This is a genomic window from Longimicrobiales bacterium (genome assembly GCA_028823235.1).
GTDB lineage: Bacteria > Gemmatimonadota > Gemmatimonadetes > Longimicrobiales > Gaopeijiaceae > UBA2589.
The window spans coordinates 57,672-115,342 of record JAPKBW010000011.1 but is presented as its reverse complement, the minus strand read 5'-3'; the positions used below and the strand labels follow the sequence as shown (position 1 = coordinate 115,342).

52 protein-coding genes (2 of these 52 cut by a window edge) are annotated in these 57,671 nt (G+C 61.8%); 28 read left to right on the top strand and 24 right to left on the bottom strand.

What is annotated here, in order from left to right; all coding sequences use genetic code 11:
- Positions 1-42, bottom strand: the beginning of a protein-coding gene (locus OSA81_08405; GenBank protein ID MDE0899024.1) for a long-chain-fatty-acid--CoA ligase. Its footprint begins 1,572 nt before the window's first position; 42 of the gene's 1,614 nt are visible here — the first part of the coding sequence; its start codon is at positions 40-42; its stop codon lies off the left edge, out of view.
- Between the two features lie 135 nt (positions 43-177).
- Between OSA81_08405 and OSA81_08400 the strand changes: the two genes are divergently transcribed.
- Positions 178-933, top strand: a complete 756-nt coding sequence (locus OSA81_08400; protein MDE0899023.1) for a creatininase family protein — start codon at positions 178-180, stop codon at positions 931-933.
- A 124-nt stretch (positions 934-1,057) separates the two neighbouring features.
- On the opposite strand, the gene OSA81_08395 is transcribed toward OSA81_08400, so the two are convergent.
- Positions 1,058-2,755, bottom strand: a complete 1,698-nt coding sequence (locus OSA81_08395) for an L-lactate permease (protein MDE0899022.1) — start codon at positions 2,753-2,755, stop codon at positions 1,058-1,060.
- A 518-nt stretch (positions 2,756-3,273) separates the two neighbouring features.
- Positions 3,274-3,927 (bottom strand): pyridoxamine 5'-phosphate oxidase, encoded by a 654-nt coding sequence (gene pdxH / locus OSA81_08390; GenBank protein MDE0899021.1) that lies wholly within the window; start codon positions 3,925-3,927, stop codon positions 3,274-3,276.
- Positions 3,928-4,109: 182 nt separating this feature from the next.
- Here pdxH and OSA81_08385 point away from each other — a divergent pair, with 182 nt between their 5' ends.
- Genes OSA81_08385 through OSA81_08375 form a run of 3 tightly spaced genes read left to right on the top strand, consistent with a single transcriptional unit; the run spans position 4,110 to position 6,921 of the window.
- Positions 4,110-4,388, top strand: coding sequence for a metal-sensitive transcriptional regulator (locus OSA81_08385; GenBank protein MDE0899020.1), 279 nt, complete (start codon positions 4,110-4,112; stop codon positions 4,386-4,388).
- A 35-nt stretch (positions 4,389-4,423) separates the two neighbouring features.
- Positions 4,424-4,633, top strand: coding sequence for a heavy-metal-associated domain-containing protein (locus tag OSA81_08380; protein ID MDE0899019.1), 210 nt, complete (start codon positions 4,424-4,426; stop codon positions 4,631-4,633).
- An 8-nt stretch (positions 4,634-4,641) separates the two neighbouring features.
- Positions 4,642-6,921, top strand: a complete 2,280-nt coding sequence (locus tag OSA81_08375) for a heavy metal translocating P-type ATPase (protein ID MDE0899018.1) — start codon at positions 4,642-4,644, stop codon at positions 6,919-6,921.
- 132 nt (positions 6,922-7,053) lie between these two features.
- Here the strand turns inward: OSA81_08375 and OSA81_08370 are convergent, their stop codons facing one another.
- Positions 7,054-7,284, bottom strand: coding sequence for a hypothetical protein (locus OSA81_08370; GenBank protein ID MDE0899017.1), 231 nt, complete (start codon positions 7,282-7,284; stop codon positions 7,054-7,056).
- 276 nt (positions 7,285-7,560) lie between these two features.
- Here OSA81_08370 and OSA81_08365 point away from each other — a divergent pair, with 276 nt between their 5' ends.
- Both OSA81_08365 and OSA81_08360 read left to right on the top strand, forming a co-directional pair.
- Positions 7,561-9,261 carry an amidohydrolase gene (locus OSA81_08365; GenBank protein MDE0899016.1) on the top strand — a complete coding sequence of 567 codons (1,701 nt, stop codon included), beginning with the start codon at positions 7,561-7,563 and terminating at the stop codon, positions 9,259-9,261.
- A complete protein-coding gene (locus OSA81_08360; protein MDE0899015.1) occupies positions 9,258-9,788 on the top strand; it encodes a hypothetical protein in 531 nt (176 codons plus the stop codon). The genes OSA81_08365 and OSA81_08360 overlap by 4 nt, the downstream gene beginning before the upstream one ends.
- A gap of 28 nt (positions 9,789-9,816) precedes the next feature.
- Here OSA81_08360 and OSA81_08355 read toward each other — a convergent pair whose 3' ends face one another.
- On the bottom strand, positions 9,817-12,489 hold the full coding sequence (locus OSA81_08355) for a M14 family metallopeptidase (protein ID MDE0899014.1): 2,673 nt from the start codon (positions 12,487-12,489) through the stop codon (positions 9,817-9,819).
- Between the two features lie 166 nt (positions 12,490-12,655).
- Between OSA81_08355 and OSA81_08350 the strand changes: the two genes are divergently transcribed.
- The 3 genes from OSA81_08350 to OSA81_08340 are packed head-to-tail and all read left to right on the top strand — an operon-like array spanning position 12,656 to position 15,176.
- Complete coding sequence (locus tag OSA81_08350) at positions 12,656-13,075, top strand: hypothetical protein (protein ID MDE0899013.1); 420 nt, start codon at positions 12,656-12,658, stop codon at positions 13,073-13,075.
- Complete coding sequence (locus tag OSA81_08345) at positions 13,072-13,752, top strand: response regulator transcription factor (protein MDE0899012.1); 681 nt, start codon at positions 13,072-13,074, stop codon at positions 13,750-13,752. Before OSA81_08350 ends, OSA81_08345 begins: the two co-directional genes overlap by 4 nt.
- Complete coding sequence (locus OSA81_08340; GenBank protein MDE0899011.1) at positions 13,749-15,176, top strand: ATP-binding protein; 1,428 nt, start codon at positions 13,749-13,751, stop codon at positions 15,174-15,176. The genes OSA81_08345 and OSA81_08340 overlap by 4 nt, the downstream gene beginning before the upstream one ends.
- A gap of 94 nt (positions 15,177-15,270) precedes the next feature.
- Here the strand turns inward: OSA81_08340 and OSA81_08335 are convergent, their stop codons facing one another.
- The 8 genes from OSA81_08335 to OSA81_08300 all read right to left on the bottom strand — a co-directional run bounded on the left by OSA81_08335 (position 15,271) and on the right by OSA81_08300 (position 25,914).
- Positions 15,271-16,470, bottom strand: a complete 1,200-nt coding sequence (locus tag OSA81_08335; GenBank protein ID MDE0899010.1) for an MFS transporter — start codon at positions 16,468-16,470, stop codon at positions 15,271-15,273.
- Between the two features lie 143 nt (positions 16,471-16,613).
- Positions 16,614-17,747 (bottom strand): aminotransferase class I/II-fold pyridoxal phosphate-dependent enzyme, encoded by a 1,134-nt coding sequence (locus tag OSA81_08330; GenBank protein ID MDE0899009.1) that lies wholly within the window; start codon positions 17,745-17,747, stop codon positions 16,614-16,616.
- 69 nt (positions 17,748-17,816) lie between these two features.
- A complete protein-coding gene (locus OSA81_08325; protein MDE0899008.1) occupies positions 17,817-18,857 on the bottom strand; it encodes a DUF933 domain-containing protein in 1,041 nt (346 codons plus the stop codon).
- 90 nt (positions 18,858-18,947) lie between these two features.
- On the bottom strand, positions 18,948-20,231 hold the full coding sequence (locus tag OSA81_08320; protein ID MDE0899007.1) for a dicarboxylate/amino acid:cation symporter: 1,284 nt from the start codon (positions 20,229-20,231) through the stop codon (positions 18,948-18,950).
- A 53-nt stretch (positions 20,232-20,284) separates the two neighbouring features.
- Entirely contained in the window at positions 20,285-22,444 is a 2,160-nt protein-coding gene (locus OSA81_08315) for a peptidylprolyl isomerase (protein MDE0899006.1), read from the bottom strand.
- Between the two features lie 306 nt (positions 22,445-22,750).
- Positions 22,751-23,605 (bottom strand): hypothetical protein, encoded by an 855-nt coding sequence (locus OSA81_08310; protein MDE0899005.1) that lies wholly within the window; start codon positions 23,603-23,605, stop codon positions 22,751-22,753.
- Between the two features lie 291 nt (positions 23,606-23,896).
- Positions 23,897-24,562, bottom strand: coding sequence for a hypothetical protein (locus OSA81_08305; GenBank protein MDE0899004.1), 666 nt, complete (start codon positions 24,560-24,562; stop codon positions 23,897-23,899).
- Complete coding sequence (locus OSA81_08300) at positions 24,553-25,914, bottom strand: aminotransferase class I/II-fold pyridoxal phosphate-dependent enzyme (protein MDE0899003.1); 1,362 nt, start codon at positions 25,912-25,914, stop codon at positions 24,553-24,555. The genes OSA81_08305 and OSA81_08300 overlap by 10 nt, the downstream gene beginning before the upstream one ends.
- Before the next feature lie 81 nt (positions 25,915-25,995).
- Here OSA81_08300 and OSA81_08295 point away from each other — a divergent pair, with 81 nt between their 5' ends.
- From OSA81_08295 to OSA81_08255, 9 genes are all read left to right on the top strand, one after another.
- Positions 25,996-27,042: a proline racemase family protein gene (locus OSA81_08295; GenBank protein MDE0899002.1), complete on the top strand. Its 1,047-nt coding sequence runs from the start codon at positions 25,996-25,998 to the stop codon at positions 27,040-27,042.
- Positions 27,043-27,597: 555 nt separating this feature from the next.
- Positions 27,598-28,032 carry a DUF6526 family protein gene (locus tag OSA81_08290; GenBank protein ID MDE0899001.1) on the top strand — a complete coding sequence of 145 codons (435 nt, stop codon included), beginning with the start codon at positions 27,598-27,600 and terminating at the stop codon, positions 28,030-28,032.
- A 43-nt stretch (positions 28,033-28,075) separates the two neighbouring features.
- Entirely contained in the window at positions 28,076-28,840 is a 765-nt protein-coding gene (gene menH / locus OSA81_08285) for a 2-succinyl-6-hydroxy-2,4-cyclohexadiene-1-carboxylate synthase (protein MDE0899000.1), read from the top strand.
- A gap of 242 nt (positions 28,841-29,082) precedes the next feature.
- Positions 29,083-30,858, top strand: coding sequence for an MDR family MFS transporter (locus OSA81_08280; GenBank protein MDE0898999.1), 1,776 nt, complete (start codon positions 29,083-29,085; stop codon positions 30,856-30,858).
- A gap of 95 nt (positions 30,859-30,953) precedes the next feature.
- On the top strand, positions 30,954-31,088 hold the full coding sequence (locus tag OSA81_08275; GenBank protein ID MDE0898998.1) for a hypothetical protein: 135 nt from the start codon (positions 30,954-30,956) through the stop codon (positions 31,086-31,088).
- Between the two features lie 206 nt (positions 31,089-31,294).
- Positions 31,295-31,537, top strand: coding sequence for a hypothetical protein (locus OSA81_08270; protein MDE0898997.1), 243 nt, complete (start codon positions 31,295-31,297; stop codon positions 31,535-31,537).
- Entirely contained in the window at positions 31,537-31,935 is a 399-nt protein-coding gene (locus tag OSA81_08265) for a hypothetical protein (GenBank protein MDE0898996.1), read from the top strand. The genes OSA81_08270 and OSA81_08265 overlap by 1 nt, the downstream gene beginning before the upstream one ends.
- 301 nt (positions 31,936-32,236) lie before the next feature.
- Positions 32,237-33,421: a reductive dehalogenase gene (locus OSA81_08260; protein MDE0898995.1), complete on the top strand. Its 1,185-nt coding sequence runs from the start codon at positions 32,237-32,239 to the stop codon at positions 33,419-33,421.
- The gene (locus tag OSA81_08255; GenBank protein ID MDE0898994.1) at positions 33,414-35,651 is read left to right on the top strand and encodes a hypothetical protein; all 2,238 of its coding nucleotides are present in this window, start codon (positions 33,414-33,416) and stop codon (positions 35,649-35,651) included. The genes OSA81_08260 and OSA81_08255 overlap by 8 nt, the downstream gene beginning before the upstream one ends.
- Before the next feature lie 7 nt (positions 35,652-35,658).
- Here the strand turns inward: OSA81_08255 and OSA81_08250 are convergent, their stop codons facing one another.
- Positions 35,659-36,426, bottom strand: coding sequence for a cyclase family protein (locus tag OSA81_08250; GenBank protein ID MDE0898993.1), 768 nt, complete (start codon positions 36,424-36,426; stop codon positions 35,659-35,661).
- A 100-nt stretch (positions 36,427-36,526) separates the two neighbouring features.
- Complete coding sequence (locus OSA81_08245; GenBank protein MDE0898992.1) at positions 36,527-38,041, bottom strand: FMN-binding glutamate synthase family protein; 1,515 nt, start codon at positions 38,039-38,041, stop codon at positions 36,527-36,529.
- Positions 38,042-38,188: 147 nt separating this feature from the next.
- On the opposite strand from OSA81_08245, the gene OSA81_08240 reads away from it, so the two are divergent.
- Positions 38,189-39,175 (top strand): ChaN family lipoprotein, encoded by a 987-nt coding sequence (locus OSA81_08240; protein MDE0898991.1) that lies wholly within the window; start codon positions 38,189-38,191, stop codon positions 39,173-39,175.
- 15 nt (positions 39,176-39,190) lie between these two features.
- On the opposite strand, the gene OSA81_08235 is transcribed toward OSA81_08240, so the two are convergent.
- Both OSA81_08235 and OSA81_08230 read right to left on the bottom strand, forming a co-directional pair.
- Entirely contained in the window at positions 39,191-39,346 is a 156-nt protein-coding gene (locus tag OSA81_08235) for a hypothetical protein (protein MDE0898990.1), read from the bottom strand.
- A 296-nt stretch (positions 39,347-39,642) separates the two neighbouring features.
- Positions 39,643-40,203: a hypothetical protein gene (locus OSA81_08230; protein ID MDE0898989.1), complete on the bottom strand. Its 561-nt coding sequence runs from the start codon at positions 40,201-40,203 to the stop codon at positions 39,643-39,645.
- Between the two features lie 179 nt (positions 40,204-40,382).
- Between OSA81_08230 and ccoS the strand changes: the two genes are divergently transcribed.
- Complete coding sequence (gene ccoS / locus OSA81_08225) at positions 40,383-40,529, top strand: cbb3-type cytochrome oxidase assembly protein CcoS (protein ID MDE0898988.1); 147 nt, start codon at positions 40,383-40,385, stop codon at positions 40,527-40,529.
- 324 nt (positions 40,530-40,853) lie between these two features.
- Here ccoS and OSA81_08220 read toward each other — a convergent pair whose 3' ends face one another.
- From OSA81_08220 to OSA81_08210, 3 genes are all read right to left on the bottom strand, one after another.
- Positions 40,854-41,342: a DUF411 domain-containing protein gene (locus OSA81_08220; GenBank protein MDE0898987.1), complete on the bottom strand. Its 489-nt coding sequence runs from the start codon at positions 41,340-41,342 to the stop codon at positions 40,854-40,856.
- A gap of 453 nt (positions 41,343-41,795) precedes the next feature.
- On the bottom strand, positions 41,796-43,202 hold the full coding sequence (locus OSA81_08215) for an amidohydrolase family protein (protein MDE0898986.1): 1,407 nt from the start codon (positions 43,200-43,202) through the stop codon (positions 41,796-41,798).
- Between the two features lie 100 nt (positions 43,203-43,302).
- Positions 43,303-43,500: a hypothetical protein gene (locus tag OSA81_08210; protein ID MDE0898985.1), complete on the bottom strand. Its 198-nt coding sequence runs from the start codon at positions 43,498-43,500 to the stop codon at positions 43,303-43,305.
- 44 nt (positions 43,501-43,544) lie between these two features.
- Between OSA81_08210 and OSA81_08205 the strand changes: the two genes are divergently transcribed.
- The 3 genes from OSA81_08205 to OSA81_08195 are packed head-to-tail and all read left to right on the top strand — an operon-like array spanning position 43,545 to position 47,091.
- Positions 43,545-44,768 carry a dicarboxylate/amino acid:cation symporter gene (locus tag OSA81_08205; protein ID MDE0898984.1) on the top strand — a complete coding sequence of 408 codons (1,224 nt, stop codon included), beginning with the start codon at positions 43,545-43,547 and terminating at the stop codon, positions 44,766-44,768.
- Positions 44,765-45,952: an aminotransferase class V-fold PLP-dependent enzyme gene (locus OSA81_08200; GenBank protein ID MDE0898983.1), complete on the top strand. Its 1,188-nt coding sequence runs from the start codon at positions 44,765-44,767 to the stop codon at positions 45,950-45,952. The genes OSA81_08205 and OSA81_08200 overlap by 4 nt, the downstream gene beginning before the upstream one ends.
- Positions 45,949-47,091, top strand: coding sequence for a serine hydrolase (locus OSA81_08195; protein MDE0898982.1), 1,143 nt, complete (start codon positions 45,949-45,951; stop codon positions 47,089-47,091). Before OSA81_08200 ends, OSA81_08195 begins: the two co-directional genes overlap by 4 nt.
- Here OSA81_08195 and OSA81_08190 read toward each other — a convergent pair.
- Positions 47,088-47,546 (bottom strand): hypothetical protein, encoded by a 459-nt coding sequence (locus OSA81_08190; GenBank protein ID MDE0898981.1) that lies wholly within the window; start codon positions 47,544-47,546, stop codon positions 47,088-47,090. The genes OSA81_08195 and OSA81_08190 overlap by 4 nt on opposite strands.
- On the bottom strand, positions 47,536-48,564 hold the full coding sequence (locus OSA81_08185; GenBank protein MDE0898980.1) for a DUF72 domain-containing protein: 1,029 nt from the start codon (positions 48,562-48,564) through the stop codon (positions 47,536-47,538). The genes OSA81_08190 and OSA81_08185 overlap by 11 nt, the downstream gene beginning before the upstream one ends.
- Positions 48,565-49,042: 478 nt before the next feature.
- Between OSA81_08185 and OSA81_08180 the strand changes: the two genes are divergently transcribed.
- Entirely contained in the window at positions 49,043-49,390 is a 348-nt protein-coding gene (locus OSA81_08180) for a hypothetical protein (GenBank protein MDE0898979.1), read from the top strand.
- A gap of 302 nt (positions 49,391-49,692) precedes the next feature.
- On the opposite strand, the gene OSA81_08175 is transcribed toward OSA81_08180, so the two are convergent.
- Together OSA81_08175 and OSA81_08170 are read right to left on the bottom strand one after the other, a co-directional pair.
- Entirely contained in the window at positions 49,693-51,744 is a 2,052-nt protein-coding gene (locus OSA81_08175; GenBank protein ID MDE0898978.1) for an Ig-like domain-containing protein, read from the bottom strand.
- A gap of 46 nt (positions 51,745-51,790) precedes the next feature.
- Complete coding sequence (locus OSA81_08170) at positions 51,791-53,080, bottom strand: hypothetical protein (GenBank protein ID MDE0898977.1); 1,290 nt, start codon at positions 53,078-53,080, stop codon at positions 51,791-51,793.
- A gap of 203 nt (positions 53,081-53,283) precedes the next feature.
- Between OSA81_08170 and OSA81_08165 the strand changes: the two genes are divergently transcribed.
- The 4 genes from OSA81_08165 to menB form a co-directional block, all read left to right on the top strand.
- On the top strand, positions 53,284-53,727 hold the full coding sequence (locus tag OSA81_08165; protein ID MDE0898976.1) for a DUF6174 domain-containing protein: 444 nt from the start codon (positions 53,284-53,286) through the stop codon (positions 53,725-53,727).
- Positions 53,728-53,876: 149 nt separating this feature from the next.
- Positions 53,877-55,442 carry an isochorismate synthase gene (locus OSA81_08160; protein MDE0898975.1) on the top strand — a complete coding sequence of 522 codons (1,566 nt, stop codon included), beginning with the start codon at positions 53,877-53,879 and terminating at the stop codon, positions 55,440-55,442.
- On the top strand, positions 55,439-57,193 hold the full coding sequence (menD, locus tag OSA81_08155; GenBank protein ID MDE0898974.1) for a 2-succinyl-5-enolpyruvyl-6-hydroxy-3-cyclohexene-1-carboxylic-acid synthase: 1,755 nt from the start codon (positions 55,439-55,441) through the stop codon (positions 57,191-57,193). The genes OSA81_08160 and menD overlap by 4 nt, the downstream gene beginning before the upstream one ends.
- A gap of 42 nt (positions 57,194-57,235) precedes the next feature.
- A protein-coding gene (gene menB, locus OSA81_08150) for a 1,4-dihydroxy-2-naphthoyl-CoA synthase (GenBank protein MDE0898973.1) crosses the window boundary here: on the top strand, positions 57,236-57,671 show its 5' portion. It continues 404 nt past the right edge of the window; only the first 436 of its 840 coding nucleotides appear in the window; its start codon is at positions 57,236-57,238; its stop codon lies off the right edge, out of view.

The following is a 57,671-nucleotide window of genomic DNA, read 5'->3' as shown; positions in this document are numbered from 1 at the left end:
CGAGGAGACGAGCAGAGGCATCTCCATCATGCGACCGCGCATGGAATTCTCCCGGGCTTCTTCAGTGATTTCGCGTGGGCTGCCGAAGCTAGGCCGGGCCGGGAGCGTGGGCTACACTTGGACGACTCGCGCTATTCCGCGCGCGGCGATCTCCCACGGCCAAGACAGACGAACCCCATGAGCGACTCGATCTTGCTGGAAGAAATGACGTGGCCCGAGGTCGGCGAGGCGATCGCAGATGGTCGCACGACCGTCGTGATCGCGGTGGGAGCCATCGAGCAGCACGGGCCCCACCTGCCTCTTCTGGTCGACGCCGTGCGTGGCGACAGATTGGCGGTAGAGGTCGCGCGCCGTCTCGGGTCCGCTCTGGTCGCTCCAACCATCCGTGTGGGTTGTTCAGAGCACCATATGGGCTTTCCTGGCACACTGACGCTTCGCAGGGAGACTCTTGAGGCGATCTGCCTCGACTATGCTACGAGTTTGGCCAGACACGGATTTACCCGTCTCTGTTTCGTGCCCTCGCATGGTGGGAACTTCGGTCCACTCGCCGAGATGCTTCCTGCCCTGCAAGCCGGTGTGGGCAAGGAATGTCGCGTCGATGCCTACACGGACCTGGTCGGCTTCATGGACTTCTGGCCGGCCGCGGTGGGGGAGCACGCGCCAGATTTGGTCCCCAGGGTTGGCGGCCACGCCGATATCGCCGAAACAGCCGAAATGATGGTGATCCGTCCGGACCTCGTGCGCGAGGAACGGGCCGAAGCCGGACGCGTTCAGGTCTTCGATGACGCGCTGATGCATCGGGTCTTCAGCGAGGGCTTCCGGGCCGTCACCCCGAACGGAATTCTCGGTGACTCCCGCGGGGCCACCTCCGCGATCGGCGAGTCGTGCATTGCCCACGCTGCCGACGGAATTGTCGCAGCGCTGGAGGCATGACGGACCCAGTCGAGCCGACGTTCTCTGCGTTCGTATCGCCGCGTGGCTTGGCCATGCAGGGAGAAGCTCGGCGGTGCTCACTGAGCTACATGCGCGGCAGAGGTGCTGCTGGAGATGGCAGGCGTTACCCGCCCATCAGCGGGTCGGTCAATTTGAGCACATGGACGGCGATCATCCCAAGCGTGCCTACGACCAACAGATAGTAGATCGCTGGCAAGATCGTCTTCCGCAGCGTCGCCCCTTCTTTTCCGAGAAGGCCGACCGTAGCCGATGCCGCCACAACGTTGTGGATGGCGATCATGTTGCCGGCCGCGGCACCGACGGCCTGTAGAGCCACAATCACCACGGTAGACATGGCCAGTCGCTCCGCGACTCCAAACTGGAATGCGGAGAACATCAGATTGCTCACCGTGTTTGATCCTGCGATGAATGCTCCGAGGGCCCCCGTCATCGGAGCGAAGAACGGCCAGACGCTCCCGACGTTTCCTGCGACCCATTCTGCCATCGCCAGAGGCATCGACAACATTTCGGCACCGTTCACATCCGAGTTGATGTAGACACGCACCATCGGGACGGTGAAGACGAGCACGACCCCGGCGCCAACCAGAACCTTTGTGGAGTCGATAAAGGCCGCCTTGAGGTCCCTCAACTCCATGCGATGGAGGAGCGCGGTGACGAGCACGACTACTAGGAGTATGAATCCGGGGAGGTAGAGTGGCGTGGTCGTGGCGGTAATTCCCGAACCGAAGATGTCTGCCCAGGCGAAATCGAGCTTCTTGAGGAGGGCGTCGATGCCGAGCTCTGGGAAGCGGGTGAGTGCGAGAAGTAGGCCGAGAAGAGCGTAGGGCGCCCAGGCTGCGGGAGCGGATATGCCTTTGCCTTCTGGTACGTCGGCCAGTTCCTCCTCCAACCCGCTGATCCAGTCCGGACTCCACGACTCGCGTGGCGGAAAGTCCCAGTGATCCGCAGGAAGCAACCAGCCTTTTCGTGCGATCCACACGACGATGGCGAGCCCAATGGGCGCGCCGAGGAGAGATGGAAACTCTGGCTTGAAGAAAATCCCAATGAGCGTGTACGGTACTGTGAACGCGAGGCCACCGACGAGCGCAAAGGGAAGAATGGACAGGCCTTCCGTCCAGGATTTGTTCGCTCCAAAAAATCGGGTGAGCATCACGATCATCCACGTGGGCATCAGAACGCCGGCGATGGCATGAAAAACCACAGCCTTCGCGGTGACCGCCCGCAGGTAGTCCAGCATAGTCATGTCCGCAGCCGCGAGTGCCGCGGAGAACGCTTCGCCTCCGAGGCCGCCGGAAAGACCGACCAGGACCGGTGTTCCTACGGCTCCGAACGTGACCGCCGTGCTTTGAATCATCATGCCCAACATGACCGCGGCCGCAGCCGGAAAGCCCAGCGCGACGAGCAGGGGTGCGACCACCGCAGCCGGCGTTCCAAAGCCGGCTGCGCCCTCAATGAAGGATCCGAACAACCACGCCACGATGACGACCTGCACCCGTCGATCGTCGCTGATGCCGTTGAACGATCGCCGAATGGCCGCGACCCCGCCTGATCGCTCCAGCGTGTAGAGCAGGAGGATCGCACCGAAGATGATGAAGAGCAGATCGAAGGTCAGGAACAGGCCCTGAATCGATGCTGCGGCGATGCGGGAGGGGGACATCTGCCACACACCGAACGCCACGGCGACGGCGGCTACATATGCGGCGGGCATGGCGTGCTTTGCTGGAACGCGAAAGCCCACTAGCAGAATTCCTCCCAGGGAGATGGGGAAGAGTGCGAGAGCCGCCTGGAGACCGAGAGTCACGGTGCCTGCCTCATGTCAGTGGACTAGAATGGGACGTTGAGCGTCTTGTGAAGGAAGCGCACGAGCGGGATACCTGCTTTGAAACGGGCGGCGAGTTCCGCTGGAAGATTTTCGGATGCCACCAGCTTCTGGGTCCCGGACTGGACACAGATGAAATCTCTTCGCTCGCCGTCTTGTAGTGCGTCTTGTTCTTCCTGAATCGCGTATCGCGGTAGATGCGGAAGAGCGAACGCGGCGTGGCCATGAAGTGAGGACGCATCTTGTTCAGATAGGGTCCGAAGTCCGCGGTTAGGCTGAGTGCGGGGTCTTTGATATTCCCTTCGGAGCGAGACTCGTTCTCCTTGAGCTCCTTCAGGAATTTTAAAGAAGCGTTTGTGAAGTACGCCCTGCCGGCCACGGTCTCCTCCGACCTCCAATGTCCACGTGGAGACAAGGGACGATTTCGGGAGGGCTACCGCCAGTCCTGCGTGCCGACCCCGGGACCCGGCGAGTCTCAGAGGGACGACTGTGATGCGCCCCTAGGGGTAGAGCCGTTTCGTAGCCCAGCCGTCGGTCACGCGAGAGAACACGAGTCGGTCGTGAAGTCGATCTGCTCGACCCTGCCAGAACTCGATTGTTTCCGGGTCGATTCGGTATCCTCCCCAGAACGGCGGGAGCGGCACATCCGTGTTCGCAAACCGGTCGCGCGCTTCGAGGGTCCGCTGTTCGAGCCTTGAGCGCGCGGGCAGAGGCTGACTCTGCTTTGAGGCCCACGCTCCCACACGACTTCCACGCCCTCGCGACTGGAAGTAAGCGTCGCTCTCTTCTTGCGAAATCCTTGTCACCGCGCCGGTAACCCGCACCTGACGCTCCTGTACAGCCCAGTGGAAGCAGAGCGCTGCGTGCGGATTGGCTTCGAGCTCCGTGGCTTTCCGACTGCTGTAGTTCGTGAAGAAGACGAAGCCGTGCTTGTCCACGTTCTTCATGAGGACCATCCGAACGGACGGGCGTCCCTCCGCGTCGGCGGTTGCGAGCGCGACCGACTCAGGGAGGAGAATGTCGGATTCGGTGGCGGCCTCGAACCATTGATGGAAGAGGTCAATCGGATCGGCATCCTCCGTAGCATCGGGAATGCCTTCGGCAACGCCCTGGCTGAGCGTGCCGACAGCTTTGATCGATGACGTGATCGACATTCTGCAGTGTCCCGAAACCGTGGAAGGGTGGGTAGAAGAAGGTGGTTCGGTGCTCAGGGCGCATCAAGGTGTGGGGCGCACCGTTCGTTGACTGGAACCCTCGCTCGCAGTCACCTTACTTTGAGTATTTCCACCCCACCCCCCAGGGGGGTGGGTATTTTCTTGAAGTCGAGAGATGGTCTATGGAGCACGAGAACACACCAGACATCACGCGGCGACTCAAGAGCGTCGAGGGGCACGTGCGTGGGGTGCAGCGAATGGTCGACGAGGGTGCATATTGTGTGGATGTCGTCAATCAAATTGTGGCCATACAGAGCGCACTTAAGAAAGTCAGCGCACTCGTACTCGATGACCACCTCCGCAGCTGCGTGACCGATGCCATGCAAGCCCCGGACGGCGATGCGCGAGAGAAGGTCCTCGCCGAATTAATGCAGGTCTACGACGCGACCGCCAGACTCTGATCAACGCAACACACATCGCTATGAGGATTGTGAACATGGAGGAGAAGACTGTGGATGTCCCTGGAATCACATGTGGCCATTGCGTCGCCACAATTCAGCGCGAGGTCGCCGAGGTGGCCGGTGTCGCGTCCGTGTCGGCGGAGCAAGTCTCTAAGCGGGTCACGATTTCATGGGATCCGGACACGACTGATTGGGTGGCCATCGAAGCGACGATGAAAGAGATCAACTTCCCGCCGGCGGGATAGCCTCACCGATGGCACACGCTCGTGAGGTCACGATCCCCGTGACGGGGATGACCTGCGCCAACTGCGTGGCTACCGTCGAGCGCACTCTGCGGAAGACTGCGGGCATAGACGAGGCCGTGGTCAATTATGCCACCGAGCGTGCGACGATTCGTTTCGATAAGGATTCCATCACCGTCGAAGAGATGGCCGCGGCGATCGAGCGGGTCGGCTATGGGGTGGTGCTCGCAGAGCCGGGAGCCGATCTGGAGTCGGCAGAGTCCATCGCTCGCAGTGCCGAGATTTCGGAGCAGACGATAAAATTTGCGACGGGTGTGTTTTTTGCCGCGCCACTCTTTTCGCTCAGCATGGCACGCGACTTCTCACTCCTGGGTGCATGGGTACACGAGCCGTGGGTCAACTGGCTGATGTTTGCGATGGCGGCGCCGGTTCAGTTCTACGTGGGATGGGACTACTACATGGGGGCGTTGAAGAGCCTCCGGAACCGTGCGGCGAACATGGATGTCCTCGTGGCGATGGGATCGTCGGTGGCGTTCGGGTATTCGGTCGTCATCGTGGTTTTACTGAGCCAGGGGAGTACGGCGGCAGGCGAGCATGTCTATTTCGAGACGGCGGCCCTGATCATCACGCTCATCAAGCTCGGTAAGCTTCTTGAGGTGAGGGCGAAGGGCGAGGCCGGCTCTGCGATTCAGGAGCTGATGAGTCTGAGGCCGTCGACGGCCCACAGGGTCAACCCGGAAAGCAGCGAAACCGCAGGCGACCTCGAGACGGATGTCGCCATCGATGACGTACGGGTCGGTGACATCCTGCTCGTTCGGCCCGGAGAGCGCGTACCGGTCGATGGTTTCATCGTCAGTGGATCATCGACGCTCGACGAGAGCATGCTCACCGGCGAGAGCCTGCCGGTCGAGAAGGGAGTGGACTCGCCGGTCACTGGAGCCACGGTGAACCGCACCGGTGCCTTTCAGATGAAGGCAACGCGCGTGGGTACGGACACCGCTCTTGCCCAGGTCGTGCGGATGGTGCGGGAGGCGCAAGGCAGCAAGGCGCCGATCCAGCGGCTAGCTGACCGAGTGGCCTCGATGTTCGTCCCGGTTGTCGTCGCGATTGCGACGCTCACTCTCGTCGTCTGGTGGGTCGGTATAGGGGCCGGCGCGACCGAAGCCATCATTCGATTTGTGGCGGTACTGGTCATCGCGTGTCCCTGTGCGCTCGGACTCGCGACACCAACCGCAGTGATGGCGGGCACGGGCCGGGCCGCTCGACGCGGCATCCTATTCCGGAGTTCTGAGGCGCTTGAGCGGGCGCGTGACGTACGCGTCGTTGTCATGGACAAGACCGGGACGCTGACTCGTGGAGAGCCGGCAGTGCTCGACGTGATCGCGAACGGGGACAAAGACGAGTTGCTCCAGTTAGCTGGAGCAGCCGAGCGGCACAGTGAGCACCCGCTTGCTGAGGCGATCGTGCGTGAAGCAAAAGCTCGTGAGCTGGATCTGGCGGAACCCACGGGTTTTCAGGCCATCCTAGGCCGTGGTGTCCGCGCCGGAGTGGACGGCAAGGCCGTCCTCGTAGGAACTCGGGCCTTCATCGACGCTGAACTTGGAATGGACCTTGATGCTACGCGTTGGCCGGGGGAAGCGTCCCGAGTCGAAGGCAGAGCTCAGACCCCATTATGGGTCTCGATCGACGGGCAGGTTTCCGGACTCATCGGTGTGGCCGATGCGGTGAGGGAGGGCTCGGCTGAGGCCGTGCGCGCGTTGAAGTCGTCTGGCGTGCGTGTGGTGATGCTCACCGGAGACAATGCGCATGTCGCGAGGCACATCGCTGCGGAGGTTGGAATCGATGACGTTCGGGCGGAAGTACTTCCGGCCCAGAAGGCCGAAGTTGTCGCGGAGATTATGGCGTCGTGCGATGGCGCGGTCGCTATGGTGGGAGACGGCATCAACGACGCCCCCGCGCTGGCTCGGGCTGACGTGGGAATCGCCATCGGCACCGGAACCGATGTCGCGATGGAAACCGCCGATGTCGTCCTGATGCGTGGCGACCTCCGTTCGGTGCCGGAAGCCCTGGCATTGAGCCGACAGACAATGGCGACCATCGAGCAGAACCTGTTCTGGGCGTTCTTCTATAACGCGGCTCTGATCCCGGTCGCCGCAGGTGCTCTCTACTCTCTGACGTTCCTGCCGATGATGGTCAGGTCGCTGCACCCGATTCTGGCAGCATTAGCGATGGCGTTCAGCTCGGTCACCGTGGTCGCGAACAGCCTCAGGCTTCGAAACGCCCGCATCTGAAGCCCCTGATAAGCTTGGAAGGCGTGCCGCCCGTATGGCCGCGCATGGTTGCTATGGCGAAAAGAATCGTACAGCTCGTTTTGAGCTTAATTCTCGGGGAACTCTAAAACCTCGATATCAGCTGTCCACGACCTAGGCTAACCTATTACGCAGTCGCTCAGTCAGGACTCGGTAGACGCCGCACACCACGACTGGGTTCTGCTCGATGATCCGATCGAAAGAGTCTCGATTAGGGAACAAGCGCGTCGTGGAGAGCGAATTGGACACATCCACAAAGTAGTCCCCAAAGTCGCTCATGCGCGGTTGCCCGAACGTGACGCGCTGGAAGGTCGTGTCGGAACTGGCCTCGTGATCGAACTTCACCCGAGCGCTCCAGGGTCCCGCATACACTGTTTCCATTTTGTCCCGCCCCCGCCCACGAGGCGGCTATCGAGGTTTCGGATGCCGTCACGTACAAGGAAGATGACCACTCACTATTCGGGACCCAGGCGAATTTGATCGTGCCCTGGACGTCGTTGGTGATCACTTCTTCAGCGTGCTTCCCCCAGGCCTCGTTGCCCTTCCTCCGGTCTATGCTATCTTCGCCATTTTCGCGACCCCGCAGAGTGCAGGACGCGTGTTTCGATTGGAGAGTAGGGTATGACGAGCAGTGTTCAATTATGCCTTATGCCAGCAGCGGTGCTTCTTGTTCTGTCTGCGTGCGGCCCTGGCTCGTCCGCAACGGACGCGGACCTCGTTCTGCTGAACGGCAACATCATCACCGTTGATTTTGCGGGAACGGAAGTACAGGCATTGGCTTCGAAGGACGGTCGGATCGTCGCCCTCGGCTCCGAGGCTGACGTCGAGTCCTTCATCGGCTCCGGCACAGAGGTCATCAACCTTGAGGGCCGGACTGCCATCCCCGGATTCATCGAAGGACACGCACACTACATGCGGCTCGGTGAGACGAAACTCGAGCTGAATCTCGTGGACCTCTCGAGTTGGGACGACGTCGTCGCGCTCGTCGCGTCCGCCGTCGCTGAGGCTGAGCCAGGACAGGTCATTTCGGGGGGAGGGTGGCACCAGGAGAAGTGGAGCGTGCGTCCAGAGCCCAACGTCGACGGAATGCCTTTCCATGATGCGCTGAGCGCGGTTTCTCCCGACAACCCGGTCCTGCTGGGTCATTCGAGTGGCCATGCGACCTTCGCGAACGCTCGGGCGATGGAGATCGCAGGGGTCACGGCTGCCACGTCTGATCCGGAGGGCGGTGAGATCGTTCGAGGCCCAGATGGGAGCCCCACCGGAGCGTTTCGCGAGACTGCGTCGAGACTGCTTCGCCCGGCGGCCGAAGGCGCCCCGGCCCCGGAGCCTCGTCAAGTAGCCTTGCTGGCCCAGGAAGAGGCGTTCTCCAAAGGCATCACTTCCTTCCAGGACGCGGGAGCCGGTTTTGCGACAACAGACCTGTGGAAGGGCATGGTCGATGACGGCAGCCTGAAGATCCGACTGTACTCGATGATCAGGGCGAGCCCGGCCAATCTGGCCGAGAACCTCGAATCGTATCGCATCATCGGGTACGGAGATGAACAGCTGACGGTCCGGGCGATCAAGGTGGCCATCGATGGGGCCTTGGGGTCACATGGTGCCTGGCTACTCGCACCGTATGTCGACAACCCATCGACCTCGGGACTCAACACGACACCGCTGGAAGACGTTGAAGAAACAGCGCGACTGGCTATGGAGCATGGCTACCAGTTCAACGTCCACGCGATCGGTGATCGTGGGAATCGTGAGACGCTCGATATTTTCGAGGCCGCGTATGAGTCAGCGGGGCCAGGCGACCACCGCTGGCGGATCGAACACGCGCAGCACCTACACCCCGATGATATCCCGCGCTTCGGAGCACTCGGCGTGATCGCGTCGATGCAGGGAGTCCATGCGACCTCCGACGCTCCTTGGGTCGAACCGAAGCTTGGGTACCAGCGTGCGGAGGAAGGCGCCTATGTCTGGCAGAAGTTGATGCAGTCAGGCGCGACCATCATGAATGGTACGGACGCGCCAGTTGAGGACGTGAGTCCGATCTCCAGCTACTACTCGACGGTCTCGCGCATGCCGTCCACCGGCAAGGTCTTCTTCCCCGACCAGCGCATGAGTCGTATGGAGGCGCTGCGTTCTTACACGATCAACGCCGCGTATGGGGCGTTCGAAGAGGACCTGAAGGGCAGTCTTGAGGTCGGAAAGCTGGCTGATATCACGGTCCTGTCACAGGACATCATGACAATCGACGAAGCTCAAATTCCCGAGACGGAGGTTGTCTATACGATCGTCGGCGGGGAAGTCGTCTATACGAGAGGCGGTCAGTGACTGACCACGGCGGCCGCATCCCGGACATTCTTGCAATCATCGAGAGCGCAAGGGTCAGAGGTGGCACAGACGCTCTTGTGCGGTTCATCGCCAAGGCAATGCCGGAAGCGAATGCCTCAGACGTAAAGAAGGCGGCCGATACCGCGCTGGAGGTCATCGAATCCGTTCCCGTCTTCTTGGCTCGCGCTCGCCAGGAGGGAGAGAACCGGGCACTGTCTGCGGTGGTGCTCCCGCTTCTGGATCACGCGGAGCTTTACTACGTTCAACCGCTGGACCTGATTCCCGAGATGACCCAGGGCCTGCCAGGGCTTCTCGACGACTCGTACCTCGTCATACGGATCATTGAGAACCTTGATAAGGGGCCCGAGCCGTTTCTTGACTGGGACCTGGACCATCCAGCGCGCTTCCTTCAGCGGCTGATCGGCCCGGTTGTGGCCCAGCGCCTCGACACCATCGCCCACGATGCGATGGTGGAGGTGTCCGACCAGCTGTCAGAGTTGTGGGAGCGCATGGCCCACCAGGCCTGAAGCGCGGCCCCGGCTAGTTCGTGCCTGGCTAGTTTCCTTCATCTTCGTCAGTGTCAGCTGGCGGAGCCCAGAATCCGTCGGCTCCGACCGCACTACGCGCGACTTCGCTGTGGAAGAGGCTGGCGTTGAACAGGGTGCGGAACGTCCCGGAGGGCTGGCCCCGCCACTGTGGGCGGAAGCCGAGGAGGACGACGTGCCCGTCGCCGTGTTTCACGTCGACCGCTGCGGCCTGACCCTGTAGATGGTCTTCGCCGAGCAAGTATCCTGACAGTAGAGGCGACCCGTCAGCCTCATATGCCGCGAGCACTGCGCCCTCGAAGCCTTCTTTCGTGGTAAACACTGGGCTGCGATCGAAGAAGATCTTGGCTCGTTCCGGCATGCCAGCCATTAAGGGATGAGATACGTCTGTGCGTACCTCCAAAAGCGAGCCTGCGGAGAAGAAGACGCCTCGCCCGAGCCCCCGGACGACGTTTTCGACCGGCAGGTTCAACTCGTCGATGCAGAGGTCAGCTGAAGAACTCATGCAGACGAGGGTGCCCCCCTCTCGTACGAAGCCAGCCAGGCTCCGAACGCCCTCAGCGCCGAGGCCGCCCACGTACTGTCCGGGCACAGACCCGTTGGCGAACCCGTTCATGAGGCCGTTGGGTCGTTCCGACGGCAGCACGATCACGTCATAGCGCGAACGGAGCTCTCCGGCGCGGACATCCGCGTCCCTCAGATTCGTGAACGCGAAGCCATACTGTTCGTAGAGCCACCGGGTCCAGCCTTCGTCCATGCTTGGCGACCAGGGGCGATACATCCCCAGCCGTGCGCGGGGGAGGGGCGTGCCAGCTGATCCGCCCAGCGCCGCCTGCAACGCGTAGTCCCTTACCATTCGGTCTCGCTCTGAGTCCGATATGTTTTCGACGGCGTAGCGCCCGCCCGCCACCGCGACGGAGGCTCCTGCATCCCAGGCATCGTTGAGGGCCCGGAACGTGTTGTTCTGTGCTGGGTCGAGGAAAAGCGTCGAGCCACTACCCATCGTGGCACCCGGCTTGGGGACAATCGCCGCCGCGACCGGATTCGAATCGAAGCCGACGCCTCCGACACGATCGAATGGCGATGCGTCCGAGACGTCAGCGTCCCACGGAGTGGCCTCAGTGGTCAGTGGCTGCATGGCCGCGCGCACGTCGTCGCCGAGTGGCTGAGTCGCTGTAACGACACGGACGTCCATCTGGTACGGCAGTGTCCAGCCAGCCGCGTCGTACGGCTGTTCGGGCGGACCCTCCGGATACTCTCTCAGGTCGGGGTAGGTCTGCACGCTCATCACCTGGCGGGCCAGCTCCCCGAACTCCTGATCGAGAGCGAGAACCCACGTGCCCGCAGGGTGTGTGAGGCCCTCATGCGTTACGGGATCGGATAGTTGGTGGACCCGGAGGCCGGCGTATGCCAGGCGACGGAGAAGCTCCACCGGCGCTACCGGATCACGCTGATCCTGCGAAATGAAGTAGGCGTACGGGGGCTCGGCCTGGTACTTCAAAATCTGGTCGCGGCCCGACTGATACCGATTGTAGAGCACGTCCTCACGGTACTTGGCGGCGTAGTCGAGTACGGCGATTGATGCGACGTGCATGTACTCAACGGCGTCACCGATTCGCCACCACCCGCCCTCCCAGGGGCTGGGATACAGCGATTCCGCACGGAGATCGCGCTTGTCCGCAGGGAAGTCGGCCAGCGTGTAGAAGTGCGGTGTCGCGTAGCGATAGAGTCCAGTCTCCGTCCAGAACGCGGCCTGGTTCTGTAGGAGTGGCAGATAGTCCACATAGCCGGGATACCAGGCATCGAATCCCGTGCCCATATGGGTCGCTCCCCTGAGTCCCCGAGACTCCAGCATCGTCGCCATCGTCATCCCGAGGCTGTTCACGGTCCGAGACATCAACGGTGGCGCAAACGTCGCGATCGGCTCGGCGAATGGCGGCAGCCAGATCCGCGTCGGGAACGGCGAACTCTGGTGGTGGACGTGAATGATCTGTGGATCCCACTCCTGCCAGACACGAGACAGGACGCGGGACTCGACCATGTTCAGCATGTAGCCGTCACGGTTGTTGTCGTGCCCGATGTACTTCTGATAAAGCCACGGCATTGGCGCGACTTCGTACTGGGTACCCACATTCGAGAGATACCAGTCCGAGATCATGGTCTGGCCGTCGGGGTTCAGAGACGGCCAGAGCGCCGTGATCACGTTCTCGCGAATGGCCGCGATGCGTGGCTCATCACTCGCCACCAGTTCATAGGCCAGCCCGATGGTGTGCTGCGCCCCGGCCGCCTCGCTGGCGTGCAGACCACCGCTGATATCGACGATCGCCTTGCCGCTGCGTGCGAGCGCGAGAGCTGAGGCGTCATCGAGGTCAGCCGGATGAGCCAACTGGTCGGCGATGTCACGATACCATTCCACGTCGCGGAGATTCTCCGGCGACGAAATGAGGGCGAGCCACCAGTCACGACCCTCCGACGTGCGCCCGACGTTGATCATCGTGATTCGGTCGGAGGCCGCATCGAGCTGCTGGAAGTAGTCAATCGACTGTTCGTAGTTGGCCAACTCGAAGTCGGCGCCCGGCTCAAAACCGAGAACCGAGGCCGGCGTCGGAACCTGAGCGTCTGCGCTTACGGGAATCGACAGGAAGGCGGCGTACAGGAATGCGATGGATCGCAGGTAGCGCACGGGTGACAGCTCTGCTGAGGGTGAAACGGTGGTGCGCGAAATTGGGTGCGTGAGCGGCAACGCGCCACCTGGGAGAGATTGGCGACGTGATATGCTTCGCCTGACCTTCCCGGGCAGCCTCGGCAGGTTCATTCTTCTCCCTGAATCCTAAACCGTGTGAGTAGCTATGATGGGACGTTCAGCCGGTCGCGCCTTGCGGGCCGCCACTTTGATCACAGCGGTCGCCGCCGTCACGATCGCAGCTTCTCCCACTGGGCTGGCGGCGCAGGACCCCGTCGATATGTCTGGCGCGTGGACACTCGCGGTCGAGTCACCGAACGGAGCCGGTACTCGTGATGTCGTCTTCGCTCAGGAAGGGGCCGCTCTGACCGGAAATATCTCGAGCACCAGGGCCTCCGGGCCGTTCACCGGCACGGTCACAGGAAACGAGATCACATTCGTCGCCACCGTACAGATGGGCAGCGGGCCGTTCATCATCACCTACGCAGCCACGGTGTCAGGTGACTCGATGGAAGGAATCGTCGATTTCGGCAGTTACGGCGGTGGCACGTTCACCGGACAGCGGGTGCTGTCAGAACCCCGGTGAAGATTCTGGTCGTCGAGGACGACCGGAAGGTCGCAAGCTTTTTGGCAAAGGGGTTGAGAGAGGAAGGCTACGGGGTCGATGTGTCCCATGATGGTGGTGACGGGCTGCTCAAGGCACGCCTGTACGCTTACGACCTGCTCCTCCTTGATGTGATGTTGCCCTCCAGGACTGGAGTAGAAATCGTCCGAGAGCTTCGGTCTCGTGAGTCCGCGGTCCCGGTCCTCCTGCTGACTGCAAGAGACGATGCGGGTGACATCGTCATGGGGCTGGATGCCGGTGCTGACGATTACCTGACCAAGCCCTTTGCGCTTGACGAACTGCTTGCACGAGTCCGCGCGCTTCTTCGCCGGGGTGGTGCAGCTCGGCCCGACCGACTGATTATCGAAGACGTTGAGCTAGACCGGGTCGCGCATCAGGCGCTGCGTCGGGGGGTTCGCCTGGATCTGACCCCGAAGGAGTTCAAACTTCTCGAATTTCTGATGCTCAACAGGGGGCGTGTGGTCCGTAGGACCGAGCTCCTCGAGAAGGTGTGGGATCTCAGTTTCGACCCGATGAGCAACGTGGTCGACGTGCATGTCGGCCACCTCCGCAGAAAGCTTGGCGAGTCGGGGGCTGAACCTCTGCTCCATACCGTGCGTGGAGTCGGCTACGTCTTTCAAAGAGAAAGTCCGGAGTGACTCGTTCGTTTCGGATGCAGCTCGCGGTTCGGGCGACGGCTGCCGTAGCGACTGGCGCAGCGGCGCTTTCACTCGTCACGATCCTCACGCTACGCGGAGTGCTGGATCGCGAAGTCGATGCGTCGATCCTGAACATCGCGTCCATTCAGGCCGCCTCTCTTGCCGATGGACCCACCGGAAGTATGCACTTCCACGAGTGGGATCTCACCCCGGACGAGGCCTCGTCCGTTCGGGATCTCGTTCAGTATGCACAGGTCTGGGACGCGGAAGGAGTATCGCTCCTGAGAAGTCAGTACATGACGGCAGATCTGCCGACCGATACTTCGGCTCTTCGGACTACCGCGGAAGGCGAACTGGTCTGGACGAATCAGAATTTCGAGGGAGTTGCTGTCCGCACGGTGTTCTATCCGCTCGAGCGGTTGGGCGCCGCCCACCAGGCGCACGTTCTTCAGGTGGCTGCACCTCTTACGCGTCGAAACGGAATGCTTCGGAGGTCCGCGGTATTCCTGATCCTTCTGTCCCTCACGCTGGCGGGTGCAACCTTTGCGGGGTCGTGGTGGCTCGCCGGGAGCGCCGTGCGTCCGATCCACGAGGTGATCGATCAGGCCGAAGACATCGGCGCGCGATCGCTCGATCGACGCATTCAGGCCTACGCTGACACGATTGAGTACACCCGTCTAGTCGAGGTACTCAACACGATGCTGGCCCGGCTACAGAGCGCTTTCGATGCACAGCGTCGGTTCACGGCAGACGCGAGCCACGAGCTCCGTTCGCCACTCACCGCTATGCGCGGAGAAATCGAGGTCACGCTGAAACGTGACCGGAAGCCGGAGGAGTACGTCGAGGTCCTGGGTAGTTCGCTCGAAGAGGTCGTGCGGCTGTCGAAAATCTCCGAAGACCTCCTGACCCTTGCCCGTACGGACTCCCGGATGCTGAAGCCAGAGATCGAGCTCTTCAATGTCGGACAGATTGCATCGGGTGTGGTCCAACGGCTGGGCTCGGCGGCGGACGCCCGGGGAGTCGCTGTGCGGGTCCAGCCTGACGAGCCGATTACCGCGGAAGTGGATGCCGGGATGTTCGGGCAAATCGTGTGGAACCTCGTAGACAACGCAATTCGCCACACCCCGTCGGGTGGTCGCGTTTCGGTGACGCTCGGTCATCGCGGCGACTCGCTGGCCCTGACTGTAGACGACACCGGGCAGGGTCTGGGTCCCCTCGACGCGGAGACAGTATTTGAACGCTTTACGAGAGGTGACGCTGCTCGCACCTATGAGTCGGGCGCCGGTGGCACGGGCCTGGGCCTTTCCATTGTTCGCGCGCTGTCCGAGGCCCACGGGGGGGCGGTCCATGCCGAGAACCGGGCCGGCGGCGGGGCAAGGTTTACGGTCGAACTTCCCAAAGCGGGCGTACAAACAGCTCCGTGACCGATCGGCCAAGTATGGACGACCAGCGCATTCTGGTCGCCACAAGCTGGATCCTGGTCAGTTCGCCGCGACGACCCGGGTGACCAACTCATGCTCAGGCGGGTGAGTTTGTCTGTCGAGTTCGCATGAAGAAGGTCGTCGCAGCCATAACCGCGATCGCAGCGCCGAACCCGAGAGCTGACGAGACACCGAGGGCATCCGCCGCAAGCCCGCCGCCGAGCGCGCCCACCGCGTACCCGAGGTCGCGCCAGAGGCGATAGACCCCGAGAGCCGACGCGCGCCACTCGGGCTCGGAGCAGTCCGAGACGAAGGCGAGCAGGGTTGGGTACACCATTCCCGTGCCTGCTCCGGCGAGCACGGCGGCGATCAGGTAGGTGAGGTACGCTTCACCCGATGCGAACAGTGAGACCCCCGCTGCCTGGACGAGCAGCCCGCCCACGATCAGCCCGCGTCGCCCTATACGGTCGGACAGGGGACCGAAGACCAACTGACTCGTCGCCCAGACAAGCGGATACAGGGCCACGACGAAACCGATTCTTTCGACCGACAGGCCACGCGCCGAGAGTGCAATGGGAAGCAGCCCCCATAGCACGCCGTCCTTGAGGTTGGTGGCCAGTCCGGAAAGGCTCGCCGCGGAGAGCCTCGGATCAGAGAAAGTGCCCCGAGCGAGGACCGTCGACATCGAGAGTGACGTCTTCCCCCCCGAGGAAGCCGAAGGTTGCCGGGTCTCCCCAACGAAGAGCGACAGGATCAACCCAGTGACGGCCAATACGACACCCAAATAGAACGGCTCCGGCCGAAGGCCGTAGTTCGCCGCGAGGAACGCAGTCGCTGCTGCCGTGGCTGCCATGCCGGCGTATCCCGCGAACTCATTCCACCCGATTACCAGCCCGAATGTCTTCTTGGTGGCGAGGTCTACCTTCATGACCACGGTCATCGACCACGTCAGTGATTGGTTCATTCCGAGCAGGACGTTGGCGAACAAAACCCAGGACCAGCTTGGCGCCCAGATCAGGATGAGAGGGACGGGGATACCAACGAGCCAGCCGAGGAGCAGTAGTCGCTTCCGGCCCCACCGTTCAGACAGCGCGCCTGCGAAGAAATTCACGCTCGCCTTCGTGACGCCGAACGTCACGATGAATGCGAGCGCAGAGGCCTTGGACGCGATCCCGAAGTCGGCTTCGGCCAAGAGGGGGAGGACGGTGCGCTCGATCCCGACCATGCCTCCGACAAATGCGTTCACGAGAACGAGGTGGAGGATTCGGGGCAGGGAGCCGCGGGGGAGTTCGATCACAGGCTAGTGAGTGGGTCGAAGGTCGTCAGAGGCAACCGAGTTTAGCATCAGAAAGCCTTCAGCACCCCATGGGAACAACAAAGCCCCTTCGCCGGTTGAACCGACGAAGGGGCTTTGTCGCTCGGGTCGTTGACCCGGTGCGTTTAGATCCAGCCCTTGCTGCGAAAGCCCTTGATGGCCGAGGCCCACTGATCCATCTCATTCGGCAGACCGAAGGAGAGACGGTTGTGATCGAGCATCGGTGGAAAATCTCGTCCCACGAGCAATCCTTCGTCGGCCATGCGACCACGGTAGGTCGCCAGGTCTCCGTTGATCTTGTGCATGAGGAAGTTCGTGTTCGTCGGCAGGTACTCGAGGCCGAGTTCGTCCAGCGTCGTGTGGACGATCGACTTGGCCTCCTCGTTGACTGTGATGGCCCGGCTGACGATGCCGTCGTCCTTCAGCGAGGCAATGGCTGCGGCACCGGCCAGAACGTTCGGGCTGTTCTGAATGGCGTGCTCCGCGAGACGCCGGGCGGTGGTCGGATGCGTCACGGAGTAACCGAGCCGCAGTCCAGCCATCGCGAAGATCTTCGAGAACGTCCGAATCACGACAACGTTGGGCTTGCTCTCGATCCACTTGAGCGAGTCCCAGTAGCGATCATCCGTCACGTACTCGAGGTACGCTTCGTCCATCAGGAAGGTCGTCGTCTCCGGGGCCTCCGCGATCCACGCATCGATGTCGGCGGACTCAGTGATCGTTCCCGTCGGGTTGTTCGGATTGCAGAAGTACACAACAGACGGGCGGCGCATCGAGATCTCGCGCATCTGCTGCACGTCGTGCTGCAGGTCCGCCGTCAACGGAACGGTGATTACCTCGAAGGGCATCGTGTCCTGATAGTCCATGACATCTTCGAACGTCGGCGTCGCCGCGATGAGCGGCGTGTTCGGGCCCTGGAAGGCCTGGGTGCAGATCTGGAGGATCTCTGTCGAGCCGAAGCCGAGCGTGAGGTTCTCCGTCTTCACGCCGACATAGCGGGCAAGCTCGTCGAGGACCTCCTGACGGCGCCCCCCGTATCGGTTCGAGTCGCCGATCGCCTCGATGATTGCGTTCCGCGCTGCGTCGGAAACGCCTAGCGGATTCTCGTTCGAACTCAGGCGGATGTCGCCGTTCGCCATCGTCTTTCCAGGGCCAAACCCCGGGGCCTTGTCGAACAGGGTGCCCAGAGCTGCACCTGATCCAGCGAATCCGGCGAGTCCTGCGGCCATTCCTGAGGAAACGAAACCTCGACGATCCATAAATCCTCCTGCGTGTGAACGGGATCACACCAATGTGGGGAGCGTCAGGACAGGCCGAAAGGGTGTGGGCTACACGTTGAAGCGAATGTTCATGATGTCCCCATCGGAGACAAGGTAGGTCTTGCCTTCGACTTGGAATTTTCCGGCGTCCTTCACCGCCTGCTCGGATCCGAGCTCCATGAACACGTCGTAGGGAGTGACTTCCGCGCGAATGAAGCCCCGCTCGAGATCAGAATGGATCTTCCCGGCAGCTCGCTGAGCGTCCATGCCTCGTCGAATCGTCCACGCCCGGACTTCGTCTGTGCCAACGGTGAAGTAGGAAATCAGATCCAGAAGCCCGTACGCCGCAAGGATGAAGCGATCCAGTGCCGACTCGGAGAGCCCGAGATCCTGCAGGAAATCCGCTTGATCATCGACATCCATGCCTGCGATGTCTGACTCGACACTCGCGCACAGTGTAAGTCCGGCAGCGCCGAGCTCCTCGATACGCGCAGCCAGAGCATCGGGCATCGGTTCGGCCGCCCGCGCCTCTCCACGATTCACGGCTACGAGGAGTGGCCGGTCAGAGAGAATTCCGTATCCTCGGAAGTATGTCCGATCCAGATCCTGATCCGGAATAGAGCGCAGCGCCTGCTCGGACTCCAAGGTTTTCTGGGCGAGCTCGAACGCAGCGATCTCCCTAGGCTCGGCCCTCTCCTTTCTGGCTCGCTCGAGCCGCTTCTCCACGGATTCGAGGTCCGCGAAGATGCACTCGGCGTGAAATGATTCGAGGTCGGCGACGGGGTCCGGATTTCCTTCCAGGGTCGGATTGTCGAAATCGCGAAGGACCAGGCAAAGCGCCTCTTGGTCGCGGATCTGCTGAAGGCCACGGGGAGAAAGACCTTTCTTGTCTGAGCCGTGCTCCCCCGGGACGTCGCAGAACGACATCTCGGCGTAGGTCGTCTTTTTCGGCGAAAACAGATCGTGCAGAGCATCGATGCGTAGGTCCGGCACTCGCACCGTGCCCAAACGGACCTCTCCGCCATACCCAACCGGGACGTCGAGGCCTGTCATGGCGTTGAAAACGGTGGTTTTCCCAGAGCCCGCGAAGCCGACCAGTCCGATTTTCATGGAGATCTCTGGCGAAGGGGTGAGATACGCGAACGGCCTGCCAGGAGGCAGGCCGTTCGGACAACGACGGTGAGCGTGCGCTGAGTGGTATCAGTTCCCGGCCGAGGCACCCGCCAAGCTGAGATTCTCGCCCTCACTCCGAGCGATGACCGCAGCACAGGTGAGGTCGCCCGTGACGTTCACCGAAGTACGGATCATGTCGAGGATCCGGTCGACACCGAGGATCAACGCAATACCCGCCTGCACATGCTCACCCATACCGACGGCATTGAGCACGATGATCAGCGTGATGATACCGGCCGAGGGCACCCCGGCCGCTCCGACGGACGCGAGGGTCGCCGTAAGCACGATGATCAGCTGTTCCGCGAGAGCGAGCTCCACGCCGTAAATCTGGGCGATAAACAGGACTGCGACCGCCTGGTAGAGCGCGGTTCCGTCCATGTTGATCGTCGCACCGAGCGGGAGCACGAAGCTTGAGACCTCTTTCGAGATTCCGACCTTCTCCTCCGCTGTCTCGATGGTGAGCGGAAGCGTGGCGTTCGAAGACGAGGTCGAGAACGCGAGCAGCGGTGCTGCAGCGACGCTCGGGTAGAATTTTGCGGGATTGAGTTTGGCCACGAATCTAAGGATGAGTCCGTAGGTGCCGAAGGCATGGAGCATCAGCCCCAGGACGACGACCAAGGTGTAGCTGAGCAGACTCTGCAGTAAATCGAAACCGAAGTTCGCGACTACCGAGCCGATGAGAACGAACACGGCGTAGGGCGCGAGTTCCATGATCCAGTTGATCAGAACCATCGACGCTTCGTTTATGCCGTGAAAAAATGCCAGCACCGGGTCTTTTCGCTCCGGCGGTAGCACTGTCAGCGCTGCGCCGAAGCAGATCGTGAAGAAGATCAGCGGGAGTAGATCCATGTCGGCGGCGGCCTGCACGGGATTGCGCGGGATGATGCGCAGTACTGTCTCCTGCCAGGACGGAGCGTTGTCCGCGATGTCCATGCGCGATGCCGCGTCACCGCCATAGCGCTCGGTCAACTCGATTCGCGTTTCCTCGGAGATGCCGGCGCCAGGTTTGATCAGATTGGCTAATGCAAGGCCGATGGTGACCGCGACGGCGGTCGTAAGCATGTAATAGGCGAGCGTCTTTCCGCCGATTCGTCCGAGCCGACTGAGATCGCCCAGCGACGCGGTCCCCACGAGGAGACTCGCGACCACTAGCGGGATCACGATCATCGTGATGAGGTTGATGAAGGCGGTCCCCAGGATTTCAATCTGACTGAAGATGTCCTGGAGCACGGTAATGTTGCCGATGTTCGCGACGGCGCCGATGGCTACGCCCGCAATGAGGCCGATCAGGATTTTCGTATACAGCTGCATGCGGTTCCCTTGTTGATGTCCGCCACGGAAGAATCGTGGCGGAGTTTAGAGGGTCAGCGGGACTCGCGCACCTTGGCGTACTCAATCACAGCACCCTCGAGCAGGTCGTCCACGATATCCATGCCTTCAATGACCTCGCCCACGATCGTATATGCGTGATCGAGTCGGACGTTGTCCATCAGGTTCACGAAGAGCTGGCCGTCGCCGGTATCGTGCCCTCTCGTAGAAATTCCGACGAAGCCTCGCCAGTGTCCCATCAGTCCCACTTCGTCCCGAGAAAACGGCCCGTCACCCATAAATTCGTTTGCGTTTGGACTCCCGCCCTGCAGCACGAAATTGGGCACCCAGCGGTGGAACGTGAGTCCGTCCAAGTAGCCTTCGGTGGCCTGTCGATAGAAGCGATACGTGTTGGTCGGAGCCTGGTATGGAAGGAGCTGGACGACGACCGAGCCAGCGTCCTTCATGTGCAGGACGACCTGCGTGCTATTCATCGCGCGCATGTCGACCACCGTGGGCAGCGGCTGGCGTGCGAGCGGTACGGGGTTTGCCGAGTAGGGTCGTCCGTTCCAGCCACCTAGGATGCGGGCAGCGTCATCAGCTACCGCAGCGTCGTAATCGCGGAGGAATGGAATGAGGCGCTCGGAATGCTGAGGCCCGCCGACCGCTTCGATGCGCGTGAGGAGTGCGCGCCGCGAATCCCGCCAGGTTTCTCGCTGAGCTTCGGATATGCGTTCGAGCGCCGTGAGCGCGGCCTCCGCGGTGGCTGCGCGTCTCGCGGTGCCCTCGAGCAAGCCGGCCGCGGTCAGCAAGAGTTGCGGGTCGTCGTTCTCCATCTGTTCAATAAGCAGCTGGTCCACACTGTGTCCGTCGAGTGCAAATAGGCCCTGGATTGCAGCTGTTCGCACGTTTGCCTGCTCGTCATTCGCGAGGGTCCGGAGCACGCTCCGATTTCCGAGGTGTCGGGCCGCATCAGCCGCGTAGCCACGTACGAACGGATTCACGTGACCTACGTGATCTGACAAGATCGACGACGCGCCCTCCGGAAAGACTTGTGCGAGCGCGGCCAAGGCATGGGAAGCCGGACGCCACTCGCCTTCTCCCACGGGGAGTCCGGAGGCGATGTCCCGAAGGATCGCGCGTTGTGTCGCGATGTCGGGGCATGGCTCCGTCAGATTGTCGATCGCCAGTAGACGAATACTGATCGCCAACTGGCTCGGGGCTTCGGGCGGCAGTGGTGGTGCTGCGGCGAACAGGTACCGACACAGAGCTGCGTCGCGGGGCTGAGTACCGATGTACCGGAAGGTCTCCAGAATCGTATGGGTGGACCCGTTCACTGCGCTCCGGCGAACTAGCTCTTCACGAAGGTAGTCGTCGGTCTGGGCCAGAGATCGGAAGGCAACCGCGCCGACCTGTGGATGATCGTCTTGCAGCCCCTGCAGGATGCGAGGCGTGTCGATGGCGCCGATTGCGCTGAGCGCCGACATCGCGAGCGTGCGCACTCGGCCCGGCCCGATATCAACGGATCGTATGGCTCCGTAGCGGCTGAGGTCGATCAGTCGAGCCTCTGTTTGCGCGTTTACCCCGGACTGGCGGGCTTGCCGAGCTAGCGCCTCGAGGCCTAGCGCTACACCAATCATGGTGGCGTAGGGGGCATCGTGGCCGTGATCGAAACTTGCTTGAACAAGGGCGGCCTCGGCCTGGCCTCGACGGTCCGGTGTCAGCCGAAGTCGACCGACCGACCGGGCGAGTGTGCCACGCACGTCCGGAGCCACCTCGCGCTCCAAGTGTTCGAGCAGGACGTCGAGCGCCCGGTCCCCCATGCTGGTCTGAAACGCCTGCGCAACAGCGTTGGCTGCGGTGGCTCGAACCGCGGGCACCGGGTCGTCGAGTCGCGGAACGATGGCCGACAGCAATTCCGGACTTTCAAGGCGGCCGAGCGCACGCACTGCGGTTCGACGCAGAAACACGTTCTGTGTCCCTGCGGCTTGGATCAGCACGTCGAGTTGTGCACCTCCTGTCGGCCGGGCGTCCTCTGCGGCGACGATCCTGAGAAAGGCTTCGTCTACCCGATCGCGCCGACTCGCGTCGGGCATGCAGGCCGTGGACAGGACGACCGCGACTAGGGCGGTGGGGACCAAGAGGGAGATGCGCATGAGATTCATAGAATCAAGAGTAGAGATCCCGTGAGGCTGTTGGAAGATGTAGCTACGCATCGCGGTCGTTACCCTGCTCTATCTGGGCGATCCAAAGGCGGTGGCAGGGCAGGCGACGCTGCTCAAGCCGGCGAATGATGCCTGCGGTGCCGATCAGGACCAGCCATTTCGCCAGTAGCCATCCGAGAAGCTCGCTCTGGTCTGGAAGTCCACTTGTGGGCACCGAGCGTCGGAGTTGCGGTTCGTGTCGCCAGTTCAATCCTCCGGTCGGAATGTCACGACAGAATCGTCGACAAGGTTACGAGTGGAGGTGTCTGCTCCGTTTACTGCAATCGGGGCCGGTATCCATCCCTGCGCCGAGACCGATCAGTTCGACGGATTCACACCTATGTCGAGGACGGCCTCGACGTACGCGTCCGCGGGCCCTGCGAGTCGGTCGTGCACGTCCAGAAAGAGTCGTGAAGCCGGGTCGCCGGCCCAGTCGGTGGGCAGGAGCCCTCGGGGGAGGAACGGGTCGTCCAGTGTAAATCGACGGAATTCGTGGATCAGATTGAATCGCTGGGCGTAGCTGCGCTTTCCATCCAGAGGCCCGTCCGTTTCCGCACGCCTCAGCTCATCGCCCACCTCGGACCAGTCGCCGATAAACCTTCGATACGCTTCGTCCAGAGCGTTCAGGTCCCAGCCGCGCTGAACAAGCGTAGCATCGTCCTCCTCCACGGTCTCCGCACGAAAGCAGACGAGATGTTCGCCAAGGTCGAGTCGCGCCGACAGGTCACGAATCTCTGTCGCGACATCGTGAGGCGAGATCCAGAGACCGTTGCCGATCGAGCCGAAGCCGAGCCAGGCCAGGCGGTCACGCAGGCGATCCCGGGCCCTCCGTGCGTCCTGTGGAATGGAGTAGGCGAGCAGGAACCACGAGCCGTCCCACTCCGAGGACCAGGACGGATGGTAAATGCGGCGCTGACCTTCTTCGAGAAGGTCACGCCCCATAGGGGTCAGGGCGTAAAAGGCGTTCTTCCCGATGCGCTCTCCGGAGAGCCATCCTTTTTTCGCCATACGCGAGAGGGCCGTACGGATGCCGCCGTCCGTCAGTCCGAACGGCCTCAGCAGGGAGATCAGGCTGCCGACCCACACCGATTCCGAGCGAGCCAGTAGGTACTCACCAAAAAGAGTGAAGATCAGGTCCTTTGGCTTCTGTTCGGGCCCTGGAACTGGGCTCACTTGTTCTGGGAAAGCCACCGGCGTATCCCACGGACGTTCAGGGGGAATCATGTCTCGCCTGGGTCCCAGGAAGCGCAGGCCGGCAGACGTATCTCTCCGGCGGCCTGGTCTTCCGCCCATCCTTGTCCGACTGCATCTCGGACCGCGGCAGTCGCGAGAGTTGCGCGAATCCAACGCTGCATCACGAATCTCATTCTCGGGTCACGTGTGGAGTCCGGGGCGACATGATAAGGGAACGGCCGCCGGGCTGGTGAGGCTGTTCTGTCGTCCGCAGGAACCGCTTGAATCAGCTCAGATCGTATCGAGTTGGTGGAATACCTCAGTGCCATTCTTGAACCAGTGCTCGCGGAATGGGTGAGGAGAGACCTCGTGTCGAAGGAGTTCGGAGGTGAGCTGATGCGGGAAGAGTGTCATCTGCCCGGCTTCGTTTTCGTGAACCGTGTAGTCTCCGCTGATCTGCAGCGTAGTCCGGAGTCGCTCTTCGCCGTTCATCATGAAGCCCTGGAGCAGGTGCGTGGTTGTCTCCCAAGCTCCGGGCGTCACGTTGAGATCCAGGATCGGCTCCGTGCCGCCGAAGACTCGAATGCGCAGCCGGTCTTCTGTCTCAATGAACTGTGCGTCGATGGACTCGTGATGGTAGGGAAAGTGGAATCGCTCAGCCTTGATACGCCGAGCCCTTTCCGAACTCGTCGCGGCGAGGAACGGATAGAACCCGGCCTTCGCATGCTGGCCCCATTGCGCCACCGTCGGTGGCACAATTACGGAGAACATCAGCTCCGTGTAGGGTCCGACCACGCTGTCATCGAAAAGAAATGCAGTCACGGACAGGACGCTTCTCTGATGCGTCACCTCGATAGGCTCAAGGTGCTCCGGGAGAAGATCCCGGGCATCGGTCGTAGCCATTTCGAAAAAGGCGCTGACCCCGGTGCGGAAGCGGTAGCTGCCGATTACGGACATACGTCGTACCGCTGGAGTACCCGGACGATTGCAGCCGCACCTTCTTCGAGCTCCTCTTTTGTGTGCGCCGCGGAAATCGACATGCGGAACCGAGATTTGTGCTTTCCAACCGCCGGGTACTTCACCGGGTTGATATAGACACCCTCGCGGAAAATCTCCTCGCCCATCGCCATGACCCGGGCGTCGTCACGAACCATGATCGGAATCACGTGAGACGTGGAGTCACCAATGGGTACTTGGGCATCAGCGAGCAGCTTCTGCATGTAGGCGACGTTCTCCCACAGCTTCGTCCGGAGTTCAGGCTCGTTGCTCGCCAGTTCCAGTGATTTACGGAGGCCAGCAACAACGACAGGGGAAAGTGCACACGAGAATACCCGCGACCGCGAGAACCCTCTCAGGTAGTTGATGAGCTTCGTCGACCCAGCGATGTAGCCGCCCTGGCCCCCGAGACTTTTCGAAAAGGTCCCGAGGTGAATATCGATGTCTTTGTCGAAGCCCTGGGCCTCAGCGACTCCCTTGCCCGTCTCGCCGAACACGAAGGCCGAGTGGGCTTCGTCGATCATGATGCGGGCGCCGTGCTTCTTGCAAACTTCGATCAGTTCACCGAGCGGCGGGGTGTCTCCGTCCATCGAGTAGACCCCTTCGACGATGACCAGCTTTTTTCCGGCGAACCCTTTCAGTTTCCGGTCGAGGTCGTCGGCCCGGTTGTGCCGGAAGAATCGAGACTTTGCTTTCGACAGGATCATGCCGTCGACGATGCTTGCGTGCGCGTACTGATCGGCAACGATCAAGTCACCGGACCGCATGAGGCCGGAGATCGTTCCGACGTTGGCACTGTAGCCCGTCGGGAAGATCATTGCGGACTCTGTGCCCTTGAACGCGGCCACTTCCTCGGCGAACTGCGTGTGCAGTGCCGTGGTCCCGCTCAGGATCGGCGAGCCGGACGATCCGCCACCGTAGAGGTCGGCTGCGTCCTTGATCGCCTGTTTGACCTCAGGCCGGTAGGAGAGGCCGAGGTAGTTGTAGGACGCGAAATTCACGAGGCCGCGGCGGATCTCTCCGGTCTTTGTGTCCTCCACGTCGATACGAGTCGCAGGCGCTGAGTGCATCGGCAATTCGAACAGGTAGTACCCGGCGGGTTTTACCTCCGTCCACCAGTCGTCGAACGGATCGAGAAGCGCAAAGGCGTCGTCGCCGGCGCCGAAATAGAAATTCGTATAGTCGTATTCCAGTGCGCCCGGCAGAGCCGGCTGTGAATCTTGCACCGACTCTTCCACATCGATTCTCCGGCCCTTCTCGGCCGAATCGCCATCGATCGAAGCCGTGGAGCTTTCGTTCTTGGACTGGCCCATGTTCATTACCGGTTGAATTGCCCTTAGTTGGGATCCCTCAATGTCCTCAAATAACCTTTGCATATCAAGGAGAAAATCTGGATGCGCGACTGGTCTGAGCGCCTCGCAGAATGGGTCCCACCGAAGGACTGGCGAAGGGTCGTCTCCGTCGATGCACATACGGAGGGCGAGCCGCTTCGTGTCATTGTGGGTGGTTACCCAGAATTGGAGGGAGACTCCATACTGGCGAGGCGACAGGATGCCCGTGTGAATCACGATGGAATGCGTCGTGCCCTCATGTGGGAACCGCGCGGCCACGCCGACATGTACGGGTGCATCGTCGTCCCTCCGGTCACGCCGAAAGCAGACATCGGCGTGCTGTTTACCCATAACGACGGATTCAGCACGATGTGCGGCCATGGGATCATCGGGGTGACCACCGTCCTCATCGAGGTCGGTCTCGCTCCTGACACAGCCGTAACCCATGGATTGGGTATCGACACTCCCGCTGGATACGTCCACGCGACGCCGACTATCGGGAATGGACGGGTGGAGCGTGTATCCTTCGTGAACGTCCCCTCGTATCTGGCCCGTGCGGATGCACGGGTTCTGGTCGATGGGGTCGGTGAGGTCCGGTACGACCTAGCCTACGGTGGGGCTTTCTACGCTTACGTGGACGCTTCAGACTTCGGACTGCAATTGGAGGTGGCCGAGGCGGATCAGCTGATCGACCTCGGCCGCCGCATCAAGAACGCAGTGCAGGAAACGGAACCGCCGACCCACCCCGGCGGTTCGGATCTGGAGTTTGTATATGGCACGATCTTCGTCGGTGATCCCCACGATTCTCGACATCACAGTCGAAACGTGTGCGTGTTCGCGGACGGCGAGCTCGATCGAAGTCCGACGGGAACGGGAGTGAGCGGCCGGCTCGCGATCCATCACGCTCGGGGGGAGATTCAGGACGACGAGGAGATCGTCATCGAAAGCATTCTGGGGACATGCTTCTCCGGTCGCGTCGTCCGTTCCGCGCGCGTCGGGGAACACAATGCAGTGATCCCGGAGGTGAGCGGGGGCGCTTGTATCACGGGGCGTCACGAATTTCTCATCGACCCCGCAGATCCATTGTGGGACGGATTCGTGTTGCGCTGAGGTTGTTCGCTTGAGGCTGACGTCCACGGTGACCTGGACCCCACTCTCCGGTCGTGCAGCCAAGCACGGCCGAGATCAGGGGGAGAATGGCGTTTGGCGCTGAGTCCGGGAGTATCCTGAAACTGGTTGGTGGGCCGGGGCTGACTATGGCGGGAGCCGACGTTCTAGTAGGCCATCCCTGTGACCGAGGTCATGGATTCCATGCGGTGGGCACGTGCAGTTCCCCGAAAGGAAGCGTGGCGCCTGTCACCATCGAGGTCGCCGACGCGATGACCTAATCCGGATTTTCGGCAGGCCGAGGCGATGCCTGCGTCCGACTTGATTTCCTCGAGCCCTGCGAGTGTCCTACCTGCCCGGGGAGCGCCTGCAGCCCGGTGCCGCAGCTCCGTGGCGAGGGCCCACCCGATGTTCCCTATCACGGTACGTCATCCAAGGTGCGCACAAAGGGACGAATGAATAGTCTTCCGCCTAGGTATACGTTCGCCGCAGGCGAGATCTTAGAGTGACTGCCGAGGTCGGGACCGACCGAGTGTAGCTGACTAACCGGGGTATTAGATGAGTGCGACGCAAAGTGCAGCAAGCCATGCCAAGATGGTGCCCATGTATCACTACGTAGGATTCGGCTTCGTCGCGATTCCGACGGTGTACTCCATGTACGTCACCGTCACACAGTTTTCCCTAGGAGCGATGATGATGAGTCTGTTCGCGATCGGGGCGATTGTGAGCATGCTCTATGCTCGACTGTTCCCGCTTGGCGTGCAGGACCGGGTCATTAGACTCGAGGAAAGGATCAGGATGGAGCTCCTGCTCCCGGCGGAAATGCATGCCCGGATCGGGGACGTCGCCACCGAGCACCTGATTGCTCTGCGCTTCGCGTCCGATGACGAGCTTGCCGATCTGACGAAGCGTATTCTTGATGGGGAATTTTCCGGCAGGAAGGGTGTGAAGGAAGCCATCAAGAACTGGCGTGCAGACCACCAACGGATTTGATCAGGCATCTCTTCGTTCTCAAAAACCGGACGGTGGTAATCGAATGACGGGTACTCCCGTCTTGGTTCATGGATTCGCCGGCTCGAGCACCTCCTGGCCGTCCGACCTGGTTTGTGCGCTCGAGACCGCCGGCTGGAATCCCACCGCAATCGACCTTCCGGGGCACGGTGCTCAGCAGGATCCCACCAGGCAGGAGACCTTTGACCTTGAGACTGTCTTCTCGCGCATTGGCCGGGCTCGAGCTGGAGCGCTGGAGCGGGGACCCCTGATCGGGTATTCCATGGGTGGCCGGGTCGCCTTGCACTACGCTGTTCGTCATCCGGATCGAGTCTCCCACTTGATTCTGGAGTCGTCTTCTCCCGGACTGGCGACGGAAGCCGAGCGCGAGACGCGCAGGCTTGGCGACGCTGAGCTTGCTAGGCGCATTCTGGAGGAGGGAGTTGAGTCCTTCGTCGAAAATTGGGAAGTGCTTCCCATCTTCGCGTCACAGCGACGTCTGACCGAAGAGGTGAGAGAGGGGCAACGCCGCCATCGCATCTCGAACGATGCGTTTAGGATGGCTGGTGCATTGCGCGGACTTGGGACTGGGACGCTGCCGTCGTTATGGCCCGCACTAGCGGGACTCGACTTCCCGATTCTTCTCGTGGTCGGAGAAGAGGACGACAAGTTCGTAGCGATCGCGAACCGGATGGACGCGCTCCTCCCATCTGCTCATCTGGTGGTCGTCCCGGATTGCGGGCATGCGGTACACTTGGAGGCACCGGACGTGTGGGCGGCCTGTGTGACCGACTTCCTGGATCACCACTGACAGGTCCTAGTGATTTGCCCCGACTCCCACTCCAAGGCCGAGCGCACCTGCGAAGCTGATACCGAAGCGGATGTCCCAGTCGCGGCGGAAAATGACCCAGCCGCCGAAGGGTACCACCTTCGTGCACCTGCACCTCGACGAATGCGATTCCGTGTTAGGCTCGTTAAACTTCCCAGTCCCCCTCATATGAACTGGCGGTCGCTTTCCAACCCCCGGGTCGGTCGGCTTCTGGAGCGCGTACCATGACTGAAACGCCGCCCGGATCGTGCCATATTCCGGTCGCCGACCAAGATCGAACGGTCATCTACCTCGCCATTCTCATGGCACTGTTTCTGGCCGCGATTGACCAGACCATCGTCTCGACGGCGCTGCCGCGGATGGTTGAGGATCTCCAGGGGGTCGATCGCTATGCATGGGTGGCCACTGCGTATCTGCTGGCGTCGACGGCGCTGGCGCTCGTGTACGGGAAGCTCGCCGACACCTACCCCCGGAAGCATGTGACGCTCGGGGCGGTCGGGCTCTTTCTTGGCGGCTCCTTTCTGTGTGGGCTTGCGGGTGAGTTCGGTGATCTCCCGCTTCTTGGGGACGGGATGACCCAGCTCATCCTGTTCCGAGGCATTCAGGGGGCCGGAGGAGGAGGCATCTTCGCGATGACGTTCATCGTGATCGCTGATCTGTTCACGCCTGCCGAGCGGGGCAAGTACCAGGGCTTTGTCGGTGCAGTGTTTGGAATCGCTTCGGTCCTCGGCCCACTCATCGGGGGCCTCCTCACGGATCATGCTGGTGGCTGGATGCCGGGTGTTGAGGGATGGCGGTGGGTGTTCTACGTCAATATGCCGATCGGCGGGCTGGCCTTGTGGTTTATCGTTCGTCGTATGCCCCGGCTCGAGCCGACGGGTGAACGCCTGACGCCGGACTTCCTGTCCGGTGCGCTCCTCCTTGGTGCTCTGATTCCGCTGGTCCTGTCTCTGCAGATCGACAAACGGAGGTATCCGTGGTTTCCGGGGCTCGGCGACGGATCTGCGGTTGGCCTCGACGAGTGGAGGACGCCTGGCTTCTTTTTCCTGGGCTGTCTGATCATGGGCGCGTTCATCGTTCGAAGCCGTACCTCGAGGAGCCCGATTCTCGACTTCGCGTTGTTCAAGAACGACGTGTTTCGGACCGGAAATATGGCGACCTTTTTCTTCGGCGCCTCGTTCATGTCGATCACGATCTTCCTGCCGCTTTACCTCGTGAACGTCATGGGTGTGAGCGCGACCAGGGCTGGGGCCGCGCTGATTCCTTTTTCCATGGGGCTCGTCTTCAGTGCCACGATGGCCGGGCAACTGGTAACCCGTATCGGCTACAGGCGTCAGATCTTTGGCGGGTCGATTCTGCTCTTCGCTGCGATGATTGCGCTGGCCACGATGGACGTCGATGTGAGCTACTTGAGAGTCACGCTCTTCATGGTCCTCGCGGGGGTGGGCGTTGGACCGGCAATGCCTCTGTTTACCCTCGCCGTTCAGAACGCGGTCGACGTGCGCTTCATCGGACAGGCCACCAGTGCCTCACAGTTTTTCCGCCAGACAGGGGCGACAGTTGGAGCGGCACTCATGGGGACCCTGCTCGCCACGACTTTGGGCGTTGCATTCGCGGCGATCGAGTTGCCGCCTGGAGTCGGGGAGTCGTCGCCGGTGTCCGCGGAGGGATCTGTTTCATCCGGGGGAGCTGAACTGCCGGAGCAAATTCGACGGGCGTACGAACAGCAGGCGGCCATCGCAGCCACTCCTGCTGAAGCGAGCGCACTTCGTGAGGAAGGCGCCCGAGTGGCGGAAGAGACCGCCTGGGCTGTTCGTGCCGCATTCGCTGACGCGAACGGGCGCATCTACTGGCTCTCCGCCTTCCTCGTGCTTTTGGCCGGGGCTTTCACCTTGCGGATGCCGGAACTCCCATTGAGGACAACGCATGACCGTATCGAGGCGTCCAAGTCTCAAAGGGACGGCAAACCGTCGCGTCTTGAGACGATTCAGGAGTGGTGAGCGAGAAGCTCGACGACGTCCGTTTCGTATTGCGATCACACAAATCGATGGTATGTAATCAATTGGGACACATCGACTGGACGTGCGCCCCCAAAATGTCTAGCCAGATTCTTGCAGGCAGAGCAGGTTGGACGACAGGGGTTCTGGCTCAGGACGCACCTCTTGCTGAGGTCGGGCGCCTCGATCAGAACATGAAGCGGCTCCCAATCGTGTTGAACGCGACCTCCTGACGGAGGCTTGCCATCCCCCGGTCCTGACGACTGATTGAGTCTCGGCAGGGACGTCATCTGACTGCGCGGAGGAGCTGGGTGAGCGACGGGACGGACAAGGCTGCGGCGATGATAGCCGGCAGCTCAGCTGGTGGGTCACCCCGGGGCGTCGGTTCGGGGATGAAGAGATCGAGCGAATTCTGCAGTCAGCTGGGGAGTTTCAGTGGGTGGCGGCATCGGTCGAACGCGATGCAAGTCGAGGGCTCACGCTCGAGGAGCTTCGCCGGGTCGCTGGAGAGGTCGGGATCGACCCCCGCTTCATCGATCTCGCGGCGAGGGACCTTGATGGGCCGGTGGAACGTTACGGCAGCAGGCTGGGGGTGCGTACCGATGGCACTTCCGCACCTCGGCGCCTGGTGTGCTCGGGGACGGAGACCGAGAACGCATTCTCCACGCCATCCGGTCATTGATGGGTCAGAAAGGTGAGATCGCCGATGTCTTCGAGCGTATGGAGTGGAGTCACGACGACGGCGCCGGACCGATTGTCATCGGCATCTCCAGTCGACACGGGCAGACGGAGACCGACGTATCGGCAGTGAAATCGACAGAGGCCAGCATAATTCACACCCTCGGCATCCCATTCGGGGGTGTCTTTGGCGGAGCGGCCACCGCCGGCCAGCTCGGGCTGTCGGGTGGGGCCGTGATTCCTGCCATCGTGTTGGCGGGCGGAGCCTCGTGGGGAGTAGCTCGAATCGGATGGAAGGCTCGATCATTCTGGTGGGAGAGACGTTTCTGTAAAGTGATTGAGCGCATGTCTTCGATTGTCCAGGACGTTGCTGTCATCGCCCCGCCGGACTACGGTGTCTGAACGCCCTGCGATTGTGGCCTGCGTCGAGGGCTTGGAGCGTACGATCCTCCGAGAACCGCTTCAGACGAACCGGGTTCGCTCTTCCTCCGCCGACTCCCGCGCAATCGCGACTCAGCTACCCGCCGTGTGTTTCGCACACTCATCCGCCGATCCTCACGGCGATTCCGGGCGCAAGGATACGCTCGTATGTCAACCCACCCGTGCGGGAGGTGTCGTATGATGACTTGGATTCCGTCACCTTGGTACGTGACTTCATCGTGGCACCGGAGCGCTATCTCCGAATGATCTGGGACGATGCGGAATGAGTGAGGCGAACACGCCTGAACGGTCCGACCGTGAGGCAGGATTCGAGGTTCTCGAAGGCTTCGAGCGGTTCAACCAGAAGAACGACATCTATTCACGTGCGTTCTGGGACCCACAGATTCGTTCGGATCGAACGGATCGCTTCTTCGAGACATATCGCACGCCGCTGAAGAAGTGGAAGTCCGCCGAAGGGTTTCGGCAGAAGGACTACGCAATCCGCAACGCTTCGTGGCACCTGCCCGACATCTTTGCCGAGCTCAAGGAGTCCGAGAACCGACGCGAGGGCTTTCTCGACCCATTCACTGTGCACCGTGACGGACCAGAGGACAGGGTACTGGTCGAGTCACCGGAGCAGATGAGCCGGGAAGTGAAGCACGTTGCGAAGGTATTCGGAGCCGATCTGGTGGGTATCACCGGGTACGACGAGCGCTGGGTGTACACGCACGCGTATTCACGTCTCGGCGAGACGGCGAAGGAGCAGGAGCTTCCGACGGATCTACCCAACGTCATCGTGATCGCCCAGGAGATGGATCGCGAACTCATCGAAACGGTGCCCTCAGCCTTGAGCGGCACCGCGACGGGTATCGGCTACTCCTACGACACCCTCGTACTTCTTGGACTGGCCCAGTACATCCGCAATCTCGGCTACCGGGCAGTCGCGTCCATGAATGACACGGCCCTCGCGATTCCCTACGCCATCAAGGCGGGGCTTGGCGAGTACGGTCGTCACGGACTGCTGATCACCGAGGAGTTCGGCCCCCGCGTGCGCATCGGGAAGATTTTCACGGACCTTCCACTCGCTCACGATCAGCCTCGGTCCTTCGGTGTGCGGGAGTTCTGCGATACCTGCAGACGGTGTTCTGAAGCGTGCCCAGTAAAGGCCATCCCGAGCGGCCCGCCAACCGCCGAAGTCTACAATCAATCGAACATCGCCGGCGTGAAAAAATGGACAGTCAACGCGGAGTCGTGTTTTCGATTCTGGTCGAACCAGAACTCGGACTGTTCAATCTGCGTGCGTGTTTGTCCGTACAACATCGACTTCTCGAGCTTCTGGGCGAGAGCCTGGCGAAAGCTCGCTGGGACGTCGTTCCGAAAACTAGCCCTGCGCCTCGCTGACCGCTTTGCTCCCGGTACCCGCGTCGATCCCGGCACTTGGTGGAAGCGAGGCTCAGCGCGTGGCTGATGCCGCGACGTTGCCGGCGGAGGGTGATAGTAAGGGGCACGGCTTTGGCACCGCACCGGTCTTTCTCGCGAGCGTCAGCACGATTCTTGGCGCGGTCATGTTCCTGCGCTTTGGGTACGCGGTAGGCCATACAGGGCTGTTGGGCGGACTCCTGATCATCCTGCTCGGGCATGCCGTCACGATTCCGACTGCGCTGGCTATCGCAGAGATCGCCACGAATCGACGTGTGGAGGGAGGGGGCGAGTACTTCATTATCTCCCGTTCCTTCGGTACCACCATCGGCGGAGCTATCGGGATTAGCCTCTACATGTCCCAGTCGATCTCGGTCGCCTTCTACATGATCGCCTTCGCGGAGGCCTTCCAGCCCCTATCGGGTCGCTTCGAGGCGATGCTCGGCATTCCTTTCGACCCCCGTTTCATCTCACTCCCGGCCCTGTTGGTGCTCGTTGCCGTTGTCCTGCGAAAGGGTGCAGACCTCGGAGTGAAGGCGCTTTGGGTGGTGGCGGGTGTTCTGGCCGTGTCGCTCGTGATGTTCTTTCTCGGGTCGGGCCCGGAAGCGGTGCGACCAGAAACAATGAGCCTCTTCTCGGATCTTGAGAACGCGGACTCGTTCATGGTCGTGTTCGCGATCGTCTTCCCGGCATTCACAGGAATGACTGCGGGCGTAGGCCTGTCGGGTGACCTTGCTGAGCCTCGGCGCTCGCTCCCGTTGGGAATCATGTCGGCGACGATGGTTGGGATGGTCATCTACGTCCTGGTCGTGGTGAAGCTCTCTGCGTCCGCGAACGCGGACGCGCTGGCGAGCGACTATCTCATTATGAGCCGGATCGCGATCTGGGGACCGATCATTCCGATTGGCTTGGCGTGTGCCACGATCTCTTCGGCGATCGGGTCCATCTTGGTGGCTCCCCGGACGCTGCAAGCTCTCGGGTCCGACCGCGTCGTGCCCCGTCCTCGCCTCAACGATTTCGTTTCGGCTGGTGTGGGTGCGGCGAATGAGCCGCGCAACGCGACACTGGTCACTTCGGCGATCGCGATCGTCTTTGTCATGCTTGGCAGCGTCAATCTGGTGGCCAGAGTCGTGTCCATGTTCTTCATGGTCACGTACGGCGCGCTATGTGCGATTTCGTTCCTCGAGCACTTCGCTGCCCGACCGTCGTATCGGCCGAGCTTTCGATCCAAGTGGTATCTGAGCCTACTCGGCGCAGTGATGTGCTTGGTCTTGATGTTGCAGATGGATCTGCTCTTCGCTGTTGGGGCGATCACGCTCATGGGCGCTCTGTATACCGTGATCCGCCGCAGCCGCGATGGCGCGGACGATCTCGCCCAGATATTCCAGGGCGTCATGACCCAGGCGACCCGGTACCTCCAGATTCGACTGCAGAAGATGCCGCCGGACGACTGGCGCCCGAGCGTGATCATGATCACGCCGAGGACGTTCGATCGCACGGCCCCTGTGCAATTGCTTGAGTGGCTGTGCAACCGGTATGGCTTCGGTACCTACTTCCATCACATCAAAGGGCGCCTGGTCGAGGAGAATTTCGAGGAAGGGAGGGCGGTTCGGGAACGCCTGATCAACGCGATGAGTCAGCGCAAAGGCGCGATCTACATGGACGCCATGATCAGTCCGTCGATGACGTCAGCGCTCGCTCAGAGCCTTCAGATGCCAGGCGTGTCCGGGATGGCGAACAACACGCTTCTTCTGGAGTTCAGCCGCCACGACGGAGTCGAGGTTCACGAAGAAGTCGTCGCAGGCATGGTGATGGCCGGCGTGCCGCGAATGAACCGCCTTGTGCTACGCCACGGAGATAATTTCTTTGGAACGCGGAAGAGCATCCATGTATGGCTGACCTGGCACGATGCCCGGAATGCCAACCTCATGATTCTGCTCTCGTATATCCTGCTCGGGCACCGGGACTGGGCGGGCGCTGAGGTGAAGATCTTCGCGGCCTATCCGCGCAATGAAGTGAAAGAGCGAGCGGACGAGATCCACCAGATGATTTCTGAAGGTCGGTTGCTCATCAGCGACAAGAACATCCTGGTGATTCCCACGGACGATCAGATCGACTTCGAGCGCCTAGTAGAAGCTCGGTCTTCCACCGCCGACCTCGTAATGGTCGGTTTCACCGATGTCCGGCTCAAGCAGCGTGGGCCGGAGCAATTCCTTCGCTTCCCCGAGCTTCGTGATGTGCTCTTCGTATCGGCCGAGGAGACGATTTTCATCGACTAGGCTCGACTCAGACCAGCGCCAGCACCCGGAGTGGGCTCCCGCTTCCGTCCACGATCTTCAGCGGAGCGGCAAAGAGAATCGAGCCTGTCGCTGGCAGTTGATCCAGATTACAAAGGCTGGCGAGTCCGAGCTTGCCCGCGCCGTGCATGATCGTGTGGTTCGGGAACGGTGGGTCGAATCCGCCTGCCTGACCGGCGTCCGTCCCGATCGTCTCGACACCTACGCCCAGCACGTCACGCTCTTCTGCCAAGAAGCGAGAGGCGTCCGCCTGGAATCCGGGTGAGTGTGGCCCGTTCTCATCGATGTTCAGCACATCATCACCCGTTCTCTTGCTCCAGTCGGTCCTCATTAGGACCCACGAGCCTGCGGGAATGCGACCGTGGTCGGCCTCCCAGGCCTGGATCCAGGCTGACGTGAGAATGAAGTCTGGGTCAGTGGCCGAGTCGGCTGAGCAGTCGAGGACGCATGCGGGAGCCACCAGCTGGCGAGCGGGGATTGTCTCGGTGGTGTTGTTAGCGTAGTCCTTTCCGGTCACCCAGTGGATGGGTGCATCGAAGTGCGTACCAGTGTGCTCGCCGAGGGTGAGCGTGTTCCAGTACCAAGCGGGGCCGGCGTCGTCATAGCGGCTGATGAGTTCAACGCTCAGCCCGGGCGACTGGCCGAACATGTCCGGTAACCCAATGACTGGGGTCTCGGGGCTGAGAGGCAGAGTCAGGTCGATGACACGTACCGAGCCGTCGCTGAGTGCGGTGGCAAGTTGATTCAGAACCGACATGGTGAACTCCCTTCAGATCGGGCGCTCGGCCCGGAGAGATTGGGGTCGCCAATCTCGGGACGGACGGCGGGGTCCGGCAAGGCGCGGGTGTGACGGCCGATCACCTGACCTCGTGCGCCATGTGGTCCTGAATCGCTCTAACGTCCTCATCGGCCGGAAGCTCCCAGCCGGGCTCGTATCCAAAGACGTCGGCGAGCGGCCGGCTGCCGAATTGATCATCGAGGATCTCCATGTGCTTCGCGGTGAGGAGACCAGGGTGCGTGGCACCACAGGCGTGACTCAGTCGGGTCAGCTCCTTCCGCAGCGTCACGACGTAGTTCGCCAGTCGAGCGCTCTTGTCGGTCGGATCAAGGCCACGCACGAGCCACGGTGTCTGCGTCGCCACCCCGGTGGGGCAGTGACCTGTGTGACAGCGTTGGGCCTGAATGCACCCGATGGCGAGCATCGCCTCGCGCGCGACAGCGACCATGTCGGCCCCGAGGCAGAAGGACAGGAGAGCGGATTCGGGGAAGCCGAGCTTGCCCGCGCCAATCCAGGTGACGTTTTGGTGGACGCCTCGCTCCGCGAAGATCCTGTAGACCCTACTGAAGCCGACCTTATACGGCAGGGCCACATGATCGGTGAATGCGAAGGGGGCCGCTCCCGTGCCACCCTCTCCGCCATCGATGGCGATGTAGTCGACGCCCCGGTCATCGGCAGCCATCCGGTCGGCGAGTTCCGACCAGAACCCGAGTAGCCCGACAGCAGACTTGATTCCGACGGGCAGTCCGGTGGCATCCGCGAGGTCCTCGACGAAGTCTAGGAGTTCATCGGCGTTCGAGAAGGCTCGGTGACCTGAAGGGCTAATCACGGTTTGCCCAATCGGGACTCCGCGAATTTTTGAAATTTCCGCAGTGACTTTCGCCCCGGGCAGGACGCCTCCGAGACCTGGCTTGGCACCTTGGCTAAGCTTGATCTCGATCGCGCGGACTGGGTGCTCTTCAACCTTACGAAGGCACTCTTCTCGATCGAAGTTGCCGTCCGGTGCTCGCGCGCCGAAGTAGCCGGTCCCGAGTTGCCAAATAAGGTCGCCCCCGTGCAGGTGATGGGGCGAGATCCCGCCCTCACCCGTGTTGTGCAGGCATCCCGCGATCGCTGACCCGCGGTTGAGTGCCTCCACCGCGGCAGATGAAAGGGACCCGAAACTCATCGCGCTGACATTCACGACCGATGCAGGGCGAAAGGCGTGCCGGCGGCCCCGAGGACCGCCGAGAATCTTTGCGCTAGGCAGGGGATAGCCCTCGTTGTGGTGGCCGTCATCTGGCTTGCCAAGCGTATCGTGCTTGATGATCAGGTAGTTGGGTGTTCGCTCCTGATCGTTGTCGGTCCCGAAGCCGGCGTAGTTGTTCTTCTTCTTCGCCGACGCATAGACCCATGTTCGCTGGTCCCGAGTGAAGGGCCGTTCTTCATTGTTCGATGTGACGATGTACTGCCTGAGTTCCGGCCCGATTGTTTCCAGGATGTACCGGAGGTGCCCGATGATGGGGAAATTCCGAAGGATGGCGTGTGGTTTTTGCGTGAGATCGTACAGTGCGACGGCGCCGAGCATGCCGAGGAGAACAAAGAGCCAGTTCACACTAACAATCCTTGAGGAGAGGTCCCGGATAGTGTGGCGAAGCTATGGGACGAGCCGGTCGACCGCACACTCAGGGCCAGTTACTTTCGCCGTTCGCTGCCTTCTCCGCCGGTTCGCCCACGGGCGGCTCACAACCACACACCCCCCATGAACTTTCGCCGTGGCCGTCCGTCCATTCTTGTAGCACTGCTTGTGGGCTCTTCTGTGGCCTCTGTCGAGGCACAGATCGAGAGCGAAGAGTCCGAGCCTGCACAGCCGGAGATCGTCGATGGCGAGGACTATAGAGTCTTTGACCGAAACGGAAATCCGTCGTCGTTACAGGCAATTGTCAGCGCTTCGCTCAGTGGCGACGTGCTGCTGGTTGGCGAAGAGCACGACGACATGATCGGGCACGCGTTCCAGACTGCGTTGGTCGACTTGGCGCTCAAAAAAATTGGGTCGCCGCAAGGCGCTGGCCGCCCGGTCTTGCTCTCGCTTGAGATGTTCGAGCGGGACGTTCAGTATGTCGTCGACGAGTACCTGCAGGGCCTCATTTCCGAGAGCCACTTCCTTCGGAGTTCTCGGCCCTGGGACGACTACGAGACCCGGTATCGGCCTGCGGTTGAGGCCGCACGGGAGCATGATGCGCCCGTCATCGCCTCGAACGCCCCTCGACGGTATGTGAATCGGGTCAGCGGTTCTGGCCCGGAGTCACTTTCGGACTTGTCTGAGACTGCGCGATCGTTTCTGCCTCCGCTGCCGTACCCCGGGCCGTCCGACAAGTACCGTGCGCAATGGGACGCGCTAATGGCTGAGGCAATGGCGGGTAGCGACGAGTCGATGAGCAGCAACATCATCTACTCTCAGGCGCTTTGGGATGCGGCGATGGGACACGCCATCACCGAGGCGTTGGTCCGCCACATTGGTGGCTTCGTGGTGCACTTCGCTGGTTCATTCCACGTCGAGCGCGGTACCGGGATCATGGAGCGGATCGCGGACTACCGCCCCGGGACTCGAGTGACTTCGGTGGTCATGACAAAAGTCGACGACATCGACGCCTGGTCAGCGGAAGACCATGGGCCGCTCGCGGATTACGTGGTGCTTACGAAACAGCCGAAAGAAGCGGATCCATCTTGGTCAGCCCGGCAGAAATAACTGCCCTCTGATTTTTCAAGTGCGACCCCGAAGTAGATATGCCGTCATCATGGGTCCGCTCTTCCGCGAGCCTGCACCTTCGCCCGCCTGAATCCCAAGCATGTGTTTTACGAAGGCCTCGATGTGCTCGGTGTTGGAGAGCCCCCGGGAAGTATGAACGAAGTGCCTCACGGCCTCTTCCCAGCACAGCTCGGCGAGTTCGTCGACACGGTTAGTTGCCCAAGCCTCGCCCCAGTCCAGGAGCAGTTCGTTGGTCAGGGTCAGGACTTCGGCGTTGTATTACGGGCGAACCGGTGAAATGTCGAGCTGCTGGTATCGGGAAACCTGGGCGGCCAGAGGGCTGGCTGGCGAGCGTGACGCGAGTGCAAAGTGTTCCGTCGGTCATATCGATCTGTAGGAGAGATCCCGGGCCGGCAGATCCAAGATCGACATCGTGGCCCACGTTGTGGACTCCTACGACGCCCCTGTTATCGGCCGGGCCGCTGGGTCCGAAAGAGCACGTAGTTTCCGCCTAATGTCACGACATTCGGATCGTAGTTGGTCCCATTGAGGAAAGCCCATCGGATCATCGCCTCGAGTTGCACTGGGCCCAAATTGGTTTTCCCTCCGATCCCGAAGTTGTATCCGAAATAGGTTTCGCCACCACCGGCCCCGATGGTGGAGTCTCGCCACCCGACGCCGCCCTGGATCACGAGTCCGCCGCCCACACCACCGGGGACGTACGCGACATCGAGGCTGTACATGTACTCATTTGGTCCGCTCATGAAGATGATGTCGGCGCTGGGTGCGAATTCGAACAATCCGTTCCGCAGGATCGGCACGCGTAGCCCGCCGCCGAATATCTCACCACGGGCGGTCTGGTCGTATCCCGCACGAATCCCGATCGCGGTCGGTGCCCACGGGGGAGCCTCCGGCTCGGGCGCACGGCCACGGCGCACCTGCGCATCGACATCGGTCGCCTGCGCGGCAGCGAGGGCGACGATCGCGGACATTGCGAATCGCATAAGGGCGGCGTGCCGTCGATTCACTTCATCACTCCGTAACGGTTCACAGGAAATAGATAAATCTCACCCCTCATGAGTACAGGACGAATGCTCGACCGGAAATCGCACATCATCGAGGGTCTTGAACCTAGGGCTCCAAACAGAAGCGGGTCGGACTGGTCAAAGAAATATCGACAGTCACGAGATGGAACAGCGGAGGGGTGATGATGAGGATGGTACACGAGGTCACAGCAGGCCTCGGAGTGGCAGAGTTGGTGCTCGTCTTCCTGATGCTGTTTCTGGGATGGGTCCGTGACCGGCAATTCGAAGATCGCCACGACCCTGCCGAGAGAACCCTGCCGGACGACTGAGGTAATAAGCGGTCAGTTAGTGCGACGCCGCGACGATGTCGCCGAGACGAAAGGGTCGGTTGAAGGACCAAGCAAGACCATGAGACCCTCCACGGCCCCCCCCAAGGGTGCAGGCTCGTCAGCTAGGTCTCGGGCTACGATGACGCCGAGGTCCGGAAACTCCTGGATGAGCGGAGCGAGCACATCGTCCGTCTCTCCTGTCGAAGGAAGATTCGATACGAGCAGGTCGGCCGTACGTTCCCTCAGAATCGCCAGCGCCTCCGAGGCCTCAGGCTCGAGATATACCTCGTACCCCTCCCACCAAGCATTAGCCGGCGGGCCGAATCAGCGAGGATCGACTTCGGCGAAGACCTCAGCCTGACCGTCATGAGTAAACGACATCACTTGATAGGGACGAGCGTTGGCCCCTTCCATCCCTGGAGACCCCGTCGGCATACCTGGTGCCGCGATGCCTGCGACGTCGGGCCGAGCGGCCAGCAGCAGCTTAACCTGCTCGGCCGGGACGTGACCCTCGACCACATAGCCGTCGATGATGGCCGTGTGGCAGGAAGACATGCCCGTGGGGACACCGCCATCCTGCTTCGCCATCATGAGCTCGGTCGCATTCACGTCTCGGGCGTCCACTACGAAGCCCGAGGCCTCCATGTGGGCGACCCAGCCCTTGCAGCACCCGCAGGTCGCGGCCTTGTAGACAAGAACGGTCGGGAGGCTCGCGTCGGCAACGACGGCTTCACCAGCGTCGGCAGACGCTTCCACGTCCGCGCACCCGGCACTGAGAATTCCGATTACGGCGACAACAAAGAGACGGCGCATAATCAATCGATCCAGAGTAAAATCGAACATTAACACTATTATAGCGACGCGATCGGCGGACGCCACTCCTAAAAACTGTACGCGTCGGAGCCCGTATTGTGCCGTTGTCGACGGTGCGCTGCCGTAGGTCCGAGCCCCAAGGGAGTCGCGGCATGGACTGGAAAATGATCGTCCCGAGGACCACGCTCGTCGTAAGACCGTGACCTAGGAAGGCGTTCTGGTCTCTCGTCTGATTCCGAAGCGTGTCGGGGACCTGCTCGAGATGAACGCATGGGATCAAAGTCAGGGGCTTGAGAGCGACGTGCATCAGCTTCGTGATCTTCTGGGAACGATGAACGCGCGGTTGCAGTTGATTTAATGGCGGCAGGATGTTCCAGAGCGACTTCTTTCATCAGGGACTGAGCCGTCGGCTAGGGGGAGTCGGCTCCGGAGACCTGCCCGCCGAGTAGGCCGCTAGCGGTCCGCGATGAGCGGGGCAGAGACGCTGACAAGCGTGGCGCGAAGCGCAGCCCGATCGTACCAGGCGCCACGCACCATCACACCCATGGGCTCTCGCATCGTGTTCAGGTTGTCCCTTGGGTCTTCCTGGACCCAGATGAGGTCTGCCGCTGCTCCGGGTTTGAGCACGCCGAAGACCGGAGCCTCTCCGCTGGTGTGTTCGCTGATGAACAGACCGGCGTTGCGCGTGGCGGCTACGAGGGCCGCTTCAGGCGACAGCCCGGCCCCGATGAGTTCACTCAGTTCGTCGTGGATCGAAAATCCCGGAACCAGCCCGGGAAGCGGCGTGTCTGTTCCGGTAAGTATGGGTACGCCTGCAGAGTGCATCGCCCCCACGAGTGGCTCGTGGAAGGCATTCCTCGCCTCAATTTCGGCACGCTCTCTTACCGGTGGCCCCACGTAGAGGTCAGAGGCGGCCCAATCCCGCCGAAGCTGTTCCGGAAGCCATTCTGCACTCGGTCGGGCCAGTCGGGCGTCGAGCCCGCCCGGGGATGCCCACTGCTCCGTGATGCTCTCAAACGTGCTCATCGTCGGGGTGAGCCAAGTTCCGACTCTCGCCATTTCCTCGGCGACTCGTGCGGCTTGCCGTGGGTTCAGCGTCTGAAGACCCGTGTAGATAAGCTCTTCAGCGTGTACGATTCCTGCCTGTCGGTGCTCCAGAACTGCGGAGAACGGAAGGTTTCTGGGGGCGTGTCCGATTACGGGAATCTCTGCCTCCCGGGCCGCAATCGTTAGTGCTGCATAAGCGGATTCCGAGAGTTGGCCATGGATCTTCAGGAAGTCGTATCCTGCCTCGACGTGCTGCGCGACCATCGCGCGAGCCTCTTTTGACGTCCGGACGTTGCCGTCGTTCAGGAAGGGCCCCGACGTGAAAATTCTCGGCCCAACGAAGTCACGCGCCTGGGCCCGATATTTGAGGGCGACGTGTCGAGGGTCGCCCTTGAGGTTGAAGACTGTTGTGACCCCGTTGGCCAGGAATAGCGGGAGGAAGTCCTCGCGAGCGTCCGGAATATGCACGTGCGCATCGGTCATCCCTGGCACAAGTACCCCCGAACCTGAGCGCTCGATCGTCCTGGCGTTCTCCGGAATCTCGATGACGCCGACTCGACCGATGCGCTGGATCAACCCGCCCTGGATGATCACGACCTGATCACGCAGAAGGCCGTCGCCGGTCATCGGCAGGACATCGAACCCGACCAGCGCCACCGTCTCGACGGCTTTGGTCATCGTCGTGGCGCCTCCCGCATCGACGATCAGCGGAAGATGTGACTCCTGATGCGCATCGTCGGTATGCGCGAAGACCGTAACCATCGTCCCCATGACGAGGACGAAGCCCACAAAATCCTTACGCTGGAGACGCATCTATAGAGTCACATCGACAAAAGTTGAATCGGAGATCCGTAACGCTCGCGTTACAGGGCGTTCAATGCACAATGACCTGAACGGCGTCGAAGACTCCATTTCATCGAATGGTGTCGCGCGACTCGGTAGGGGCGTTGGCCGCACCTACACCCAAGGCCTCGGGAATCAGGAGGTCGGCGATGATGCTGTCCTTCTGGCCCCGCGACAGTGTGTCGGCAGCGGCCTGAGTGTCTCCCCCGCCGGCACCGCAAGATGCGGCGATGACTGCGGTTGCCAAGACTGTCAGCAGTTTCTTCATGTCGCACTCTTGCCGCCCCGAAGGACTAGTGCAAGTTCCGCGACATGACGACAGACGCTAAACCCTCTTCACCCCGGGCCGCGATTGGCCTGGGGACTCGCATCCTGATCGGAATGGTCGTGGGCTCGCTACTCGGCGTGGTCGTCGGCGAGCGCATCGAGGTCATCCAGCCGATCGGCGACCTCTTCATTCGACTTCTCGTGCTGGCTGCGATCCCGCTGGTGTTTTTCAATCTGCTCGCAGGCCTCACGGCGCTGACCGATGTGCGTACATTCGGTCGCGTCGCGAGCAAGATCATGAGCTATTACGTCGTGACCGATGTGATTGGGCTGTCGCTGGGTATAGCAGCCATGGCGATCCTGCGTCCTGGTGTTGGGATGCAGTTGACCGAACAGGTGGATGGCGCGGTCGGCTCGGTTCCGTCCATCGCCGAAGTGCTCCTCGGAATGGTGCCCAGCAACGCGCTTCAGGCCTTTGTGGACGGCAACGTCGTCCAGATCGTCGTCATCGCGGTATTTCTCGGAATCGCGACGCTGCTGCTCAAGGGTGAACCCCGCGACCGTCTCACTACCGCGTATGGAGATCTGGCCGCCCTGCTTCGGCGTCTTGTTGACCTGATCCTCTGGACGGCTCCACTCGGGATCGGCGCGTTGATGGCGGTGACGGTTGGCCGCTACGGTGCGGCGCTGCTTGGGCCGATGGCTCGCTTCCTCGGGGGAGTCTACGTCGGGCAGTTCATTGTTTTCCTCGGGTACATGACGCTTCTCCGTCTCCTCACGGACCGCCGCCCGGCGAAGTTTCTGAAAGACACTGTCCCGCTCTGGGCCACGACTGCGGCGACTACCTCGAGTCTGGCCTCGCTCACGGTTACCCTGGAGACGGCCGGTCGAATCAGTCTGCCACAGGCCCTTTACTCATTCACCCTCCCTCTGGGTGCGCAGCTCAACAAGGACGGGACATCCGTCATGCTCGGCGCGGTACTCATGTTCACTGCACAGGCGGCAGGCGTGGAGTTCGCGCCTGCGTCGTTCCTGTCCATCATTCTGATCGGGCTTCTACTGTCGGAGGGCTCCGGCGGGATCCCCGGTGGGGGCTTCGTGATCGCGCTCATCTACGTTCAGGCATTTAATCTTCCCATTGAAGTGGCGGCCATTGTCGGCGGCATTTACCGCCTCGTCGACATGGGCAACACGACCATCAACGTGATGGGCGACCTGGTCGGAACGGCCCTCGTCGCGTATTCCGAATCCAAACGAGGAACGATATGAACCCGGACTTCCGGGCGCTTTTTCCCGGCGCACAAGAGCAGGTCTATCTCAACATCGCGGCCAAGGGGCTCGTGTCCACTACCGTGCGAGATGTCGTAGCGTCCTACATGGACGACTGCATCGCAGGCACCACGGACAAGGATCTGCTACGTGAACAGGTCGACGAGACCCGAGCCGTATTCGCGGCGATGATCGGGGCAGAGGCCGACGAGATCGCCATCACGAAGAACGTGTCGGAGGGGCTGAATCTCTTCGCGGCGAGTCTGAACTGGACTGAAGGGGATAACGTCGTGGTGTGCCCTGAGCTCGAGCATCCCAACAACATCTACCTCTGGTACAACCTCGAGCAGCGGTTTGGCATCCAGGTCAAGGCTATCCCCCCGGAGGACGGCCATATGCCGGTCGAGGCGATGGCTGAGGCCATCGACGAACGAACTCGTGTGGTCACCTTTCCGACCATCTCATTCGCTCCCGGTTTCGTGACTGACGTCGCGCCGATCGTACGTGCAGCAAAGGCTGTGGGTGCGCTTACGTTGGCCGATGGAGCCCAGTCGATCGGGTCCGTGGCGACCGATGTTCATTCGCTCGGCATCGACGCCGTGGCCGTGGCCACCCAGAAGTGCCTGCTATCCGTGTATGGCTTTGGCTTTCTCTATGTGCGGCGAGAAGTCGCGGAAACGCTGGTTCCCATTCACGTCGCTCGGTACGGCATCCATCTCGATGGACATGAGACGGCGTATACGGCCGGGCCGCTCGAGTACGCGGCAGGAGCTCGCCGTTTCGACATCGGGAACTACAACTATCTGGGGATGTCAGCCACGCGAGCTTCGCTCGAACTTCTTTCTGGACTCGGCGTGGATAACATTCAAGCGCACACGCACGGTCTTGCGGCTCGGCTTGCGACAGGCCTTCTGGGCCTCGGGCTTCCGGTCGTAGGTGGTGAGCCCGGACCCCACCTTGCCCATATCGTCTCGGTGGGTCGGATCGGCGGCGGGCGTCACTACACGGCGGATGATCCGGAGGTGAACGCCCTCCATCAGCACCTCGTCTCGGAAGGCATCGTGTTCTCACTTCGCAGCGGTGTGCTTCGTTTCTCGTTCGGACCCTACAACGACGATTCGGACGTGACTCGGGTGCTTGAGGCCGTGGAGGCGTTCCAAGAGAAGCGCGCGATGGTCGCATGATGGCCCGAGCCGGGCGCGCGGGTGTCCTCTCCCTCATCCTGCTTCTCACGGGGCCCGCTCTGGCTTTGGCCCAGGTCAGCTGGGAGGCGACGGTCGAGCAGTACGCTGCACGCCTCGCAGCGGATGTGCAGACCGACGCTGTCGGAGGGGTCGTGGCTGGTGTCGTGGTCGACGGGGATCTGGTCTGGGCAGGCGCGTGGGGATGGGCTGACCGGGACCACAACGTCCCGATGTCCACTTCCTCCGTATCGAGGACCGGCTCGATCTCGAAATCAGTGACCGCGTTACTCATGATGCGACTGGTCGACCAAGGCCTGCTGGATCTGGATGATCCGGTACGCTTGCACCTGCCCGAGATCGATGGACTTCTCGAAGCGCGACCCGGAGCCAAATCCGTTACGTATCGCCATCTCGCCAGCCATACGGGAGGACTCGCCAGAGAGCCCAACTGGCGAGAGTCCTTTGTCGGACCGATCGAGATGTGGGAGGATCGCATTCTCAAGTCGATTCCAAGGACCGCCTTCGACTCAATTCCCGGGGGGCGTTACCAGTACTCGAATATCGGATTCGGGATACTGGGCCTCGCGCTTTCGCGAGCCGCCGGCCGCCCCTACATGGACCTCGTACGCGATGAGGTATTTGTCCCACTAGGGATGACCGGATCCGCATTCGTCGTGGTTGGGGCTGAACTGGAGCCGCGCCTAGCTGCCGGGTACGTCGTCCAGGACGGAGTTGTTTCAGGCGAGTATCCGGCCCGAGAGCACGCAGGGAGAGGGTACAAGGTTCCGAACGGTGGCGTGTACTCGACCGTGGCCGACCTGGGCCGTTTCCTGGGCGCAGTCTCGGGCGTGCCCGGCCTCGATGTGCTCTCAGCCGAGAGTCGAGCTGAGATGATTCGGATCCAGACGCCCGAGAGTCGCGAAAGCGGCTACGGTCTGGGGCTCTCAGTCATTGTTGACGGGGACGGTACCCAGATCATGAGCCATGGCGGTTCGGTTGCCGGTTACACCGCCTACATGGCTGTCGATGCGGAAACCAGGGTCGGCGTAGTTCTGCTCAGAAATTACGGTAGCGGTGAGACCAACCTGGGCGCGTTCGCTCGCGCATGGGTGACCGACCTGCGGGCGTCTGGGCTCTAGTCAGAAGCCTCCGCTTCGATATGCGCCTGCATCGCTGTGAGCCACGCGATCGCATGGAGAGGAACCCCGACCATGGTGACGGCGATCGCCTGAATGACCGGGTCGATCAGGGCGAATGGCACGAACGCGGCCGTCCAGAAGATGGTTGCGAACAGGGCGTAGTCTCGCTGGGTCGAGTGTGACGTGCGGCGCGTGGCTAGCAAAAGGTTTACCGACCCTGCGAAGAGAAGCAGCAGGCTGAACGACACGCTGAAAACCCTGAATTGACGCCACAGGCTCGGTCGAAGTGGATCGGTCGAGTACGCCTGTTGCATAGCGTTCATGGCGAACTCTCGGAGTCCGACCATTCCGTTCTCGAACACGAATGCCCACGTATGCGCCGAGAGGTGGGCAAGGCCGGCGAAGATTAGCCAGCCGCCTGCGAGTCGAAGCCAGAAGCGGGGGTTATGCAGCACTGGGGCCATCCTGTTGAGTGGGATCTTGTGGGGTCCGGTCCGGTTTCCAGTTGGCGATCCGCTCAGCTAACCGGAAGACTGACAGCGGGGCAGAACCCTCCGCTTTGTTGTTGGCGATGACGAAGGCCGGCCGCTCGGCCACAAGCGCGTCCAGAACTGCCACTGCGATGCGCTCGCGGGATGGCTGATCTTCGTCGACGAGTCGGTCGAAGGGCTGATAACGGTCCTTCGCGGCCTGGTAGCGCAACCCTGCATGAAGCATCCAGCGGACGACGAGAGCCGGCTGGTAGAAAGGTGACACGAGGGTCAGCTGTGTCGCGAGTGAGGACATGGACGGGTGGACGTTGTAACAGTGTGCTGTCCCGGTCGCCTCGAGGGCGTCTGTGTAGGCTACGGTAAGAAAGGAAGGGGTCCTGAGTTCCACAGCGTACAGGGGTCCCTCAGGCAATGCCTCCAGAAATCGGCGCAGGCGATCGAGGAACGTATCGTGTCCACCCACGAGGCTCGGGGGAATCGGCGAGAACTGGAACAGCAGCGGTCCGGCCTTGGGACCGAGGCCCTCTACCATAGGCCCGATGACTTCGTTGACCGCGTATGGAGCGTTAAGGAAGAGCTCATTCTCCTTTCGCCCTCCATGTGCAATGGGATCTTGCGGAGCCGTGAGAAGGCGGTCGGCCTTCACTAGGAAGCGGAAGTCCTTCGGGACCGCATCCGCGAGACTTCGATACGTCTCCGCGTCGATCGATTGGTAATAGGTTCGATCCAGGCCGACTGTGCGCAGCAGCGGGTGACGGGCGTAGGCGCAAAGGCCTTCGCTGGCCAGCGAGGACCGAGATGCCTTCTTGTCATACACGATGCCGGCCCAGCCCGGAAAGCTCCATGACGACGTCCCCATTCGGAGCGCTTTCGGTATCCGGGCGGCCGTCGCAGTGACATGTCCAGGCACGTCGGCGGGTCCGACTGACGAAGACGGTGCCGAGGTCGTCTCGTCCGGGAAGAGTCCTAGCTGCAGATCCATCGGACAGGGCTAGCGCAACCGGCGGGCTTGGGCAACGCTAGGCATGTACCGACTACATAAGTCACTTATGTAGCCGGTGCGGAGAGTGGCGGCAGAGCGTCGCCAAGAGATGGCTCAACGACGGAAGATCCGGCGGCTGCCATGACCCCTCTGACGTTTCAGATCCGGCTCGCTCACCTCGTGCGCTCTGCGCGGGACAAGAAGCTCCTGCTCGGAGAGCCGTCGTGACGGACCGCGGGCTTCGGTTCCTTCTCGGCCGGGTGCCGGAGTCGTTCCGGGAACGATACGGCCCAGAGTGTCTGGCGGTGCATCGGGACCGAGCCGACGGATCCGATGCGGTGTTGCGCTGCTGCTTGGTTGCGTCGCTTGGAGGGCGGCGGTCGTGGATCCGGTGTCTTGGCTTCGCTCGGAGTAGCCGGGAGCCGGGAAGCACGTGATCGTTCCGATGTCCTCCTGACATCTCCCTCGATTCGACCGTATGGACGTCCAGATTTTCGGCGTGAAGAACAACGCCGACGTTCGCAAGGCTGAGCGCTTCTTCAAGGAGCGTCGCATCAAGATCCATTTCATGGACTTCAAGCAGCGCACGCCTTCAAGGGGAGAGCTTGGGCGCTTCTTCCAGAAGTTCGGTGAAGAGGCCCTGATCGATCGCGATGCGAAGAGGTTCCACACGCTCGGGCTGCAGACTGCCTATTACGGCGACGAAAAGTGGCTCGAGATCGCCTGTGAGGAGCCGCTCATCCTCCGGCAGCCACTCGTCCGGTGCGGAAAGAACCTCTCCGTCGGCCTGGTAGAAGCGGCATGGGAGACGTGGTTGGACAACTGAGGGTCCGTCGCATGGCTGTCCAGAAACACCTGAAGGTGATGGAAGGGGCTGGTTTGATTTAACGAGAGCGGGGTGGCCGTGTGCACAGATGTTCGTTTGACCTGACGACGATGGTCGAAGCCAAGGACTGGATCGAGAAGCATCGGAGATTCTGGACTCAACAGCTGGACTCGCGGGCAGCCTATCGGAAGAAGGGAAGTCATGATTTTTGAAACCACGAGTGTGCTGCGCCTGGCCCGCATGGTCGTCTGGAACGCATGGACTGAACCGGAGCACAACGCGTTCCGTTGACTCAGGTATCGCTACGAGATCGGACGGCCCTTCGGCTGAAGCTTCACCGACCACACCCCGGAGTTGGTGTCGCTGAAGAAGACGTGTCCCTTGAACGGCTGCGCTCCCCAGACCATCGTCGCATTCGGCGTGTATCCAGTAGGTGACGCAGATTTGAATACCGCGATCTCGCGGCCCTGCGTATACAGATTGCCCATGAGTTCTCCGCTCACGTCGACAATCCGGACGCCTCCCTCGTAGTAGGCTTGATAGAGCTTGTCGTCCTCGACCCACATGTTATGCGTACCGAACTCGGGGACCTCGTATCGAGCCACCATCTCCGGGTTCTCCGGGTCGGTGAAGTCCACGATCTGGATATAGCCGCGGGTCACCAGCGGGATCCCGCCGGTACCGGTCTCCTCGTCGTAGCGGCTGGAATAGGAACCCATCGAACTCGGGTATCCTGCCCAGGCGAGTCCGCTCCGATTCATGATCTCATCGCCGAGGAAGAGGTACGTCTTTCCGGTCGACTCGGAGAAGTACGGAAAGGACGCGTGTGTCGAGCCCGACGGGGTCGGGAAATTGGTGACAAAGACGGGGTTTTCTGGTGAACCGCCCCACCGACCGTTCCCCACGTCCACAACGACGACGCCGGTGCCCCATTCTGATGAGTAAGCCAGCCCGTCGTTGACCCACACGTCATGCACACGGCTGTCAGGGTGGTTGTACTCGGACACATATCTCGGATTGTAGATGTCACTCATGTCGATGATTACGTACTTGTCGCCATCAGAGAGGGCGTAGAGATAGTCGTCCGTGGCGAACATGTTGTGCACGCCACCCGTGATTCCGTCTTCGAAGATGGACGCGACGGTCGGTGCCGTCGGGTCAGCCATGTCGACGATGACGAGGCCGTTGCGCCGGTTGGTCGCACCCTCACGCGAGAGGACTGCATACCGTCCGTCTGGCGACGCCTTTACATCGTTGACCGTACGAGCGTCGACCTGAATCGAGTCGATTTTGGTGACGACTGCCGGATTAGTGACGTCGTAGAAGAAGGCGAATCCGCCGGAGATCTTTGAGCCGGTAATCACGTAGTCCCGGCCGTTCATCCCCTCGAAAGCCCAAAGGTCTGTCGTCCGGTACCAGTCCTCCGCGCCGTGCCCGACAATGTCCAGTTCCTGGACCACGTCGCGGGGGTTCGCCCGGAAGGAGTGCCGTGCAGACATTCCCCCCGCACTCGCCGTGACCGTGTGGATACCGGGCACATCGGCGACATACGTACCACGGTCATTGATCTGACCTGTGGCCGGAACCCCCAGCATTCCCTCGGTCGCGGTGTAGCTGTGGGACCAGCTCACGGGGATATCGTCACGGCGAGCTCCGGACGCATCCCGCACGACGGCGTCGAAGTGAACGACGTCGCCGGTCCTAGCTTCGGTGGGCCCGCCCTCGAGCGATAGCGTGACGTGTGGCAGTGCCTCGACCAGATAGTCGACGGATGCTTCACGTCCCCCGAACACTGCGACGATTGATGCGTTACCCGGTGACATGCCCGTCGCATTCCCGAATGGGTCTACCGACGCGACGGAAACATTCGAAGACGACCACACTACCTTGGGGTCTGGACGATGCGTGCCGTCAGCATGGTACGCGGCCACTGAGTGCCCGAGCGTCGTTCCAACAAAGACGGTTCCTTCCTGAGCCTCGATTGTGACTTCGGCGATCGCCGGCCAGTCGACACGCACCGGCACGGTCACCGAAGCTGGAGCGATGCCTGACCCGGCGGCGACGACCAGCGTAGCCACCACCTCGTACTCTCCTTGGGTCATGCCCTCGATGAACCCATCCCGCACTGAAACGGCGTTCCGCGGGCCGGTAATTCGTAACGGCGCATCGACGGTGGCGCCGTTGGCATCCACTGCGGTTACCGTGAACGGTACCCGCTCACCGACTGCGAGAGTGACCGCGTCCGCGCTGGGCACCAGGCGTGCGACCGAGGCCGATGCGTCCTGGCCAGAGAGTTCGTCAATGAGGCCGGACGAGAGAACCAGGCCCAGCAGAACAAATGCACAGCGCTTCATGAATGCCTCGGGGAGCTTCGATCGGGGATGGCCCGAGGTACGTGACTTAGTTCCCCGGGAAGTTCTCGAGTACCGCCAGTTCGGCGACCAGCGCAATCTGGGACCCATCCGGACTTACGGCGAGCCGTGAGAAGGTCAGGTGGAGATCCATGAAATCACCCACCGTCTGCCACACCGAGCCAATTTCGGGGATCCGTGCGTAGACCAGATGCCCACTCGCAGTGAACAGCGTCCCGTCAGGGGCCCACGCATGATACTGAGCCCCGGGCACGCCCTGGATGATCAACTCAGGTGCTCCACCTCCGAAAGGAAGGCGCATGATGGCGAACTCCCTGTCTTCGTCCTGCTGCATGAAGCTCACGTCCTGAGTCCCAGGGATGGTCCAGATCGACCGACCGATGTTCTCGGCGACCACTTCTGCCTGGCCGGTCCGCACGTCTCCACGTTGCAGGGTGGCTGGGCGACCTAGCACGAACATTACGAGGGTGTTCTCGTCAGCCCACGTGTGGTATCCGACGGGGGCGAGTTCCGGCATGAGAACTTCGGCGTTGCTGCCGTCCTCATCGAACCTCCAGAGACGCTGCATCGAGTCCGCTTCGACCCGAATCGTCGAGATGCCCGACCCATCCGGTAGGGGTGTCGCAGAGTACTCGCTCTCCGGAGCGCTGGCCGTCACCCGAGCGACCATCCCTGAGGCGAAGTCGTATCGCCAGATGTCGGACTGCCCGTTTTGTGGGTCATTGGCCGTGTACCAGAGACCTGAACCGTCCGGGACGAAATGCGGTTGATTGTCGTAGTCGCCTCGCTGGGTCAGGTTCGTTGGCGTCCCGATCCGGGGACCCTCTGTCGACCACTCGATGTCCGCGAGAAGAATATCCGTGTCTCGCGGTGGAACGAATTCGACATCGGCCGTCTGAGGGGCCGTGTCCGTCCCACAGGCACTGAGAACGCTGACCACCGCGACGCATGTTGCACGCCATGCCCGATTCTTTATGGTGCCTCGCACGACTGGAGTGACGCGATCAGAGAAGCGCAGCTGTCCGGGGCGCCACAGCATGGCCAGCCATAGAGCGAAAGCGACCAGAACCGATCCGATCGCGGCGATGCCCATCCCCAGTTCCCAGCTGCCTTCGACGAGTCCGAGGCTGTAGAAAGGCTGTCCGACCGCGTGTGCCCCGAGGAGGGGCAGCACCAGCACCAAGATCAGGCGCGCGGTCCAGCTGCTGAGGCCGATGGCCCGCCACAGGTTCTCCTGCAGCCGCTCCACGTGGGGAGCGGGCCACGAGAGCGATGGGGCGGTAGTGTGGATCTGCCGTGGAGCCTCGGCGTTGCTCATCACCTTTCCCAGAATCGGTCTACGGATGCCACCTGGTTCGGTGGCAAGATAGCGACATGAGCTTTGATTCGCGCCGTTTTTCCAGAGCGATGTAGCAATACCGCCCGTCGATCGTCTTACCAGCTGCAGGGCAGTCATTCTGACATCCAAGCGCGGACCGGATTGAGTGAAGGAGAGGCACCATGTAGCGATCGATCGGAGCAATGAGTGTAATTTCGGGCCTGACGTTCCTGGCCGCATGTGACACGACGGCTCCCGGGGGCGATATGCGGTCGGATCTCGAGCGGAACAGGAGTCTCTGGAGTGAGCAGGGTATGACGTCGTGCGTATACGGTCTCGAGCGAGTCTGCTTCTGTCTCGAGGTTGCCCGGGGGCCGGTCAAGGTCACCGGACAGGACCGAGTCGTGGAGGGCAGGGCGTACGTCTCGAGTGGCACCGCCGTAGATCCCGAATTGGAAGAGCTCTTCCCGACCGTCACCGGTCTGTTCGACTTGATCGAGCAGGCGATCGAGGTGGCGGCCTTCCTGATCGAGGTGACCTACGATCCAGCGACCGGGCTTCCTGTGGATGTTTTCATCGACTACGACCAGCAGGTGGTCGATGCAGAATTGGGCTTCAGCGTGCTGGAACTGCCGGCGAGCCCGTAACCGGGCGGTCGGGCAACGCTTTTTGGTGGACGCGGTCGTTCCAACGGGTAGCGGGAACGTCCTAGAGGAGCCGAGCGTGCACGAAGTCGATCATCGTCGAACGCAGGCGCCCCTTGGTCGCTAATTTCCCGGCGGTCGAGTCCGCTGGAATGCCGGTGATCGAGGAGGGCACACTCCAAAAGGGTCTTGGCCGCTCGCGTGGAAAACAGGTGGCCGGGCGAGAGGCGCCTTCTACAACGGAGGCGGCGCCCTATATTGGCGGGCCGGTCGACCGCATTGGTCGACTGCTTGATCCCGCCAGAGGAGTTCCGTTGCCCCGATCGGACCGATCTCGTCTTGCGACGATTACGATCTCAGCGCCTGATCTGCGCCCCGACACCTTCCTGCGTCACGCCGGTGGGGACGCTCGGGGTTTCTGGGCCCGTGGTGATCGATGGGTCGCGCACCGAGGAGTGGTCGCCGAGGTAAGGGGAACCGCACCCGCGGTGGGCGATCGCTACGATGAAGTTGCGACCGCGGCTCGACGGATCGCGCACGAACAGATGCTTCCCGATGGTGCCGCCCGGCCACCACGGATGCGCTTCTACGGCGGTTTCTCGTTCCGACCCGATCATGCGGCCAAGGGTGTGTGGTCCGATTTTCCTTCCTGGCTTTTTCACCTTCCTGCCATCGAGCTGGAGGGCGACGGCTCTGGCGATGTCTGGCTGCGTGCCAGGGAAGTGGTGTCGGATGAGGACGAATCCGATGTCTTTGGTCCCCTGCGGCGGAAGGCCGAGGAGTTGAGGGCAGAGCTCGCCACACAGGTCGATTTTGGCGCGCGGGAGGCACATGTCACCGGCCAAGCGACCGCGACGGACAGACCGACATGGGAGGCCGCGGTCACGAGTTCGCTGGGAGCGATTCGCGGAGGTGCGGTCTCGAAGGCGGTGCTCGCCCGGACGATGGATGTCGACGTCGAGGGCTTGATCGATCCAGTCGACGTGGTCGAACAGCTCTGGGAAGTGAACCGGGGGAGTCATGTCTTTCTGTTCGAACCCATCCCTGGTTCAGCGATTGTCGGAGCAGCACCGGAGACCGTGGCGACACTGAAGGACGGGGTCTTTCACGCGACTGCGGTGGCCGGGTCGATCCGGCGCGGCGACAGTCCGCGGGAGCAGGCCGAACTGGCCGCCACACTGCTGACGAGTGACAAGGATTGCGCGGAGCAGCGAATCGCCCTCGACGACATGCTCGCCCGTCTGGAGACAGTGGCACATCAGATTCGGACGGATCCGCAGCCTCACGTGCTCACGCTCGCCCGCATTCAGCACCTGGAGACAGAGATCCGGGCCAGCGTTCCTTCTGGTGTCGGGGTGCTGGACTTGTTGCGGCTCCTCCACCCGACCCCGGCCGTGTGCGGCCTTCCGCGTGACGCCGCGATGGCCTTTCTCGCGGAAGAGGAGCCTTTCGAACGCGGATGGTATGCTGGGCCGGTCGGCTGGTTCGACGCTCAGGGTAACGGTGTGTTTGCCCCAGCGCTGCGCACCGGTGTGTCGACTGGTTCCGGCTGGAGGCTCTTTGCCGGTGCGGGCATTGTCGAAGGCTCGGTTCCCGCATTGGAGTGGGAGGAAACCGGGATTAAGTTCGAGCCGATGCTGGAGGCTCTTCGTGGATGCGGTGCGACGCTGGAGGTGACCGAGTTGGAGGCCGAACCCGGACGGGTCGGAGAGCAATGACTGGCTCCGTTACAAACACGCTATGGGCGCGTAGCTTCGTCGACGAACTCGCTCGGGCCGGTGTGTGTGAAATCGTCATCGCTCCCGGCTCACGGTCCACGCCACTGGTCATGGCGTGCGCCGCCGACGACCGGATGCGGACCAGGGTGCATCTGGACGAGCGCTCAGCTGCGTTCTTCGCTCTGGGGGTCGGGAAGGCCTCCGGGCAGCCTGCGGCTGTGATCACCACCTCCGGCACCGCAGTCGCGAATGTCTTCCCGGCTGTTGTCGAAGCTTCGCAAGCGGGTGTGCCGCTACTCGTGCTTACAGCAGATCGCCCGCACCGACTTCGTGGGGCGGACGCCAACCAAGCCATTGACCAGGTCGGGATATTCGGCGGATACGTGCGGGCCTTTTTCGAGATGGCTCCCCCTGAAGACGACCCTAGGGCACTTCGGCACCTGAGGAGCGTGGCCTCCCGCGCGGTGGCGGACTCGGTCGGGCCGTCGGCCGGCCCGGTTCAGGTTAACTTCCCGTTCGACAAACCTCTCGAACCGATCGACCTGGACGACACCCCTTCCGAAGGCGACCCGGTCCCGTTGCACGGACGGGAGTCGCGCACCCCTTTCACCCGAATCCAGGGCGGACGAACCCAGCTTTCTGATACACAGATCGACCAGATGGTTGACCTCCTCGGATCGGGTCATGGCGTGATTGTCGCTGGCCCGTCAGAGGATACCGGCCGGGTGGGGGCGGCGGTCCGCCACATGGGCGCGGCCACGGGATGTCCCGTCCTCGCCGATGCGCTGTCCGGTGCTCGCTTCGGTCCGTCAAATGGAGCGGTGATCGTCGCGGGCTACGACATCGTTCTCGGAGACGAGACTGCGCGGGCGCGGCTGCGTCCCTCCGTGATCCTGCGTATTGGCACGTCTCCGACTTCCGCTGCGTTGCAGCGATGGATGGCCGAGCACCATGACGTTCCGCAGCTAGTGATCGATGAAGGTCCCCGCTGGAAAGATCATGCCTCGACTGCGACTCACTACTTCCAAGCTGATCCGTCAGATACCCTGGTGCGTCTCGCGGATCGGGCACCCCGGGCAGAAAAGGAATGGACGGAGCTATGGCTCGCCGTCGACCGAGCAGTCCGAACGAGCGAAGTGCCGGTCGGAGCGGGACCCCACGAGGGAGATGTCCTCACCGCCGCGCTCGCGGCGCTACCGACCGACGGTGGTCTTTTCGTCTCGAGCTCCATGCCGATACGGGACCTCGACACCTTTGCACACCCCGCCGAGCGCTCAGCTCGCGTCTTCGCAAACCGCGGAGCGAGTGGCATCGATGGCGTAGTGTCCAGTGCATTCGGGGCGGCGTCCCAGTGCGACGGCGTCTCGATCTGTGTGATCGGCGATGTGGCCTTCTTCCACGATCAGAATGGCCTGCTCTGGAGTCGCGAAAAGGATGCACCCGTCGTCTTCGTTGTGATCGACAACGACGGAGGTGGCATCTTCCACATGCTGCCTATTGCCGAGCATGATCCGCACTTCACGCGCTTTTTCGCCACTCCTCACGGAGTGCATCCGCGGTACGCTGCCGAAGCCCACGGCATCGGTGCAGCCGATGTGACAATCGAGGACCTTCCACGCGCCCTGGACGAGGCCGTTCGGGCAGGCGAAACGACGCTCCTGCGGGTGGTCACGGAACGCACGACAAATCACGCGAGGCGCGCCGCGGCGAAGGCGGCGGTCAGGCGGAGCGCTATCGCGGCCTTGGGGTAAACGGCGCCGACCCCCGAACGATCCACCATTGAAGCGACTGACATGAGCAAGCCCGACTGGAAAGACATCAAAAGTTACGAGGACATCACCTACCACAAATGTGACGGTGTCGCCCGTATCGCTTTTAACCGACCGGAGGTGCGAAACGCATTCCGGCCGGACACGCTTCTGGAGATGCAGGAGGCCTTCCGGGATGCCGGAGAGGACCCAGACATCGGCGTGGTGCTTCTAACCGGAAACGGACCGTCGAAGGACGGAAAGTGGGCGTTCTGCTCCGGGGGTGACCAGCGGGTGCGCGGTGAAGCCGGGTACGTCGGTAAGAGCGGTGTCCCTCGCCTGAATGTGCTTGAGTTGCAGCGCTATATCCGATCGATGCCCAAGCCGGTCATAGCGCTGGTGGGTGGATACGCCATCGGCGGCGGCCACGTTCTCCATGTGGTTTGTGACCTCACGATCGCCGCCGACAACGGCGTCTTTG

Bases quoted from the DNA above. Each gene is read 5' to 3' on its own strand.
- OSA81_08400 (MDE0899023.1), top strand. From the start codon at position 178: ATGAGCGACTCGATCTTGCTGGAAGAAATGACGTGGCCCGAGGTCGGC.
- pdxH (MDE0899021.1), bottom strand. From the start codon at position 3,927: ATGTCGATCACGTCATCGATCAAAGCTGTCGGCACGCTCAGCCAGGGC.
- OSA81_08385 (MDE0899020.1), top strand. From the start codon at position 4,110: ATGGAGCACGAGAACACACCAGACATCACGCGGCGACTCAAGAGCGTC.
- OSA81_08380 (MDE0899019.1), top strand. From the start codon at position 4,424: ATGGAGGAGAAGACTGTGGATGTCCCTGGAATCACATGTGGCCATTGC.
- OSA81_08375 (MDE0899018.1), top strand. From the start codon at position 4,642: ATGGCACACGCTCGTGAGGTCACGATCCCCGTGACGGGGATGACCTGC.
- OSA81_08365 (MDE0899016.1), top strand. From the start codon at position 7,561: ATGACGAGCAGTGTTCAATTATGCCTTATGCCAGCAGCGGTGCTTCTT.
- OSA81_08350 (MDE0899013.1), top strand. From the start codon at position 12,656: ATGATGGGACGTTCAGCCGGTCGCGCCTTGCGGGCCGCCACTTTGATC.
- OSA81_08330 (MDE0899009.1), bottom strand. From the start codon at position 17,747: ATGGATCGTCGAGGTTTCGTTTCCTCAGGAATGGCCGCAGGACTCGCC.
- OSA81_08325 (MDE0899008.1), bottom strand. From the start codon at position 18,857: ATGAAAATCGGACTGGTCGGCTTCGCGGGCTCTGGGAAAACCACCGTT.
- OSA81_08320 (MDE0899007.1), bottom strand. From the start codon at position 20,231: ATGCAGCTGTATACGAAAATCCTGATCGGCCTCATTGCGGGCGTAGCC.
- OSA81_08315 (MDE0899006.1), bottom strand. From the start codon at position 22,444: ATGCGTAGCTACATCTTCCAACAGCCTCACGGGATCTCTACTCTTGAT.
- OSA81_08305 (MDE0899004.1), bottom strand. From the start codon at position 24,562: ATGTCCGTAATCGGCAGCTACCGCTTCCGCACCGGGGTCAGCGCCTTT.
- OSA81_08300 (MDE0899003.1), bottom strand. From the start codon at position 25,914: ATGGGCCAGTCCAAGAACGAAAGCTCCACGGCTTCGATCGATGGCGAT.
- OSA81_08295 (MDE0899002.1), top strand. From the start codon at position 25,996: ATGCGCGACTGGTCTGAGCGCCTCGCAGAATGGGTCCCACCGAAGGAC.
- OSA81_08290 (MDE0899001.1), top strand. From the start codon at position 27,598: ATGAGTGCGACGCAAAGTGCAGCAAGCCATGCCAAGATGGTGCCCATG.
- menH (MDE0899000.1), top strand. From the start codon at position 28,076: ATGACGGGTACTCCCGTCTTGGTTCATGGATTCGCCGGCTCGAGCACC.
- OSA81_08280 (MDE0898999.1), top strand. From the start codon at position 29,083: ATGACTGAAACGCCGCCCGGATCGTGCCATATTCCGGTCGCCGACCAA.
- OSA81_08275 (MDE0898998.1), top strand. From the start codon at position 30,954: ATGTCTAGCCAGATTCTTGCAGGCAGAGCAGGTTGGACGACAGGGGTT.
- OSA81_08265 (MDE0898996.1), top strand. From the start codon at position 31,537: ATGGGTCAGAAAGGTGAGATCGCCGATGTCTTCGAGCGTATGGAGTGG.
- OSA81_08260 (MDE0898995.1), top strand. From the start codon at position 32,237: ATGAGTGAGGCGAACACGCCTGAACGGTCCGACCGTGAGGCAGGATTC.
- OSA81_08250 (MDE0898993.1), bottom strand. From the start codon at position 36,426: ATGTCGGTTCTGAATCAACTTGCCACCGCACTCAGCGACGGCTCGGTA.
- OSA81_08240 (MDE0898991.1), top strand. From the start codon at position 38,189: ATGAACTTTCGCCGTGGCCGTCCGTCCATTCTTGTAGCACTGCTTGTG.
- ccoS (MDE0898988.1), top strand. From the start codon at position 40,383: ATGATGAGGATGGTACACGAGGTCACAGCAGGCCTCGGAGTGGCAGAG.
- OSA81_08220 (MDE0898987.1), bottom strand. From the start codon at position 41,342: ATGCGCCGTCTCTTTGTTGTCGCCGTAATCGGAATTCTCAGTGCCGGG.
- OSA81_08215 (MDE0898986.1), bottom strand. From the start codon at position 43,202: ATGCGTCTCCAGCGTAAGGATTTTGTGGGCTTCGTCCTCGTCATGGGG.
- OSA81_08210 (MDE0898985.1), bottom strand. From the start codon at position 43,500: ATGAAGAAACTGCTGACAGTCTTGGCAACCGCAGTCATCGCCGCATCT.
- OSA81_08205 (MDE0898984.1), top strand. From the start codon at position 43,545: ATGACGACAGACGCTAAACCCTCTTCACCCCGGGCCGCGATTGGCCTG.
- OSA81_08200 (MDE0898983.1), top strand. From the start codon at position 44,765: ATGAACCCGGACTTCCGGGCGCTTTTTCCCGGCGCACAAGAGCAGGTC.
- OSA81_08195 (MDE0898982.1), top strand. From the start codon at position 45,949: ATGATGGCCCGAGCCGGGCGCGCGGGTGTCCTCTCCCTCATCCTGCTT.
- OSA81_08185 (MDE0898980.1), bottom strand. From the start codon at position 48,564: ATGGATCTGCAGCTAGGACTCTTCCCGGACGAGACGACCTCGGCACCG.
- OSA81_08180 (MDE0898979.1), top strand. From the start codon at position 49,043: ATGGACGTCCAGATTTTCGGCGTGAAGAACAACGCCGACGTTCGCAAG.
- OSA81_08175 (MDE0898978.1), bottom strand. From the start codon at position 51,744: ATGAAGCGCTGTGCATTTGTTCTGCTGGGCCTGGTTCTCTCGTCCGGC.
- OSA81_08170 (MDE0898977.1), bottom strand. From the start codon at position 53,080: ATGAGCAACGCCGAGGCTCCACGGCAGATCCACACTACCGCCCCATCG.
- OSA81_08165 (MDE0898976.1), top strand. From the start codon at position 53,284: ATGAGTGTAATTTCGGGCCTGACGTTCCTGGCCGCATGTGACACGACG.
- OSA81_08160 (MDE0898975.1), top strand. From the start codon at position 53,877: ATGCCGGTGATCGAGGAGGGCACACTCCAAAAGGGTCTTGGCCGCTCG.
- menD (MDE0898974.1), top strand. From the start codon at position 55,439: ATGACTGGCTCCGTTACAAACACGCTATGGGCGCGTAGCTTCGTCGAC.